The following is a 55981-nucleotide window of genomic DNA, read 5'->3' as shown; positions in this document are numbered from 1 at the left end:
ACGGCGCCACGCGCCGCCGCCTCGACCGCCGCCGCCTCGGTCACGGGTGTCGGCGCCTTGCGCGCCTGGGTGCGGCCGCTCCGGTACGGCACCCGCAGCATGCCGTACAGCGTGGGGTCGACGCGGGCGCGCCGCATCGCGGCCTCGTCGATGTCGAGTACCTCGCGCTCGTCGGTGGGAAGCCCTCCCAGGTCGATCCAGTCCGCGGCGATCGCCCCCGCCGCCCGCGGGCTGACCGCGAACACGGGCGAGTACATCTTCACTCCGGCCGGCACCCCGAGCACGGCGGGCATGCGCGTATCCGCGTGCTCGGCATCCGCGTGCGCCTGTCGGGCGTCCATGCCCCCGGGTGCGGATCTTTCGGCGTGTCTCCCGACATCCGTTCCGGCTCCCGACGGATGCTCGGCCCCTTCGAGCCCCGCGACCGCATCCCGCAGCGTCCCGTCACCGCCGACCACGAGGATCAGGTCGACGCCGTCCGCGGCGAGCGCCGCCACCGCACGCGAGGTGTCCCCCGCCTCCGTCTCGTTCCGCTCGACACCGAGCGCGGGAGCCACGACACGCGGAACCAGCCCGGCCGCGCGCACGGCGTCGGCGCCCATCGCACCAGCGGCGGTCGCCACCTCGAGCCCGGGATGCCGTTCGGCGAGCGTCGTCAGGGCGAGGACCGCCCGCTCCTGCACGCGCGAACGGGCGCCGCGCGCGAGGGCGAGGCGCTGCACGTCCGCGCCGTCGGAGCCGGCGAGGCCCGCAGGCCCGCCGACTCCGGCGACAGGGTTGACGACGAGGCCGATCACGACGCGACAGACTCCGCGGGGAAGTACTTCCGCTGGTACGCGCGCCACGTGATCGCCCACCGGTCGGGGTCGTCCAGATCGTCGTGGTGCGTGTGGTGCACGGTCTGGTTGTGCGGGGCGGTGCGCACCACCTCGGGGGTCTCGCGTGCCTCTCGCGCCACTTCGGCCAGGGTGTCCGCGTACTCGTCGAGCTCTGCCATAGAGTACGACTCGGTCGGTTCGAGCGTGAAGGGCTGCGGCACCACGTAGGGGTGGTGGCTGGTCCAGTAGTGCATGCCGAAGTCGGTCATGCGCACGCCGATCTCCTCCGACGAGATGCCGGTCTCCTGGTACAGCTCCTCCCACGAATAGCGCACCTGCTCGATGCGACGGCGGCCGGTGGCGTACGGCGCAGACGCTCCGGGAATCCCGAGAACGCGAGCCATCAGGTAGTTGTTGTTCAGCACGGCGGTCTCGGCGGCGGCCAGCAGCCCCTCGGCTCCGAGCGCCATGATCCACGAGTAGGCCTTCACGAGGGCGGGGATGACGCCGAAGAACGGCCCGACCGCACCGATCGAGAGCTCTCCGCCCTCGGCGACGGCGAAGGTCCCGTCATCGTCGCGCACCACCCGCGGCCCCGGCAGGAAGGGGGCCAGCGCCGCGCTCACGGCGTTCGCGCCCGATCCGGGTCCGCCGCTGCCGTGCGGGGTGCCGAAGGTCTTGTGCAGGTTGAAGTGGCACACGTCGAAGCCGGCATCGCGGGCTCGCGTGACCCCGAGGATGCCGTTCGCGTTGGCCTGGTCGTACGAGGCGAGGGCCCCGACCGCGTGCGCGGCATCCACCCACTCCCGGATCGCCGGGTTGTAGATGCCGGTGTCCTCGGGGTTGGTGACCATGATCGCCGCGGTACGGGGCGACAGTGCCGCCTTCAGCGCGTCGAGCGAGGGGTAGCCCTCGGCGTCGGGATACACGGTGATGACCTCGTAGCCCGCAGCCTTCGCGGCGGCCGCGTTCGAGGGGTGGCTGAAGATCGTGGTGATGACCTCGCGGCGCTGCTCGCCCTCGCCGTTGGCCTCGTGGAAGGCGCGGATCATGGCGATGTTCGCCCAGATCGCGGCCGATCCGCCCTGTGTGTGCAGCGAGACCTCGTCCATGCCGGAGATCTCGGCGAGCATCCGCTCCAGCTGCCAGACGATCTCGAGCACACCCTGTGCGTCGGCCGGGTCCTGGTGCGGGTGCATCGCGGTGAGCTGCGGGGTGTTCGCGAGCTGGTCGTTGATCTTCGGCGCGTACTTCATGGTGCAGGTGCCCTGCCCGATGTCGACGTTGAAGTCGGCGCCGAGGTTCTCCTGCGACAGACGCAGATAGTGCTTGAGAACGCGCATCTGCCCCATCTCAGGCAGCTTCGGCTTCGACGCACGGCGCAGGGAGGCGGGGAGTGCGGCGACCACGTCGCCCACCGCCTCGCGCACGCCGGGCTCGACCTGCGAGACCAGTACGCCGCGCTCGCCGGGCGTGGTCAGCTCGAAGATGATCGGCTCGTCCCAGCGAGCCTGCTGGAAGCGGCGCAGCGCCGGCTTCGGGGCGACGGGGAGGCTCATCGGTTCTGCTCCTTCGCGAAGAGATCGGATGCCGTGACCTCGGCGAGTGCGCCCGCCAGAGTGTCGATGTCGGCCTGGGAGGTGAGTTCGGTGACGCAGACGAGCAGGCGGTGCTCGTCCACGACCACCCCGGGTTCGATGCCCCTGGCGCGCAGCGCGGTGACGACCGCCTGCGCCGTGACGTCGGCGAAGGTCACCGTGAATTCCCGCAGATGAACGGCATCGTCGTCGAGCGCGACACCGGGCACCGCGGCGAGCGCCTGCTGCGCGTACCGGGTGCGGGCGAGGAGCACCTCGCCGAGCTCGGCCATGCCGGCAGGTCCCATGAGTGCGAGGTAGACCCCGGCGGCGATGCCCCAGAGGGCCGCGGCCGTGCCGACCCACTCCTTCCCGTCCTCGCGATGGGCGAACGAGGTGCGGTCGTAGGCCACGTCTCCGAAGCCGTACTCGCCGGGCACATCGGTGGTGGCGAGCCCGAACAGCCGCGACGGCATCTCCATCACGAAGGTCGGGTCGTCGTGCACGGCGATGAAGCCACCGTGGGCGCCGCCGAACCACTGGTGCAGGCCGAGGGACTGGATGTCACCGGTGACGATGTCGGCTCCGGCCACCGCGGGAGGGGTGAGGACGCCGTAGCCGATCGGGTCGGTGCCGACGACGACCACGGCGCCCGCGGCGTGCGCGGCCTCCGCGATCTCCGACAGCGCGGCCTCGACCGCTCCCGTGGCGCTGGGCGTCTCGACCCAGACCGCGGCCACGTCATCGCCCAGTGCCGCACGGACGGCGGCCACGTCGGCCGTGCCGCCGACGGTCGGCACGTGATCGAGCGTGAGGTGCGCGCGGACGTAGTCGTGCACCTTCGCGAGCTTCGCGGGGAGCACGTCGCTGACGACCAGCACCCGGCCGCGGCCGGTGAGGCGTCCCGACATCGTCAGGCCCGTCGCCGTGGCCTGGTAGCCGTCGTAGGTCGGCACGTTCACGACGTCCATCTCGAGCAGCTCGGCCATCAGCGACTGGTACTGGAACAGCGCCTGGAACCGGCCGTGGTCCTCGTAGGGCTCACCGGCGTAGGCGGTCAGGAACTCGCTGCGCCCGATGACCTCGTCGACGACCGCCGGCACATAGTGGTTGTAGGTGCCCGCGCCGAGGAAGCTCAGCCGCTCCGCGGTCGAACGGTTCTTGGCGAGCAGCCCCCGCACGTGGCGGGCGAGGTCCTGCTCGGCCACGAACGGGGCCGGAAGGTCGAGCGGACGGCTCAGTCGCAGCGATGCCGGGATGTCGGCGTAGAACTCGTCGACCGACGCGGCACCGACGGCTGCGAGCATCGCCGCTCGAGACTCCGGGGCGGTGTTGGGGATGTACGGATGCACGAACGGGGCGGTCATGCGTCCTCCTTCTCATCGTTGTTGCTCAGGGACGTGTCACGCGAAGACGCGATCGGGGTGGCGAAGGGGATGGATGCGGCGCGGGGCGCGGCGAGGACGGCGACTCCGTAGCGGTCGAGCTCGAGCCGGTCCGCGTGACGGATGCCGGTGAGCAGGTCGACGCCCGGGGTCGGGATCTCGAACGCGACAGGGGAGCGTCCGTGGTTCAGATAGAACGTGTAGTCGGTGGTGTCGTCGGCGCGCGTGACGACCTCGACCTCGACGTCGGTGTGCGCGCAGGCGGGAACGCCGGCCGTGCGCAGCACATCACGGAAGACCGGGAGCAGGCCCTCAGGGTCGAACATCGCGCTGACGTACCAGGCCGAGCCCGCCCCCGCCGTGCGACGGGTCACCGCGGGCAGGCCGTCGAGCTCGCCGCTCGCATAGGTGCCGCGCACCTCCACGTCGTCGTCGGCCTCGAGCCACTCGCTCCACGACGGCACGGTCAGGGTGTCGCCCGCGTAGTCGATGCTCTCGGTCAGGCCGTCGGCGATCGGCCACTGCTCGTCGACCTCGATGCCCAGCAGGTCGCGCAGGGGTCCCGGCGCTCCGCCGTCGTGCACCTTCTCGGTGGCGTCGACCACACCGGAGAACGGTCCGACCACGAGGTGCCCTCCGCGCTCGACGAAGGCCCGCAGCGCGTCGGCCTGCGGCTGCTCCACGATGTAGAGGTTCGGCACCACGACCACGTCGTACGCGTCGAAGGGACCGGTCGCCCTGACGGCGTCCACCGGCTGGCCGAGCGTGTACAGCGCCCGGTGCCAGGCTCGGGCCTGCTGCGCCCACTGCAGACGCTGCGAGGGCAGCGACTCGACGGCGCTGGTGCCCCACCACGAGTCCCAGTCCACCACCAGCGCCACGCGCGAGCGCACCCGGGTGCCGCGCACGGGTTCGAGCTTCTTCAGCTCGTTGCCCAGCGCCTTGGTCTCCCGGAAGCTGCGCGAGCGCTCTCCGCGATGACCGAGCATCGAGGAGTGAAACTTCTCCTGGCCGTACTTGGCCTGACGCCACTGGAAGAACATCACGGCGTCGGAGCCGTGCGCGACCGCCTGCAGGCTCTCGATGCGGATCTTGCCCGGCGCCTTGGGCACGTTCACGTCGCGCCAGCTGGTCGCACTGGCCGAGGATTCCAGCAGCAGCCACGGCTGCCCGCCCTTGAGCGAGCGCATGAGGCCGTAGTTGAGGGCCGCGCCGATGTGCGAGGTCGGGTCGGCGGGCTCGGGGTAGGCGTCATCGGTCACGACGTCTTCGACAGCGGCGAAGCCCCAGTAGTCCAGGTCGCGGAACATGCTCATGAAGTTCGTGGTCACCGCGATGTCGGGTGTGACCTCGCGCAGCACGTCGATCTCGACCTGGAAGAGCTCCAGCAGGGCGTCGGACGAGAAGCGCTCGAAGTCGAGCAGCTTGGTGGGGTTGACCGGCCCCGGCGCCTTCTTCGGCGTCTCGATGTGCTCCCACGACGTGTAGCGCTGACCCCACACGTTCACGCCCCACGCCTCGTTCAGCCCGTCGAGGTCGCCGTAGCGGTCCTGCAGCCAGCGACGGAAGTGCCGTGCCGACTCGGGGCACCAGCAGCGGGAGGTGTGATCGCCGTACTCGTTGGAGATGTGCCACATGGCGAGACTGGGATGGTCTCCGTACCGTTCTGCCATCGCCCGGGTCATCCGCGCGACGTTCTCCCGCCAGATCGGCGACGACGGGCAGTAGGTCTGGCGGGATCCGAACTCCAGGCGGTGACCGTCGGCATCCCACGGTGCCATCTCGGGATGAGCGCGCAGCAGCCACGACGGCGGGGTCGCGGTCGCTGTGGCGAGGTCGATCGCGATGCCCGCCTTCCAGAGCAGCTCGATGATGCGGTCGAGCCACGCCCAGTCGTAGACGCCGGGCTCCGGTTCCAGCTGGGGCCAGCTGAAGATCGGCAGGCTCACCATGTTCACGCCGGCTTCGCGCATCAGACGGATGTCTTCGTGCCAGGTCTCTTCCGACCACTGGTCGGGGTTGTAGTCGCCACCGTAGGCGAGGGCATCGAGGCGGACGCGTCGGGTGGGCTGGTCGCCATCGGGTGCGGGCACGAAGTCTCCTCTCTGAGTCGTCACCGGCCGATCCGGGGGTGCACTGGTGCGAATCCCGGATAAGCTGTATTCTGTATACAACACACTAGGACGTCGTCCGAGGCCCGTCAACCCATAGGCTGACGGGCAGGCGGCAGAAGAGGGGACGCATGGCGATCGAACGCAAGAACCTGCGCTCGCAGGTTCGGCAGGAGCTGCTGAACCGCATGCGCGCCGGACTCGTGCAGCCCGGCGAGGGCATCAACGAGGTCCAGCTCGCCACCGAACTCGGCGTGAGCCGCACGCCCCTGCGTGAGGCGCTCATCGCCCTCGAGTCGGAGGGGCAGATCGAGAGCGAGAACGGCAAGGGCTTCCGGTTCGTGCCGCTCAGCGCCTCCGAGTTCCGCGATCTGGCCCCTGTCCTGGCGGCGCTCGAGAGCCTCGCGATCGAGCTCAGCCCGCCCGACGAGCTGCGTCGCATCGGTGGACGGCTCAAGGAGATGGCCGACGCATTCGCCGATGAGCTCGTGGAGCATCAGCTCGTCATCACCAAGGACGACGAGTGGCACAGCGTGATGCTGTCGGCCTGCCCGAACGCCCGACTCCTGGCCGTGATCGACAACGTGCGCAGCTCGTTCCACCGCTACGAGTCGCTGCTCGTGCCCGAAGACGTCAAGGTCGAACGCGTCGCCGCCGAGCACGTCGAGATCGCCCGCCACCTCGCCGACGGCGACATCCCCGGCGCCGTCGAGGCCCTCAAGCTGAACTGGATGCACGGCATGCAGCGCATCCTCGACAACGCCACGAGCTCGTACTTCACGGCGTAGACCGCCCCCGTATCCCCTCACCCCTTCACCGCGCCGCCGAGGAGACCTGCGACGAACTGCTTCTGGAAGATCAGGAACAGCAGGAGCAGGGGCAGGGTGGCCAGCAGCGACCCCAGCATCAGCCCCGAGTAGTCGACGCGGCTCATGCCGATCATCGTGTTCAGCGCGACCGGAACCGTGTAGTTCGCCTCGGTGTTGAGCATGAGCAGCGGCCAGATGAACGCGTTCCACTGGCTGATGAACGTGTAGATCACGAGCGCCGCGATCTGCGGCTTCGCGACTGGCAGCACGATCCGATAGAACGTGCGCAGCTCGCTCGCGCCGTCGATCCTGGCCGCCTCGATCAGGCTCGGCGGGAAGTCGAGGAAGCCCTGGCGCATCAGGAAGATCCCGAACGCGTTCGCCAGGAACGGCAGGATCACGGCCTGATAGGTGTCGATCCACCCCATGCCGGCCATGATCTGGAACAGCGGCACCAGCAGCACCTGCATCGGGATCATCATCGTCACGAGCACGAGAGCGAGCAGCACGCCGCGGCCACGGAATCGATAGGTGGCGAGCCCATAGCCGCACATGATGCTGACGATCGAGCTGAAGACCGTGTAGATCACCGCGATCAGGAGGCTGTTGAGCATCACGCGACTGAAGCCGATGCTCTCCTCCAGGCGGGCGAGGTTCTCCCACAGCGCGTCGCCGGGGAGCACCGGGAGCGGCGTGCCGAACAGCTCGGAACTCGGATGGGTGGAGGCGATGACCATCCACAGGAACGGGATGATCGACACCACCGAGGCGACGATCAGCAGCAGGTAGAGCGGCAGCCGCAGCATGCGCGAACGGGCGCCGCGCTCCCCCGCGCCGAGGCTGCGGGTGTCGCGGCCGGAGGTGACCAGGGTGCGGGTGGCGAGATCTGTCATGGCTTCTCCCTCATGACCCGGAATTGCACGACGGCGATGATCGCGGTGATCAGCACCAGCATCCAGGCGATGGCTGATGCGTAGCCGAAGTCGAACTGTCGGAACCCGACCTTGTACAGGTAGAGCACCGGGGTGAGCGTGGCGTCGTTGGGGCCGCCGCCGGTGAGGATGAAGTTCTCGTCGAACAGCTGCAGTGCGCCGATCGTCGAGGTGATCCCCGTGAAGATCAGCACCGGTCGCAGCTGCGGCAGCACGACGCTCCAGAACGTCTGCCAGCGTCCGGCGCCGTCGACCTTGGCCGCCTCGTAGAGCTCCGGGGGGATCGACTGGAGGCCGGCGAGGATGATGACCATGTTGTAGCCGGTCCAGCGCCAGGTCACCGCCGCGATCACCGAGACCCGTGCCCACCACTCGTTGTTCAGCCAGTCGATCGGGGCGACGCCGAGCACACCCAGCATCTGGTTCACGGCGCCGCCGTCGGTGGCGAGCAGCACGCGGAACACCACCGCGTACGCGACGAGAGTGGTCACCGCCGGGAGGAAAGTGAGAAGGCGGAATCCCGATCGCCAGCGCAGCCACGACTGGTTGAGCAGATAGGCGAGACCCACGGCGAGCGCCATCATCAGCGGTACCTGGACGATGAGGATCAGTCCGGCGTTGAGCAGGCTCTTCGCGATCAGCGGGTCGGAGAACAGCCGCTCGTACTGGCCGAGTCCGACGAAGCTCGTCACGCCGCCCTCGGTGCGGAACAGGCTCTGCCAGAGCGAGGCGCCCAGCGGATAGGCGAAGAAGAACAGGAGCAGGGCGGCAGCCGGCAGCACGAACCACCGTCCGGCCCTGCCCGGGTCCAGCCGTCGGCGGCCGGACCCGGGCGAGGTCCGAGAGGTCATGGTTACTCCGCGACCTCTCGACCGGTGGAGGTAGCGAGCTGCTTCGCCGCGTCGGCGAGCACGGTGGCGGGGTCGGCGCCGTTCAGCACGGCGGCGGCGACGGCGTTGGCGACGATGTCCGAGGCCTCTGCACTGTCCGAGGTGTAGACGATCGGCGGGATCTGGCCCGTGAGCTCGGCGAAGGTCTCGTAGACCGGCTGACCGCCGAAGTACTCGACCGGCTTCGAGAAGTAGTCCGACTCCAGCGCGGGCAGGTACGACGGGAAGAGACCCTCGTTCGTCATCATCGACACCTGGTTGTCGGCATCCGCGAGCACGAAGTCGACGAACGCCGCGGCCAGCTGCGGGTTCTTCGCCTGCGCAGGCACCGCGAGGCCGGATCCGCCGTTGTTCGACGTGCGGGCGCCGCCCTCGTCGAACACCGGGAGCGGGAGCACGGCGTACTTGCCGCTCAGCTCGGGGGCATCGCCCTGGAGCGTGCCGATCCACCAGACCGCGTCTGCGGTCACGGCGGAGTCGCCGTCCTTCGCGGAGGTGACCCGCCCGTCCCATCCGGTGACGTTCTTGATGAGACCGGCCTCGTTCATCTCCTGCAGCATGGTGAGCACGCGCACGGCTTCCGGCGAGTCGAGCGTGATCTCTCCCGCCTCGTTGAACAACCCCTGCCCGAGCTGCTGCAGCAGCATCTGGAAGCCGCCACCGGCGGAGAGGTCGGTGGACAGCAGCGTGTGTCCGGTCTTCTCCTTGATGACCTTGCCCGCCGCGATCAGATCGTCCCAGGTCTCCGCGGCCTCGATGTCGACGCCCGCCTGCTCGACGATGTCGGTGCGGTAGTAAAGCGCGACGGTGCCGGAGTCCCACGGGGCGATGCGCAGCGAGCCCTCGGAATCCGATCCCGCCGACCACTTGAACGGGTCGAAGTCGGCTTCGTCGTCGCCCAGGATCGGGTTCAGATCGAGCATGCCCTTCGGGAACTGCGTGATGTAGCCGGGGGCCGCATCGGTCTCGATCGTGACGACGTCGGGCAGCCCGGTGCCGGCCTGGAAGCCGACCGACATCTTGTCGTACGCGTTGTCGTATCCCACGTCGACCACCTTCACGGTGGTGCCATCGTGAGCCTTCTCGAAGTCGGCGGCCAGACGCTCGAGCGCGACGGCGCCCACGTCCCAGGACCAGACCGTGATCTCGCCGTCGAGCGTCGCATCGGGGTCGAGCGCGACGCCGGATCCGCCGCCGGGCACTCCTCCGGCCGCACATCCGGCGAGGCCGACTCCCACTGCCACGAGCGCGGCGATTCCGGTGAACTTCTTCTTCATGACTGACTCCTTCGTCCGTGAAATGAATATTGAATACAACAGGAGAGCGCAGAGCCCCGCGATGTTCCGCGACGCGGGGTCAGCTGAGCTGCACCGCGAGGTCGACGAACAGCGCGGCCGACCAGCCGAAGGCGGTGGTGGCGGTGCGGGCCTTCTGGCCCGTCTGCGGATTGAAGTACTCGTGCGGGCCCCCGCCGTGGATCACCAGGGCCACGGTCTGCTCACGCAGCTCCCGCGCGCGCTCGGGATGCCCCGACGCCTCCAGCCCCTCGGCGACGAGCATGCTCGTGTTGACCCACACCGGTCCGCGCCACATGCGCTCCTCCGAGAAATCGGGATCGGAGGCCGCGACGGTCGGCAGCCCCCAGGGCAGGGCGAAGCGCTCGGGGTCGTCGACGGCCTGACGCAGCGCCGCGGCGATGGGAGCCGGCAACGTGCCCGTGAGCAGCGGCATCAGCCCGACGACGGTGTCGCTGAGCTGCGGCTCTCCGCCGCCGAAGGCGAGGAACCGGCTCCGCTCGGGATCCCACATGCGCAGCAGCAGCTCCTGTGTGGTCTCGGCCCGCGCACGAAACCACTCCACGTCGGCATCCGGCTCGTACTTCACCAGCAGGGAGGCGAGCTCCCGATCCTGCTGCACGAGGTAGGCACCGAGGTCGGGAGCCGCGGTCGGCAGGGGACCGTCGAAGATCGGGCTGTCGTCGAGCCCGGAGGAGTACGGATGCCCGTACTCGGGCATCCCGTCGTGGTCGAGGTCGCTCCCGGCGAACCACCAGTCCTGCGAGCGCACGATGCGGGCCAGCTGCGTGCGCGCATAGTCGGGAGCATCCTCGACCTCGAGCACCTTGCGCAGCGCCCACGCGGCGAGCGGCGGCTTGGTCAGGGGCACGGGCGCACTCGGATCGGCGATCTGCGATCCGGCACGACGCAGGTTCGCGCGGTCGCTCTCGGGAAGGTCGTCGCTGGTCGCCAGCACTCCAAGCTCGTGCACGACATCGGGCAGCTGCCCGTCGGGCTGCGGGAACCGGAAGGCGATATCGAGCTGCTCACGAGCGAGCTCGGGGTCGCCGTGCCGCAGGCCGACGGCGATGAAGTAGGCATCCCACTGCCAGAGACCGACGTAGCCGATCTTCGACGGCACGATCGCCCTGGCATCGCCCAGCGACGGCAGCTCGACGATGTTCGCACCGAGCACCCACCAGCAAAACGCCGCCATCTCCTGCAGATCGTCGCGCACGCTCGGGCACTTCGCGAACCAGTCGGCCCAGATCGCCTCGGTCGCGGCGAGCGCTGCGCAGTGGTCTCCGCTCTCCACCGCGACGGCACGGTCCGCGGCGACGTGCAACCGGATGCCGCCGCCGAGCAGATGCTCCTCGACATGACCGTCCGGACGCCGCAGCCGCACCCGCGCCCCCGGTTCTCCCCCGAGGCTCAGCGTCGACGGATCGGCGAAGGTCAGCGTCGCCGCAGCAGCGCCGAACGTCACTCGCGCAGGATGCACGTCGGTCACCGGAAGCACCTCGCCCCCGGCGCCGATCACGGTCAGCGCATCCAGCACCCGGCAGTCCGACAGCCGTCGCTCGTACTCCGAGGTGTGCACGCGCACGCCCTCGCCGTCGTCGGCGCGGAACACCAGCACGCGCGAGCGCGGCAGCGTGAAGGGCGCGGACACCAGGTCGAGGCGGCGCCCGGCGAGCGCGGCGGCATCCGTCATCATCGCCCTCCGAGTCCCGAGGCGGCCATGCTGTTGAGGATCTTGCGCTGACCGATCACGAACACGATCAGCATCGGCACGGTCGCGATCGCGGAAGCCGCCATCACGAGTCCGTAATTGATGGATCCCTGCTGGCCCTCGAAAGCGTTCAGCAGGAGCGGCACCGTGAACAGGTCGGGCGAGTTCAGCAGCACGAGCGGGAACAGGAAGGCGTTCCAGACGTCGAGTGCGACGATGATGCTGAGTGCCGCGAGACCGGGCTTGAGGTTCGGGAGCACGACACTCCAGAAGATGCGCCAGCGGCCGGCGCCGTCGACGATGGCCGCCTCTTCCAGTTCCCGCGGCAGGGCGAGCACGAACTGCCGCATCAGGAACACCGCGAACGGGTTCGCCATGATGCCGGGCACGATCAGCGCGAGGTGCGAGTCGACCCAGCCGAGGTTCGACATCAGCAGGTAGAACGGGATCAGCGTCACCTGCTTCGGGATCATCTGCGTCGCGAGGAAGACGATGAAGAGCACCTTGCTGCCGCGGAACCGGATCCGCGCGAACGCATATCCCGCCATCGACGCCGTGAGCAGCGTGCCGACCACCACGAGGATCGCGATGTACGCGCTGTTCAGGTACGCCTGACCGAACGGGACCGCGTTCCAGGCCTGCGTGTAGTTCTCGAAGGTCCAGGGATCAGGGAGGAACTGCAGCGGGTTCTTCAGCAGCTGCGGCAGGGTCTTGAACGAGGTCAGCAGCATCCAGACGAACGGGAACACCATGCCGATCCCGGCCACCACGAGCACCACGTGCAGCAGGGTCGACCCGAACCGGCGGCGCGCGCGATCGACGGAGGGGCCTCCCCGCCCGCGCGAGCGGTATCCGGGCGCGGTGATGGCGATGGTGGAGTCGGTCGCCGGAGCGGGGCCGGTCAGCGGAGGAGTCTGAATGCTCATGCGGGGTCATCCTCGTAGTGGACGAACTTCTTCTGCGCGCCGAACTGCACCGCGGTGATGACGAGCGTCAGCAGCAGCAGGATGATGCTCGCGGCACTCGACGGACCGAACTCGAAGCGCCCGAAGCCCAGATCGAAGATGTGATAGACGATGGTGCGGGTCGCGTTGTCGGGGCCGGCGTCCTGCACCAGCACGTAGACCGTGTCGAACGTCTGCAGGGAGGAGATGAAGGCGACCACCGACGAGAAGAACACGATCGGGGACAGCAGCGGCAGGCGGATGCTCGTGAACAGCCTCCAGGGCCCTGCGCCGTCGATGCGGGCGGCCTCGATCACCGAGGGGGAGATGTTCTGCAGCCCGGCGAGGAAGATCACGACGTTGAGGCCCATCGACGACCAGATGGTGACGATGCAGACAGCGAGGAGGGCGAGCTTCGGGTCCTGCAGCCAGTCGGGCGGGGTGACCCCGAAGACCTTCGAGATCGTCGTGGACAGCAGCCCGTCGGAGCGGAACATCTGCTGCCAGATCATCGCCACCGCGACCGTGGAGGTCACGACCGGGGCGAAGAACAGGATCAGGTAGAGCGTGCGCGTCTTGAGCTTCTCGAGCGCGACGGCGACGATCACCGAGAGCCCGAGGCCGATCGGCACCGTGACGATCGCGATGATGAGCGTGTTGAGGATCGCGCGACCGAGGAGCGGGTCGGTCAGCTGATCGGCGAAGTTGGCGAAACCCACCCAGGTGAGGTCGGTCAGACCGTCCCAGTCCGCGAACGCGAGCACCAGGCTGGCGGCGAACGGCAGCACGACGAACAGCCCCATGCCGATCATCTGAGGGCCGACGAAGACGTAGCCCCACAGGCGGTCGCGGCGACGCCAGAGCGCCTCCTTGCGCAGGGGCGGGGCGGATGCCGCAGGGGTGACCTGCGGCATCCGCCCGTTCTCGGTGAGAGTGCTCACTCGTTCTACTCCGACCGTTCCTTGACCAGGTCGGCGATGGTGTCGAGCGTCTCCTGTGCGTCGGCCTTGCCCTGGTAGAGCTTCAGGAACTCATCGGCGATGGCGGTCGGCAGGCCGGGCACGCGTGCCTCGGCGGGGTAGTCCTCGAAACCGATGTCGCGCATGTCGAGGAAGGTCTGGGCGTGTGCGGGATAGTCGCCCTCGAGCACGACCTCGTCGGCGCCCTTGATCGAGGGGACCGCGTTGCCGCCGCCCTGCAGACGGAAGGTCTGCCCCTCGGCGGAGAGGAACTCGGTCCAGAACGTGAAGGCCGCGTCCTTGACCTTGGTCTTGCCGTTGATCGCGAGGAAGCTGGTCGCCACGCCCGTGGGAGCGGCTTCGCCGTCGGGAGTCGGCCACTGCACGATGTCGTAGCTGTCCTGCTCGCCTGTCGCATCGACCGTGCCGATCGTGTAGCGGCCCTGCACGAAGAAGCCGGCCTTGTGCGTGACGAACACGCTGTCGGCGCCGGCGCCGTCAGGGAGCGTGTCGGCGACGACGAAGGTGCCGTCCTCGAACAGGTCGCCGAGCTGCTGCACCGACTCGACGGTGTCGGCATCCTTGTTCGCGACGAAGGCTCCGGAATCGTCATAGGGAGCATCGAGGCCCTGCGACGAGAGCCAGCTCCAGTGCGTCGCCCAGTAGTTCCAGTACATGGTGCCGGTGAGACCCGCGTCGTGGAGCTTCTTGTTCATCTCCAGGAACTTGTCGGTGGTCCACTCGCCGTTCTCGGCCAGGGTCGCGGGGTCCTCGGTGATCCCGGCGGTCGCCAGCGCCTGCTTGTCGTACCAGAACACGTCGGGGTTGGAGTCGTTCGGAGCAGCGTAGACCTCTCCGTCGTTCTCGGCGGCGCCGAAGAGACCGGGGAAGAAGTCGTCCTTCTTTGTCTTGCTGTCCTTCGAGTCCATCAGCTCGCTGAGCGGCATCAGGCGCTTCGAGTCGACGAACTGACCGATCTTGTCGTCACCGACGTAGAACACGTCGGGCGCGGTGTTGCTGGTGAGCTGCGCGAGCAGCTTGGAGTGGTAGTCGCCGTAGTCGGCGACGGGCTGCAGCTTGACGGTGATGTCGGGGTGGCGCTTCATGAAGTCCTTGTTGAACTCCTCGTAGCGGGTGAGCTCGTCGGCCGTGCCCCAGGTGGACCAGACGACCGTGGCCTTGCCGTCGGCGTCGACACCCCCTCCGCCTCCTCCGCCCCCACCGCTGCACGCGGCGAGTCCGAGTGCCAGAGCGCCGGCGGCACCCAGTGCCAGATACCGCGTCACGTTCGCACGTGCCATCTCGCTACCTCTTTCATCATTGGAAGATCAGGTCGGGATCACCCCTTCGGGCGTACTGGTATTCTGTATACAGAACGCAATCCTGTCAAGGATCGCCGGTCCGGATCGCTCCATCGAGACCATCCCGTGACGTGCCGGTCACCCGTGGCGCAGACTGGATGCATGACCGATTCCGATCCGCACCTGCTCGGCCCCGGACTCCTGCCGACGCCGTTCACCGCCGCCGAGATCCGCGACGCCACCGGAACAGGCACCGTGATCCGGCTTCTGTTGGAAGGCCCCGACGGCCCGATGGCCGAGCACGTCAACCGCTTCCACGACACCGATGACGAGGGAGCGACCCTCGACCGCTGGGCCGCGGAGGACCCCAAGGCCGTCGTCTCGAATCGGGTGACCTGGGCCGAGCTGCAGGGCCATGCCGCCTTCGACGCCGGCACCACGAGCGTGTCGACCGTGAGCCTGTCGACACCGCTCGGCGCGCTCACCTGCCGCCGGTACGACACCGAAGACGGCATCTTCTGGTTCTCGATCGACCACCCGGGCATGCCCGTGCAGTACGAGTCCGACGGACTGCGTACGACCGTTCTGAGCATCGAGCGCGACTGACCGGGGCGTCGACCGGAGAAGTTCCCCGGAACGCGGGCGAGACCGCTCGAACGTCGGCCCTCCGGCGTAGGGTCGCAGCATGAGCAGCACAGCATCCGCACAACATCATGGAGTGGTCCCCTCCTACCTGCTCGCGCGCCTGGCCGAGTCGGGTCGCTTCCCGAAGGCCGCGGCCGCCGCACGGCAGACGCTCACGGCCGGCCGCCCGCCGTTCCGCGCGCGCATCGACCTCTCGATCGACGAGAACGGCGACCTCGTGGCGCAGCTGTCCGAGGCCCCGAACCGCACGATCAGCGATGCGGGCAACACGCAGCAGCTGCCGGGCGCGATCGTGCGCGGCGAAGACGACGGGCCCGTCGAAGACCCCGCGGTCAACGAGGCCTTCGACGGACTCGGCGCCACTTTCGAGATGCTCCTGGCCGCTTTCGATCGCAACTCGCTCGACGATGCCGGGGCGCCGCTCGATGCGACCGTGCACTACGGCGTCGACTACGACAACGCGTTCTGGGACGGCGAGCGCATGGTGTTCGGCGACGGCGACGGCGAGGTGTTCCAGCACTTCACCGGCTCGCTCACCGTCATCGGACACGAACTCGCGCACGGCGTCGTGCAGCACACCGCGAACCTCGAGTACCAGGGCCAGCCCGGCGCACTGAACGAGTCGATCGCCGATGTGTTCGGCGCCCTGACCGAGCAGTACGCCCTCGGCCAGACGGCCGACCAGGCGACGTGGCTGATCGGCGCCGAGATCTTCACCGACGCCGTCGAGGGCGCGGCTCTGCGTTCGATGATCGCGCCGGGCACCGCCTACGACGACGACGAGCTCGGCAAAGACCCGCAGCCCGACCACATGAGCGGCTTCGTGCGCACCACGGAAGACAACGGCGGAGTGCACATCAACTCCGGCATCCCCAACCGCGCGTTCGCCCTCTTCGCGATCGACCTCGGTGGCAAGGCGTGGGAGCGCGCGGGCACCGTCTGGTATCGCGCGCTCACGGGCGGCCTGTCGAGCACCGCGACCTTCACGCAGTTCGCCGATGCCACCGTCGCCGCGGCCGCAGCCGTCGACGCCGCCACAGCCGCAGCGGCTCGACGCGCGTGGACGACCGTGGGAGTCTATGGAGATGAGCGAGTCCCCTCCACCGACTGACGCGCAGGTCGCGATCGCGGTGGTGCGCACCGGCGGCATCGCCGGCATCCGCCGGCAATGGCGGGTGGAGGCCGCGCCCGACGATGCGGTGCACTGGATCGACCTGATCGACCGCTGCCCGTGGGACCAGGAGACGGACGCCGGATCCGGCGCCGACCGGTTCGTGTGGAGCATCCGGGCGCGCACACCGTCGGAGCGCCGCGAACGGGAGCTGCCCGACTCGGAGCTCGACGGCCCCTGGCGCGCGCTCGTCGAAGCCGTGCGTGCGGCCTCGGCCTGAGGCCCCGACGTACGCTCTCAGATGAGCCGTGACCGACGGCACATCGAAGGGGGATCATGCTGACGACAGACGAAGCCGAACGACTGCTCGGCGCGGCACGCGAGGCACACACCCGCGGCGACCCCCTGCTGCACCTGCACGTCGAGGTCAGCCGTCTCACCGGAGCCCCGTCATCGTGGGGTTCAGCGGCGAACGAGTGCCTCCAGAACGAGAGCGTCGGCTACTTCCTCGGCGAGGTCGAGCGCGTCGGCTGGCGACTCGAGCACACCGGATACGCCTTCGTCGACTCGGGCGCGACCACATCCGATCGGGTGATGAGCACCGGAACGGGCGTGGTGAATCACGGGGCCGTCTCGGGATACTTCACCTTCCGCCGCGCGGCCGCGACCTGACGTCGTCACCCGCGCGGGCCGTATCCGATCAATCCTGTTTGAATCCGGCCTCTCCGCCGCGATGCGGGTTCACAATGGAACCCATGGGACTGTTTCAGCAGAAGCCTGAAGAGCAAGAGAACCAGTGGGTGCTGCCCTCGGAGCCGCTCGAGCGCTCCGAGACGGATGTGCTCGACTCGGCGCCGGTCGTCGATCCGCTGTCGATCGGCCTCGGCGCGGAGGCCAGCGGCGACCTGAGCTCTGTCCTGTTCCCGGTCGCACCTCCCGTCCCCGAGGCCGCCGCCACTCACGACTCCGCGGAGCCCACCTCCGATGAAGACCCCGGGGCCGACTGAAGCTCCATCCGTGTGCGGGGCAGCGCCTCGGGGTGCTCGCGCTGCAACCAGCTCATCATCTTCTCGCGCACCTCACAGCGCAGCGCCCACTGATCGTCGGAGTCCTTCGCCGACATGACCAGTCGCACCGTGACGAACCCGCCCTGCGCATCGGTGACCAGAGCGCTCGCAGACCGGCGGTCCCACGCCGCTGACTCCTCGATGATCCGCTGGAACTCGGCCCGAAGTGGAGCCATCGGCACGCGCCAGTCCAGATCCAGGTACACCGTGCCGAGGATCTTGTCAGACCGCCGCGTCCACGTCTCGATCGGCCGTGAGGTGAAGTAGCCGCAGGGGACGACCAACCGACGCTCGTCCCAGATGTACACGACCACGTACGACAGGTTGATCTCTCCGATACGACCCCATTCGCCTTCGATCACGACCACATCGCCGACTCTGATCGCGTCGGTGAACGCCACCTGCACCCCGGCGATCAGGTTGCCGAGGATCGACTGCGCCGCAAGGCCGGCGATGATGCTCGCGATCCCGGCAGAAGCGAGGAGGCTCGTGCCGACCGCCCGCATCTCGGGGAACGTGAACAGCACCGTCCCGAGCGCGAGCACGGCGATGGTGACGAGGACCAGCCTGTGGATCACCAGGAGCTGCGTGCGTCGCCGCCGAGCCTCCGGCCCGAACAGGACGGTCTCCTCGCGAGCGATGAGCCGTTCGAACCCGAACGAGATCGACGCGGCGAGCAACCACGAGCCTGTGAGGATCGTGGCGATCAGGAACAGTCTCGAGACCGGCGGCCACCATTCCTGTTCCGCCGGGGCCGTAACGGCGCAGCCGATCCAGACGGCGACGACCAGCGCTGTGGACGCCATCGCGCGTCTCACCCGGCGGGCGAACTCGCGAACCCATATCAGGCGGCGGCTGATCAGCGCCGTGAGCAGGTGCAGCAGTGTGAGGACGGCGGCCACCGAGACGATTGCGACGGCGATCGCCACCGTCGTGCCGAGCCAGGGTTCCCATTCGAAGCCGGAAGACATCCGTCCACCCTAGGCGGCGGCCCTCGATCACACGAACGAGCCGGAGGCGCGGGAAGTCGACGCTGCGCCCCGAGGCGGGACGCTCGCCGGCGGCGCCTGAAGGCGAGATCACCCCCGTGGTTCGCCCAGTCGCCAGTATCCCGAGAACGTGATGCGGTCCTTCGATACGCCGCGCTCGACGAGGTGTCGGCGGATCGCCTGCACCGCCAGGCGTTCCCCGCACACCCACGCGTAGTCGATCGCTTCGGGAAGCTCGGCGGCCTCCACCGCCTGCTGCAGCCGCGCCCCCGGCACCTCGCCGCGGCGCTCGATCCAGGTGACGGCGCCCGCCAGATCCTGCTTCTCCGCGGCATCCGCGATCTCGATGAAGGCATGGGTCTCCGGGGCATAGGTCGCCTCGAGGATGCGCGCGATCGCGGGCAGTGACGACTCATCGCCGATGATCACCCGCGCGCGCGTCTCGGGCGGGGGCGCATACAGTGCCGTGCACTCGCGGATGCCGAGGGCCGAGCCGACGCGCGCTCGTCCGGCGAATCGAGTTCCCGGGCCCTCGTCGCCGTGCACGACGAAGTCGACGTCGATCTCGCGAGCCTCGGGGCGGTGGTTGCGCAACGTGTACCAGCGCAGATCCGGCCGCTCCTCCTCGGGGATGGCCGCGACAGCTGCACGGATGTTCTCCGTCCCATCGTTCGCGGGCAACACGAGCGGAACACTCTCATCCCGCGGCAGCAGCAACCCGAGGTACTCGTCGGGGCCCGCGGGTGCGTAATCCGCGAACTCCGCGGCCGAGATCGTGAGCCGCCGCATGTGCGGGGTGAGATCGCGTACGGCGGTGATCTCGGCGGCGAAGACGCGTGCTCCGGTGCGACGAGGACGCTGCGGTGGGCGGACGCGGTGGACGGTGCGCTCAGCCACGCCGAGCCCCCTCTCTCCAGAGCAGCCACAGGAAGAATGCGCCGCCGACGGTGATGGTGACGACTCCGACGGGGATCGGTGCCGGGAAGATGTTCTGCGCGAGCAGGTCGCTCGCGAGCAGCAGAAGCGCCCCCACGAGTCCCGAGGCGAGAAAGCTGGTCGTGCCGCTCAGACGCCGAGCGATATGCGGGGCGATCAGCGCGACGAACGAGATCGGGCCGGCGGTGGCCACCGCGACGGCGACCAGCAGCGTGGCGGCGGCGAGGAGAATCCATCGCGCACGCACGGTCCGAACGCCGAGGGCGGTCGAGACGCTGTCGCCGAGCGCCATCATCCGCGCGTCCGGAGACGCCACGACCAGTAGGGGCATGATCAGGAGCAGCGCGATCAGGGCCGGGAGGAGGTCACTCCATCCACGCCCCTGCAGCGAGCCGATCAGCCACGTCTGCGCCGTGGTGGCGCTCGCGACGAACACCTGGGTGAGCACGTAGTCGACGACGGCCATGGCGGTCGCCGACAGCGCGACCCCGGTGAGGATCAGCTGCACTCCGTGCAGGCCGGAGCGCGCAGTGAAGAGCACGATCACTCCCGCGATCACGAGAGCACCGACCACTGCGCCGAGAGCCGCCTGCGCAAGGGAGCCTCCGAGCACGAGCATCACGGTGACGGCGCCGACCGACGCCCCGCTGCTGATGCCGATCACGTCGGGGCTGGCGAGCGGGTTGCGGGTCAGACTCTGGAACACGGCGCCGGCGATCGCCAGGCTGGCACCGACCACGATCGCCACCAGGCTGCGCGGCAGGCGGCGCCCGAGCACGAAGAACCCGTCCAGCCGCTCCGGTGGGCGTCCGAGCAGCGTCTCGACCAGCGCTACGGGCGTGACGACGTACTCGCCGATCATGAGTGCGGCGATCAGCAGCACCAGCAGGGTGCCCGCGAGGACACCGCACACGACGGTCGTGCGGTGGCTGACTCGGAACGACCAGCGTGCTCCTCGGACTACGCGGTCGTCGGCCGTCAGGGTGTCGGTACGAAGGCTCACGAGATCCCCGCCGTCCGCTTGCCGACGACGAAGGCGATGAGCAGCGGGCCACCGATCAGAGCGGTGACGATACCGACCTGCACTTCGCCCCCTCCGCCGATCACACGGCCGAGAGTGTCGGCCAGCAGCAGCATCGCCGGTGCGGCGAGCAGCGACAGCGGCAACACCAGGCGCAAGTCCGGCCCCACGAGCCGTCGGAGCAGGTGAGGGATGACGAGGCCTACGAACGCGATGGGTCCAGCGATCGCGGTCGCCGTGCCACACAGGAGCGTGACGGCGACGAGCACGAGCGCGCGCACGACACCGGGCTTCACCCCGAGCGCGATCGCACTGTCGTCGCCGAGCGCCATCAGATTCAGCGCGGGGCCGAGCAGCAGGGCGAGGGCCGCCCCGACGACGATGAAGCCCACGAGCGGCAGAGCCTCCTCCACCGGTCGGGCGGTGAGCGAACCGACCCGCCAGAAGCGGAATGCATCGAGCACGGTCTCGTCGGTGAGCACGATCGCCTGTGCGGCCCCAGCCAGGATGGCCGAGAACGCGACGCCCGCGAGGATCAGCCGCACGGGCGAGCCCGAGGCGAAGCGGGTGCCGGAGAACCAGAAGATCACCGCCGAGGCGAGTGCGGCTCCGGCGAGCGCGAGCCAGATCGTGCCGTCGACGCCGAGCGCCCCGAGCACGCTCATGCCGGCCACGACGCCGAACGAGGCACCCGCACTGACACCGAGCATGCCCGGATCGGCGATGGGATTCCGGGTGAGCGCCTGCATCAGCACCCCGGCTGCACCGAGAGCGACGCCGCAGATCACGGCGTTGACCGTGCGGGTGACGCGGAGCTCGCCGACGATGTTCAGGACGTTCTGGTCGCCCGTGCCGAACAGCGAGAGCACGACCTCGTCGATAGGTACGAAGCGGGCGCCGACGGCGAGGCTCAGCGCGAGCGAGATGGCCAGCACCACCGACACCAGGATGATCCCGAACCAGGCCGGGAAACGGGATGCCGAGACCGGAGCGCGACGGCGCTCGACGATGGCGGTGTGGGAACTCATATTTGGATAGCCTAACCAAACATCGCTAGTGTCGTTACCCGTGAACAGACCTCTCCACACTCGCTTCCGTCCGCTCGCCACCGCTGCCGCTTCCCTGGCCGCAATCGCCCTGATCGCTACCGGATGCGCGGGCACCCCCGCTGCCGAGGAGTCCGCTACCGACGCGAAAGGCTCGAGCTACACGGTCGAGCATGCGATGGGCGAGACGGAGTTCGAGACTGTTCCCGAGCGCATCGTTGTGCTCGACTCCCCGCAGATGGACGCGCTGGTGGCCCTGGGCATCACCCCCGTCGGCGCGCCGGAGATCGGTGCGGGTCGCGGTTTCCCCGCGTACCTCGCCGACGACCTCGACGGGACAGAGTCCATCGGTTTCATCGCCGAGCCCGACGTCGACGCGATCGCCAACCTCGCCCCCGACCTCATCATCGGCTCGAAGGTGCGCCACGAAGCTCTCTACGAGGAGCTTTCGGCGATCGCCCCCACCGTCTTCTCCGAGGACACGGGCACCAACTGGACCGAGCAGGCCGTGCTGACCGCCGCCGCCGTGAACCAGAGCGACGCGATGGACCAGCTGATCAAGGGCGTCGAGGATCGTGCCGCCGAGGTCGGCGCAGCGGTCGAGGCCGACGGCATCACCGCATCGATCGTGCGCTTCCGCGCCGACAACTTCCGCCTCTACGGCCCCGGCACGTTCTCGGGTTCGCTGCTCACCGACATGGGCTTCGACCTCGGCGCCGACCGCGACTGGAACGAATACTCGATGATGGAGCTCAGCCCCGAGCTCTACGAACAGATCGACGGCGACGTGGTGTTCTACATGAGCCCCGGCGGAGACCCGAGCGCGACCACGCAGGAGCGGATCACGGGCCTCTGGGGCGCGCAGCCCGGCCCCGCAGGAGACAAGGCGTTCGAGGTCGAGGACGACACCTGGATGGTGGGCATCGGCGTGATCGGTGCGAACCTGGTGATCGATCAGGTCGAGGACCTGCTCGGCTGACTGACCGCATCCGAGGAGCGCAGCCGTCGCGGTCGCGACGGCTGCGCTCCTCTCCGGTGAATGAGGAAGACATGACCACGCAGCACCCGACGCTCGAAGCCCGCGGACTCGTCGTCGCCTACGACGGCAAGGTCGTCGTCGACGGGGTCGATCTCGCACTGCCCGAGGGGTCGTTCACGGTGATCCTCGGACCGAACGCCTCGGGCAAGTCGACCGTGCTGCGCGCGCTCGCCCGGGTGTTGAAGCCCGAATCCGGCGACGTGCTGTTCGACGGCCGCGCGCTCTCGGAGTACGGCTCCAAGGAGCTCGCCCGACGGATGAGCCTGTTGCCGCAGGACGCGATCGCCCCCGAGGGGATGCGGGTCGCCGACCTGGTCTCGCGCGGCAGGTACCCGCATCACTCGGCGCTGCAGCGCTGGACCTCCGCCGACGACGCCGCCACCCGCGAGGCCCTGGCGGCGACGAACACCGCCGATCTCGCTGAGCGCTACGTCGACCAGCTCTCCGGTGGTCAGCGGCAGCGGGTCTGGGTGGCGCTCCTGCTCGCCCAGCAGACCCCGGTGATGCTGCTCGACGAACCGACGACCTTCCTCGACATCGCTCACCAGTACGAACTGCTCGACCTGCTGCGAGCGCTCAACCAGCAGGGCAAGACGGTGATCGCCGTGCTGCACGACCTCAACCAGGCCGCTCGCTACGCCGACAACCTCGTGCTCATGAAGGAGGGCCGCGTTGTCGCCAGCGGCAACCCCTCCGAGCTGATCACGGCGGAGCGGATCGGCGAGGTCTTCGGCATCGACGCGATCGTGACTCCGGACCCCGTGACCAGGACCCCCATGGTGATTCGTCGGTGACTTCGCCGTCGGCGCCCACCGTTACGGTTGAAGGATGACGATCACCGCCGCCGCAGACGGCTCCGCCCTGGGCAACCCCGGCCCCAACGGCTGGGCCTGGTACATCGACGACGAGAATTGGGCGGCCGGTGGATCCCCGCACGGCACCAACAACCAGGGCGAGCTGCGGGCCGTGCTCGAGCTGCTGCTCGCGACGGCGGGCACCGACGAGAAGCTGCTGATCGAATGCGACAGCCGCTACGTGATCGACTCCGTGACCAAGTGGATGCCGGGGTGGAAGCGCAAGGGCTGGCGCAAGTCCGACGGCGGGCCCGTGCTCAACCGCGATCTGCTGGAGGGCATCGATGAGGCCATCCGTGGCCGGAACGTCGAGTTCTCCTGGGTCAAGGGCCACGCAGGACACCCGCTGAACGAGGCCGCCGACGAGCGCGCGAACGCCGCGGCCAAGGCGTACCAGGCGAAGCAGGAACCGCGCCGAGGGCCCGGCTTCACCCGCGCGACAGACGCCGGAGCCGCCGTCGCCGCGTCGGCACCGGTCGCCGGTTCCTCGTCCGCCGCGCCGTCATCAGCCGCATCGTCATCCGCATCGTCGAGCACGTCGGCTGCCGCAGCACTCGCGCCCTCCCCCGCGGCCCCGACGTCGGTCGCTGAGCCGCTCTGGGCCGAGGCCGCCGACCTCCTCGACGGGTGGGACGCACCGGCGGACGACCCGATCGAGCTGCGCATCCCCCTCTCCTCCGACGAGCACGCGCGGCTGCGCGACCGCGCCGAGGCTCAGGGCATCTCGCTCGAAGAGGCGCTCCGCCGCCTGATCTGAGCGCAGCGACCGCGGCGTACACTCGCACCATGTCGACTCCCACCCGCACCATCGGCCGTATCTTCCTCGGCGCCTCCCTCGTCTTCGCGGGCGTCTCGCACCTCACGGTGGCGCGCGAGGAGTTCCAGGCGCAGGTCCCCGAGTCGCTGCCGCTGGATCCTGACACCACGGTGCTCGCCTCCGGCGTGGCCGAGGTCGCACTCGGATCCGCCCTGCTGCTGGCACGACGCCGTCGGCGCACGGTCGGCACGATCGCCGCTCTGTTCTTCGTCGCCGTGTTCCCCGGCAACGTGGCGCAGTGGATGCACCACCGCGACGGCTTCGGTCTCGACACGGACATGAAGCGCTTCGTGCGACTGTTCTTCCAGCCCGTGCTCGTCGCGCTGGCGCTGTGGTCGACCCGCGAACCCCGACGCTGACAGGCCGGGCCCCCGCACGGGATCACCACTGTCAGGGACGCGTGCCCTCTACGGCACGACGGGTCCTCCGAGCTGAGGTCCGTAGACTCGGCAGATGAAGGAATGGCGGGTGACGCAGCGGTGAAGGCGCGTACCGTCTTCGGCCTGCTCCGCCTCAGCGCGGCCGCCGTCTGTCTCGTGGCGCTCATCCACCGGCTCGCCTGGGGTCTCGCATCGAACACGATCGCGAGCCAGAACTTCTTCGCATATCTGACGAACCAGTCGAACATCGCTTTCGTGGTGCTGCTCACCGTCGCCGGCATCCTCGCGCTGCGCCGCGCGAAGGATCCTCGCTGGCTCACCGTCGCCCTGGCGCTCGTTCTGACCTGGACGATCACGGCCGGACTCGTGTTCGCGATCCTGGTCTGGCAGGCCGGCATCCGCGGCATCCGCATCGACGTGCCCTGGTCGGATCAGGTGCTGCACTTCTGGCTCCCCGCCGTCACCGTGGCGGCCTGGGCTCTCGCACCCGGTCACCGCTCCGTGCCCTGGCGCGTGATCCCGGTGTCGCTGGCGTACCCGGTGATCTGGGGCGTCGCCACCATGATCCGCGGCCCACTGATCGGCTGGTACCCGTACTACTTCCTCGATCCGCGACAGGTGAGCGGTCCGATGGAGTTCCTGATCTCATCCGCGATCGCGCTCGGCACGTTCGCCGCCGTCGCCACCCTCCTCGTGCTCATCAGCCGCATGCCGGTACCGAAACGGCTGCGCGGGAAAGCCGAGGGCACTGCGCAGGCATCGACGCCGGAGCAGGCGAGAGCCGGTGAACGGGTCGGTCAGACGTAGAGGGCGAGCGAGGCGAGGGCCGCTTCGATCGCCTCGTCTTCGTCGAGCTTCGCGAACTCCGCTGCCGCCGCGCCGCCGACGATCCCGACGAGCACGTTCTCGCCGGTCGCGGGTCGCAGATTGATCCAGGTCGCGATGGCCACGTCGGCGCCGACGGAGTGCCAGATGGCCTCGTCGTTCTCCCAGAACGGCTCGTCCCACCGCAGCCAGACCGTCTCGATCGCGCCCATGCCGAGTGCCGAGATCGCCCCGCGATTGGAGAACGGCAGGGGCGGGTCGAACTCGATGCTGCGGTCTTGGAGCACGCCGAGTGGAACCGTCACGATGACCCGATCGAATGACAGCGCCTCACCGGTGCCGAGGCGCACGCTCACCCCGGAATCGTCGTAGGCGAGGCGGGCGACCGGAGAGTTGAGCCCCACCTTGACCCCGTCGAGGGCCTGCTCGATGAACGGTGCGACATCGCCGGTCGCGGCCTTCGGGTCGCTCATGGGGAGGGGAGGCGCGAACCAGCTCGACAGTTCGTCGGCGCCGGCACCGGTGCGCGCGGCGAGGATCGCGAGCAGGGCCGCGGTCGCCGGATCACTCGGATCGATGCCCGCGGCGGTCAACGCGTCGGTGACCGAGGAGTCTTCGGGGGCGGCCTGCGCCGCAGTCATCGCCGCGTCGAACGGCTGGGGGTCGATCGGGTCGAGGTTGCCCTCGGCGCCGTGCCAGAGCTGACCCGCCAGTTCGACGACGCCGACGTCTCCGCTGCTCATCAGGTCGAGCACCTCGGCGTCGTCCGTGCCGAAGAGCCAGGCGCCGAGCTGCACCGGCAGGGGCCACGAGTCGTCGACGCGGGAGTGCATGCGTCCGCCGACCCGGTCCCTCGCCTCGAAGACGGTGACCTCCATGCCGCCCTCGGCGAGCACAGCGGCAGCGGTGGCGCCGGCGAGCCCTGCCCCCACGACCGCGACGCGCTCCCCCGAGGTCGCCGGGACCAGAAGCTCTTCGGCCGCACGTGTGCCCGAGCTGATCGCACCGCGCAGCGTGCCGGGAGCGTCCTCATCCGTCGCCTCGCCTGCGAAGAACAGGCGTGCGTTCACGGGGGCGCCCAGCGCGAGGCGGGTGCCGGCGAGCACGCCGACGGGTGTGAAGCTGGCGGCGCCGAGGGCGTAGGGATCGGTGGTCCAGGTGCTGCGGATGCTGCCGGCTGCGGCGGGGACGCCGGGCGGCGGCTCCGGCTCGCGGGTGCGAGTGGGCGTCGGCGTGGGTGTCGGTTCCGGGGTGCAGGAGGCGAGAAGAACCGAAGCGACACCGGCTCCGGCGCCGAGGAGCAGAGTGCGGCGCGTGATCCTCATCGTGTCGCCACTTTATCCCGAGCGGCCGGGTTCCGCCTGTCGGCGTCCGCCTGCCGCGTTCACAACTCAGGAAGAGGTGTGCCCGCAGACGGCGAAACCGGCCGGATCCTGGCGGATCCGACCGGTTCGTCCGGAGTTGTGCGCGCTCAGACGGAGAGCAGCTCCCGCTCCAGGCGGGCGAACGACGACTCCATGCCGTCGGCCATGCCGGTGGCGAGGATCATGTCGCGCGTCTCCTTGTCGGGGTACTCGATGAGCACCGTGACCAGGGTCGCGCCATCCTCCTCGTACAGGTTCAGGTCGTTGAGCGTCTCGACAGGCATGCCCTGCATCCGCTCGGTGCTGACTGCGCGACGCGGGGCGTCGATCAGGAGCGCCTCCCCCTCGAAGCCGAACGGCTCCCCCTCGGTGTCGCCGACCGGCGCCCACGAGTTCCGGTAGGACTGGCCCACCTCGGTGGCGGCGACGCACTCCGTCATCTCCCAGCCGTCGGGTCCGAGCATCCACTTGCGGATGAGCTCGGGCTCGAAGTGGGCGCGCCACACCAGCTCGCGCGGCCCCTCGACCAGACGCGTGATGCGCACGTGCGTGTCGTCGAGCAGCTCGACGCGCGTGCCCTTGCCCTGTGCGTAGTCGCGGAGGTCCTGCAGCACGGTGTCGAGCTGCGCCATCGCCATCTTGAGGCCCTCGACCTGGCCCATCTCGACGACCTGCTCGAGCGCATCGACCGAGTCGAAGTGGCTCGTGGTGACCATGCGGGTGCCTTCGGCGGTGGGCTCGAAGACGAAAGACATCCGCTGCGCGGGGAAACCGTCGAGCGGCTTGCCGCTCTCATCGACGAACGAGTCGATGACCTCGAAGCTGTTCGGCGCGTCGATCGACACGAACTCCCACGCCCCCGACGACTTCTCCCCGCGCGGACCACTCATCGAGTAGACGGCACGACCGCCGACGGTGTGGTCCCAGGCGGTGAAGGTGGCCGGCCACCCGGGAGGACCCCAGAAGCGCTCGAGCTGACGCGGGTCGGAGTACGCGCTCCACACCCGCTCGATCGGGGCTGCGAAGTCGGCGACCACGGTCATGGTCAGATTCTCGGCATCGGTGGTGACGTCGGTGACAGGCATGTTCAGTCTCCTTGCTCGTTCTTGTAGTTGTCGCTGGTGTCGGATGAGCCGGACCGAGGCGTCTCGGCCAGCAGGTCGTCGAGTCGGGCGATGCGCGACCGCCACAACTCTTCGTATCGGGCGAGGAGCGCCCTGGCGCGGGCGATCATCTCGGGGTTCGCGCGGACGAGCCGCTCGCGTCCCTCGGCGCGCTTGACGATGAGGTTCGCGGCCTCGAGCACGGCGACGTGCTTCTGCACCGCGGCGAACGACATCTCGTAGTCTGCGGCGAGGGTCGATACCGACTGCTCGCGCTCGATCGTCCGGCGCAGGATGTCGCGCCGGGTCGACGCGGCCAGTGCGTGGAAGACACGGTCGACCTCCGCTTCGCTCAGTTCTCTTTGTGCAACCATTTGGTTGTACGTTATGCCTGAGCGGGGCCGGTGTCAAGAGCGACCTTCGCTAGACGCTTCAGGAGCGCCCCTCGGCCGCACGGATTCAGGAAGCCTGTGCGAGTCGGCGCTCGAACCCCTCGAGGAGGAGATCGAGACCGACGTCGAACTCGTCGGCGAAAGAGTACGTCCCCCCGCTCATGAGCCCCTCCAACGCTCGCGCGAGATGCGGGTACTCATCAGGGCTCGGTGCGACGTCTTCCGCGAAAGAGTTCTCGGCCCCTTCGGCGGGAGCGAAGGGAAGGGTGGACTCGGTGAGGGCGAAGCCGTAGATGTAGGCATCGAGCGCCGAGAACATGTGCGTGGCGAGCTCCGGCGAGAAGCCGGAGTTCAGGAGGCATCCGTAGACCCGATCGAAGTGCCGGAGAAGCGGAGTCCCGGGACGAGGGCGCGCCTCGATCATGCCGAGCGCCCACGGATGCCGGACGAGCACCGACCGCGCCGATCGAGCCCGACCGACCATCGCCGACCGCCACGGGGCATCGACCTCGGGGGCGCTGATCTGTTCGAACGCCCAATCGGCGAGCGCATCCAGCAGAGCACTCTTGTTGGCCACGTGGTGGTAGAGAGACATCGCCTCCACGCCGAGCTCGGCCGCCACCGAGCGCATGCTGACGGCGCCCACACCGCCTCGATCCGCGACCACCGCCGCAGCTTCCACGATCCGGGCCTTGCTGAGCAGCGCTCGTGCATTCATGAGGTCATTGACTCCTTACACGCGTAAGGCTAGCATCGCTCTCATCCTTACAGCTGTAAGGAACGAACAAGGGAGCCCATGATGAACACCCGTCGACCCACCAGTGCACTCGAAGATCACCGCATTCCCGTACACGCCAAACTCGCCGCCGCGTGGACCAGCTTCATGTTCCTGTACATCTACGTCGACTACTTCCACCTCTACAAGCCCGGCACCGTCGACGGCATCCAGGCCGGAGTCGTTTACGAGTTCGACATCAGCCCGACCCTGCTGACCGGCATGCTCGCGTCCGTGGCGATCCCCGCACTGATGGTGACGCTCTCCATGACCCTTCACTCCCGGGCGAACCGGATCACGAACCTCATCGTCGCGGCGCTCTACATCCCGTATTCGCTGTTCAACGCAGCCGGAGAGTCGTGGGACTGGGCGTTCTTCTACGGGCTGTCCATCGGCATCGAGGTTCTGCTCCTCGCCTTCATCCTGCGTTCCGCTTGGACGTGGCCTCGCGTCCGCTCCGGCGCAGAAGCCGCAGGCCCTGCGGCAGACGATCGACAGCACGAGCGAGCCACCGCCTGAACCGCTGCGCCCGATGCCCGCATCCATTCACGTGAATCCACCCCCGCGTTTCGGGCGTAGGCTGGAGAGAAGGACGGACCGTCCGAGAAGATCTCCCGGCACCGTGCCCGCCCGGAAGTGGAGTCACTCGTGGCTCAGTACGACGTCTCGAACCGCTCGGCGATCGTGACGGGCGCAGGAAGCGGAATCGGTCGCTCGACCGCCCTCCTGCTGGCGAAGAACGGCGCATCGGTCGTGGTCAACGACCTGAATGCGGATCACGCGAATGCGGTCGTCGAGGAGATCCGCGCGGCCGGCGGCACGGCCGAGGCTTCGGTCGGCGACGCGACGGATGCGGCGTGGATCGCGTCGTCCATCGAACTCGCGAACTCGCTCGCACCCCTGCGCATCGGCGTCAACAACGCCGGCATCGGCGGTGCCACCGCTCCGACGGCCGAGTACGAGGACGAGGCCTGGGACAAGGTCATCGCGATCAACCTCAACGCGGTCTTCCGCAACATGAAGGCGCAGATCCCGTCGATCCTCGCGAACGGCGGCGGCTCGGTCGTGAACATCGCCTCGATCCTCGGCAGCGTCGGCTTCGCCGGCTCCCCCGCCTATGTCACGGCCAAGCACGGCGTGGTCGGGATGACCAAGTCGGCGGCGCTCGAGTACTCCGCCAAGGGCGTGCGCGTGAACTCGGTGGGCCCCGGCTTCATCGACACCCCGCTGCTGGCGAACATGGGCGACGAGGCGAAGGAGTTCCTCGTGAGCAAGCACCCGATCGGCCGCCTGGGGCAGGCAGACGAGGTCGCGAACCTCATCGCCTTCCTCGCGAGCGACGCGGCGAGCTTCATCACCGGCAGCTACCACCTGGTCGACGGCGGATACACCGCCCTCTGAGACCTACAGCCCCTCCGCGATCTCCTTGATCGCAGCGAGACGACGATCCCACTCGCGTCCGATCGCATCGAGCTTCGCCGCCGTGGCGGAGAGCTCGGTGCCGACGACGCGGAAGCGCACCTCGCGCCCCACCGGCACGGGCTCCACGAGCCCCACCTCCTGCAAGACCGCGAGGTGCTTCGCGATCGCCTGGCGAGACACCGGAAGGCGCCCGGCGAGGGCGGATGCCGAAGCATCCCCCTCGCCGAGAGCCGTCAGGATGCTCCAGCGTGTCTCGTCCGCGAGTGCCGCGAACATGGGCAGCAGGGCTTCTGAGATCACGCGTCGCCCTCCACCAGTGCCACCATCTTGTCCAGCTCCAGGTCCCAGCCCGTGCGATGCGACTCGAGGTTGGCCCGCGGCTCGGACGTGCGCTCGAAGCCGCTCTCGACGACCGTGAGCCGCGTGCCCCCATCCACCTCTTCGAGAGTGAAGGTGAACACGGTCGAGGTCGACTCGTCGATGCTGTCCGGCAGCTTCCCGAGGGCGTCGTCGTTGTTCCAGCGATAGGTGATGCGCCGCGGTTCCTCGTGCTCCTCCACGCGAAGAGGAATCACGTCGTAGTCCGGGAACGTCATCGTGCCGGTCGCGCCGACACCGACGCCGTCGAGCTCGGTGCGCCCGAACCAGCGGGAGATGTGCTGCGGCTCGGCCACGGCACGCCACACCTTCTCGACGGGTGCCGTGATCTGGATGCTTCGCCGAACCGAGAACGACTCCTCGTCGACGACAGATGCCTCGTTGTGGGTCATGCTCACCATGATGGGTCCTTTCGGGATCTCCCGCATGTTCCGTCGACCGGTCGGCCGACCGCAACCCCAAGGTTGCACATGCAACCCCTGGTGCGCAACCCTCAAGTTGCACTAATCCCTTCACGTCGTGCCACTTGTCGGAGGAAATGACGGATGCAGGACGAATCGCCGTGCGGGCTCCCTGCATGCGTGCATCCTTCCGACATCTGAACCGTCCGCGCCGGACCGCACGCCCGACGCCTTCCGTCCGCCCGTCCGCCCCGCGCCACACATCACCACATCCCCTACCGATCGCCGTCACACCCCGCAACCCCGTTCCTCTCGGCGCCCTCCCGGCCTACGCTCGTGGCATGCCCGAACTCACCCAGCCCACCGGCCGCGAAGAGACTCTGCGCGCCGTCCCCCGCGACGACGGATCCGCACCGCGCGCGCTCGTGCTCGGCGCGACCGGATACATCGGCGGTCGGCTGACGCCGCGCCTGCTGAACGCGGGGTACCGGGTGCGGGTGCTGGCACGGGATGCCGCGCGTGCGGCGTCGTTCCCCTGGGGGGCGGACTGCGAGATCGTCGAGGGCTCGGCAGACGATGCGGATGCCGTCGCCGAAGCCATGGACGACGTCGATGTCGTGTACTACCTGATCCATTCGATGTCGGCGGGCAAGGGCTTCGAGGAGAGCGATGAGCGTGCGGCGCAGACCGTCGCCGCCGCCGCGGCACATGCGGGCGTGCATCGCATCGTCTACCTCGGTGGGCTGCATCCGAACGACGCGAAGCTCTCGCCGCACCTGCGCTCGCGTGTGCATGTGGGCGAGATCTTCCTGCGGTCGGGCGTGCCGACCCTCGTGCTGCAGGCCGGAGTCGTGATCGGATCGGGGTCGGCATCGTTCGAGATGATCCGCCACCTCACCGACGTGCTGCCCTACATGCCGGCGCCGAAATGGGTGCGCAATCGCATCCAGCCGATCGCCGTGCGCGATGTACTGCACTACCTGCTCGGGGCGGCGCGAGTCGACGCCGATGTGAACCGCGCCGTCGACATCGGGGGCCCCGACGTGCTGCGTTACGGCCAGATGATGAATGGCTATGCGGTCGAGGCGGGACTCCGCCAGCGCGCGATCGCCGCCCTCCCGGTGCTGACGCCCGGGCTCGCCTCGCACTGGGTAAACCTGGTGACCCCGGTGCCGCGCTCGATCGCGCGCCCTCTCGTGGCGTCGCTGCAGAACGAGTGCATCATGAAGGACCACGAGGTCGACGAGCTCATCCCCCGCCCCGAGAACGGCCTGACACCCTACCGACGCGCCGTGGACCTCGCGCTCGGTCGGGTGCGCGGCGACACCATCGAGACCAGCTGGCAGGATTCCGAGGTCTCCGGAGCGCCCAGCGACCCGCTGCCGAGCGACCCGGAGTGGGCCGGACGCACGGTGTTCACCGACTCCCGTTCCGTGACAACCAGCGCCTCACCCGACGAGCTGTGGCGCGTGATCCTCGGCATCGGCGGGGAGAACGGCTGGTACTCCTCGCCGCTGCTCTGGGCCGTGCGCGGGTGGATGGACCGCATCGTCGGCGGTGTCGGACTCCGCCGCGGCCGCCGCAATCGCACGGCCGCGCGCGTCGGCGATGCGATCGACTTCTGGCGCGTCGAGGCCGTGGAGACGGCGGATGCCGGTTCGCTGCTGCGCCTGCGCGCCGAGATGAAGGTCCCGGGCGAGGCATGGCTCGAACTGCGCGCCCTTCCCGACGAAGAAGGCGCCCGCTACGAGCAGCGCGCGATCTTCTTCCCCCGCGGGCTGACCGGACGGCTGTACTGGCTCGCCGTGCTCCCGTTCCACGGGGCGATCTTCGCCGGCATGGCCGCGCGCATCACCGCCACCGCGGAAGCGGCGAAGGCGAAGTAGCGCTCAGTCGGCGCGAGGACGCTCCGGAGCATCTGCCACATCCGGTGCGACGGGGCCGTCCTCCAGAGCCGCATCGACCACCGCATCCACGTCGGCCGGCGGGATGATGTCGATCGCCTCGGTCGCCGCTTCGTACACCTCGGCGAGCGAGTCGTCGACGGTCGACTCGTCGATCCAGTCGAGGTCGTCCTCGGAGTGGTCGTACTCGACCGCCACGAGAGCGAAGTCGTCGCCATACTCCTCGAGCCCTGCCATGACGCTGTGCCGCACCGCGGCCTTGGCGTAGCGCTCGCGAAGGATCAGCGGATCACGCCGCAGGTCTTTCATGAAGGCGACCATCATGAACGCCATGATGATCGCGAACGGCAGCGCGGCGATGATGGTCACGTTCTGCAGAGACTTCAGACCGCTCCCCTCCTCGCCGGTGACGAGCAGCACGGCGGCGATCACGCCGACGAGCGATCCCCAGACGATCGTCACCCAGCGGGTCGGCTCGGGTCGCCCCTGCTGCGACAGGGTGCCCATCACGAGGGACGACGAATCCGCACCGGTGATGAAGAAGATCGAGATGAGCAGGATGAGCAGCACGCTCGTGATCAGCGGGAACGGCAGGTTCTCCAGCACACCGAAGAGCACTTCCTCCGGGGGGTCCACCGTGAGCCCCGCTCCATCCATCTGCTGCTGGATGGCTGTCGAGCCGAAGATCGCGAACCAGACGAGGGAGATGGCCGAGGGGACGAGGATCACGACCGACACGAACTGACGGAGCGTGCGTCCGCGTGAGATCTTCGCGATGAACATGCCCACGAACGGAGACCATGAGATCCACCAGGCCCAGTAGAAGATGGTCCAGCTCGACAGGAAGGCCTGAGCTTCCTCACCCTGTGATGCCGAGCGTGCGATCATCTGCGGCAGATCGCCGACGAACTGCACCGCGATGGAGGGGATGATGTTCAGGATGAGCATCGTCGGACCGACGAAGAACACGAAGAAGGCGAGCACGAGCGCCATCACCGCATTGATGTTCGACAGCGCACGGATGCCCTTGGAGACTCCCGAGACCGCCGACGCGATGAAGCACGCCGTGAGCAACGCGATGACGGCGATCAGCACACCGTTTCCGAGCTCGCCGATCCCACTGACCAGCTCGACGCCGTGCCCGATCTGCAGAGCGCCGAGACCGAGCGAGGCGGCGGTACCGAACAGCGTGACGATGATCGCGAACACGTCGATCGTGCGACCGAGAGGCCCGGCCGTGCGCCCCTCGCCGAGCAACGGCGCGAAGATCGAGGAGATGAGCGGGGTGCGACCGCGGCGGAACGCCCCATACGCGATGGCGCCGCCGACCAGGGCATAGAACGCCCATGCCTGCGGACCCCAGTGGTAGAGCACCTGCGCCTGAGCCGTGTGCATGGCCTCGAGGGTGGTCGCCTCGACGGTGCCGGGCGGCGGGCTCTCGAAGAACGTCAGCGGCTCAGCCGCGCCCCAGAAGACGAGTCCGATGCCCATGCCCGCGGCGAAGAGCATCGAGATCCAGGAGAACATCGAGAACTCGGGCTCTTCGTCGTCGCGGCCGAGGGGGATGCGACCGTATCGGCTGAAGCCGACGAAGAGCATGAACACCAACACGATCGTGGCGATCGTAGTGAAGAAGAAACCGAAGTACTCCACGACCCAGCCGAGAACCGCAGAGGTGGTGCCGGAGAGGTTGTCGCCGGCGAAGATGCCCCAGGCGATGAAGGAGACGACGAGGGTGACCGCGACTCCGAACACGAGCGGGTCGGTGCGGTAGGTGCGTCCGGTCTCCTCGACCGAGACGCCGGGCACGAGGGCCGGGTGCACACTGCGCGGGGGGACGGCGGCGATGTCGCGGACGATCTTCCTCGCCGTCGCGGTGGCCTTGGTCGGGAGGCGGTTCGCGCCCGTGCCGACGGCATCCGTGCGAGGACGCGGAGGTGTGTGTCCTGCGGAGCGATCGTCGGGCTTCTCGTCAGGGGTCTCCATGGCATCCCATCCTGTCATGCGAGCCGTGGGCCCGCGAAAGCGGAGGACCGGGACCATCGGCCCGATCCGCCGCGTATCGGGGAACGGCGCGGCGACCCGATGACGTGTGGTGCGGGTTTTCCCGGGCGCGCCGCGGTCAGCGTGGGCCGCGGCGGCCGAACCCTGCGAACAGGGCGTGCAGCAGCGGAAGCGCCGAGATGCAGATCAGCGTGATGCCCAAGGGCGCGATCGACGGGACCAGCAGCGCACCGCCGATGAGCAGGGCCGCGAACAGCACTCCCGAGGCGATGCGACGGGCGATGCCTTCGAGGCGATCGAGGCGACGTTCCAGACGCGAGGTGTCGAAGGAGATGTTGCCGTCGTCGATGCGGGTGATGATCCTGTCGATGCGACCGGGCAGGCTCCAGGTCGTGCTCATCGTGTCCATCGCCTGATTCGCGAAGGCCTGCACGATGTTGCCGCTCTCGTCGCGCAGCAGACGCCCGGCGTAGGGTTCGGCCGCGTCCCACACGTTGAAGGCCGGGTCGAGCCCGCTGCACATGCCCGAGGTCAGCGAGACGGCACGGATGAGCAGCAGCATGTTCTCGGGCAGCTGGAGCGGGAGGGAGCGCACCATGTCGCCGAACTCCTCGGCGAAGTCGCGAAACTCGCGCGGATCGACCTTGCTCAGCTCAGCGAAGCCCATGCCGCCGAAGCGGGCGAACAACGCCGTCAGCGCACGTTCGAGCTCGGCGGTGTCGGCGGAGGGCAGCAGCACGCCGATCTCCTGCGCCGCCGCGACGAGGCCGCGGCTGTCGCGCCCGGCGACGGCGATCAGGAGCATGCGCAGCCCGTCGCGAAGACTCGCGGGGATCTCGGCCATCATCCCGAAGTCGATGAAGGTGAGCCGGAAGCCCCGATCAGAGCCCTGCTCGACCGCGCCCTCCGCAGAGGGCGACGGCGTGACGAAGATGTTGCCGGGGTGGGGGTCGGCGTGTACGAAGCTGTGCGTGAAGACCTGATCGAACATGACCTCGGCGAACACGGCGGCGACGTCGGACGGATCGATGCCGGCCGCGCGAAGAGCGTCGGTGTCGTTGATCTTGATGGCCGTGACGTCCGACAGCGTCAGCACCCGACGCGTCGAGCGCTCCCACACGATCTCGGGGGTGCCGACGCGAGGGTCGCCGGCGAAGTTCTCGCGGAACCGTTCGGCGCTGGCAGCCTCATGAAGGTAGTCGATCTCTTCCAGACTGGTCTCGGCGAACTCCTCCACGAGCGCCGGGGCGTCGACGCGGTCGGCGACCAGGCGCACACGGGTCAGCCACCGCGCGACGCGTCGAAGCGCCGCCAGATCGACCGCGACGATCTCATCGATGCCCGGACGCTGCACCTTCACCACGACGTCGTCGAGGCCGGTGTCGGCGGCGTCGAGCTCCGAGAGACGGGCACGGTGCACCTGACCGAGGGACGCCGCAGCCACCGGCGTCTCGTCGAACCAGGCATACGCCTGCGCGAGCGGTCGGCCCAGCTCCGCCTCGGCAGCGCGGCGGATGTCGGCGAACGGCACGGCAGGCACCTCGTCCTGCAGCCCCTCCAGCTCGGCGGTGATCTCCGGAGGCAGCACGTCCAGGCGCGACGACATGAACTGCCCGACCTTGATCATGAGACCGCCGAGCTCGATCGCGAGCGCGTGGAAGCGCCGTGCGAACTTCTGCATGCGCGGTCCACGCGTGCGCTCCGCGACAGCACTCATCCCGAACCGCGGGAGGACGAGCTCGAACCACCAGATCTTGACGAGTTCTCGCGCCGCGAACGAGAGGATGCGGCGGTAGCGGGCACGATGGGCGCCCTGCGCCGCGGCATCCTTCATCGCGTCATCCTCTTTTCGCCGCTCCTCACCGGATGCCGCACTGCGCGATCAGTCCTGGGCGAGGATCGAGTACAGCCTACGGCGCGCCTCGTCGAGGATCTCGATGGTCGCCTGCACCTGCTCCGGGCTTCCGCTACGACCGACCTGGGCGGCCGCGGCGGCGAGGTCTACGCCCGCCTTGGGCAGCGCGTGGAAGCGGGCGTTGTCGCGGTTCCCGTCCTTGCTGGAGGACGACTCCCATGGAGCCGGGGTCTCGGAGCTCTCGTCGGCGATCGCTCGCCCTGCTTCGGTGAGCGAGTAGGTCTTGCGACCGTTCTGCTCCTCGGCCTCGATGAGTCCTTCATCGGCGAGCAGCTGCAGCGTCGGGTACACGGAGCCGGCGCTCGGCTTCCAGGTGCCGCCGCTGCGCTCGGCGATCTCGTTGATGATCTGGTAGCCGTGCATGGGCTTCTCGGCGAGGAGTGAGAGCACGGCCGTGCGGACGTCGCCGCGGGCCATGCGCGAGCCTCCGGAGGGGCGGGACTCGAAGGACTTGCGGAGCTGGTCCATCGCCTCGAAGATCGCGGAGGCCGGACCACCGGGGCCCGCTCCGAAGCCGGAGCCGGAGCCGCCGAAGAGTCCGCCGGGTCCGCCGTTGCTCCCGGAGCCGCCGTTGCCGCCGAACGGGTTGGAGGGGAATGCGTTGTTCATGATGACCTCCTGCTGTGGTGAACGATACTCAACGATATATCGTTCATGCTGTGTGTGGGGTGGGAGTCTCCGAGCCCGGGGTGCACACGCCCGGGCGTCGCGCAAGCCCGGTGACGCACACAGGAAGTCGTGGTTAGCTCGGTGACTTGTCGACTTGGGGGAGTGAGACGTTTGTCACAGAGTGATCGACCGGAGAACAGCACCAGCGCCGGAGACGCCATCCGCGTGAGCGTGGTCGTCCCGGTGTTCCGCCCCGGGCCCTCGTTCGACGACCTCATCGCTTCGCTCGATCGCCAGACCTTGGGCACCTCGGCCTTCGAGGTGCTCCTGTGCGACGACGGCTCCGGCGAGCCCACCGGCGCGCGCCTGGCGGCCATCGCCCGCGATCGACCCCACGTGCGCGTGCTGTCGCTGGAGCACTCCGGTTGGCCGGGCATGCCCCGCAACCACGGAGTCGATGCCGCCCGCGGCACCTACGTGCAGTTCGTCGACCAGGACGACTACCTGTTCGACGGTGCGCTCGAGAAGCTGTGCGACTACGCCGACCTGAACTCGTCCGACGTGATCGTGGGCAAGGAGGTCGGCATCGGTCGTCGCCTCCCGAGCCGGATCTTCAGCCACGACGTCCCTCGCGCAGTGCTCGGGACCGATCCCCTGCTGGAGATGCTCACACCGCACAAGATGTTCCGCACCTCGTTCCTCCGGGCCAACGGCATCCGTTTCCCCGAGGGCAAGGTGCGACTCGAGGATCATCTGTTCGTGATGCAGGCCTACTTCGCCGCATCGACGATCTCGATCCTGGCGAGCGAGCCCTGCTACGCCTGGGTGAAGGAGCCCGGCAGCGCGAGCTCGTCGCGCATCGACCCCGACACGTACTTCCCCCACCTGGAGACGGTGCTCGATCTCGTCGAGGCGCACACCGAACCCGGGAAGCTGCGTGACCGCCTGCTGCGGCACTGGTTCCGCGGCAAGATCCTGAAACGGCTCTCCGGACGACAGATGGTCCGGTATCCCGACGACTACCGCGACCGCCTCCTCGACGTCGTGACCCCGTTGGTGCAGGAGAAGTTCGGCCCGGGAGTCGATGCCGGCCTCGGCTTCCCCCACCGGATCCGCGCGGCCCTGCTCCGCGCCGGCCGTCGCGATGACCTGCTCGGCCTTGCAAGGTTCGAGGCCGAGACCGTGTGCCGGGCCGTCGTGACCGAAGCGCACTGGTCTCGTGGCGGCGGCCTTCACCTGACCCTCCGCGTGACGCTCACGAGAGACGGCCACGACGCCTTCGTCTTCGAGACGTCGCGCTCCGAGGTGAGGCCATCGGCGCCCACCGACGACGGCGGCTCAGATTCCGCACACCAGGACGCCGCGGCGAAGAGCGTCGGTGCGGCGGATGCCGGATCCACGCCCACGCGCTCGAAGAAGGTCACCCGCCTCATCTCCCTCCCCGTCTCCACGATCGAGGGGCTTCCGGACAACCTGCTGGTCGCCGGCCGCGAACTGCGCAACGACCGGGTCGACCTGTTCCTCCGAGATGGAGAGACCGGCGCCGAACGTCACATCGGCGGCCGGCACCCCCGCAATCTCGACGCCGCCCGCGTCGCGATCGATCCGTTGAAGGTGTTCGGCCCGAGCGACGAGTCGCGCGGAGGCGCCCTGACCGTGAAGGTCCGCCGCGCGGGGTGGACGTTCGAGACCCCACTCGAGGCCAGCCCCGCCGTGCTCGCCCGCGCCGGGCGGTCGCCTCTGCTCGCCGGACGCTCATGCGCTCTCGTGGCGACGGATGACGGCGACGTCGAGCTCCGCCGCGAATGGCCAGGTGGACGCGTGAAGGACTTCGCCGGACGAACCGCCCGCAGACTCCGCGCTCTCCTGCGGAAGCACTGAGGCCCCTCCGAGGTCTCCATCCGAGGGGGCCTCGACGGTCGCTCGGAGTGATCCGACTTGCCAGATCGAACGAATATCGATAGATTTCCCATGTTCTTCGATGAAAGGTCACTCCATGGGAAAACTGACGATCCTCGTGCTGCGCATCGTGATCGCTGTGGCGATGCTCGGCTCCGTGGCGGTGCAGGCCCTGATCGTCCCTCTGCTGTGGCTCGACCTCGGCGAGAACGAGCTGTGGGGCCGGATCTTCCTGGTCTCCCTCGTCGTCCTGGGTGTCGGCACACTCCAGGTCTTCGGCGTGTGCGTGTGGATGCTGCTGACCAGGGTGCGCGCCGGCTCGATCTTCTCGGAGTCCTCCTTCCGGTACGTCGACGTGATCATCGGAGCGATCCTGACGGCGGCGCTGCTCACCTGGATCCTGGCGGCCCTGCTCGCACAGGGATCGATCGCTCCCGGTGTCGTGGCGCTGATCGGGGGCGCAGGAGTGGTGCTCGCCGGAATGGCGCTGCTGGTCGTGGTGATGAAGGCGCTGCTGCGGCAGGCGATCGACCGCGAGGCAGAGGCGCGCTCGTGGCGCTCAGAGCTCGACAACGAGGTGATCTGATGCCCGTCGTGGTCGATATCGACGTGATGATGGCGCGGCGGAAGATGAGCGTCGGCGAACTCGCCGACAGGATCGGCATCACCCCGACCAACCTCGCCGTCTTGAAGAATGGTCGCGCGAAGGCCGTGCGGTTCACCACGCTCGACGCGCTGTGCGCCGTGCTCGAATGCCAGCCGGGCGACCTGTTGCGCTGGGAGCCCGATGTGCCCGCGGGCCGCGCAGACTGACATCACAGCGACGGCGCTCCAGCAGCCGTCAGCCGTCAGCCGTCAGCCGTCAGCCGTCGACCGCCACCGCCCTCACCACAGAGCTGCGCCCGCGACGGCGCGCATCGCTGGAGAGATCGATGCGAATGCTCCGGGCGACGAGAGGGCGCACAGGCTCTCGACCACCCGCCGCACCGCATATCGATCTCCGGATCCGCGCTCCGCGTCGCCCTCCCGTTGCGATCGCAGTGACCACTCGGAGAACCTCCCGCCGTGGCCTCGCCCCTCGTCGACCGCAGCCTCACCGCGCGTGACGGTTTCGGGAAGCTCGTCGAACGCCATGACCGACCCGTCGGCGACGGCCAGCAGTGCGAGGGTGACGGCGCGCAGCTGCCCATGCGGGAACAGCCGCTCCTTGCCGTGCGCTCTCACGATGCCGACGACCCGGAGGAAGCCGCGCGCTTCACCGTTCGCCAGCGCGTGCCCGAGGTGCGTGACCACGATGCGACCGCGCAGCCTGCGCACCGCCTTCGTCTGCCGTGCCAGCAATGCCAGGGCATCGACGGGGTCTGGCACGTCGGACGCCTCCGCGTCGTGCCACCCGAGGTCTTCGACGGCCTCGGCGACGGCCTCGCGGGGCAGCCACCCGGCTACCGGGTCCTGCTCGACGCCGTCGGGGCCGATCCGCGCAACGAGACCCCGCAGTCCTGCGGTCGCCGATTCCACGGTCGCCGAGTCCGCGGCCACCTGGCCGGGCGGAGCGGCGTCGATGAGCCCCGTGCCTTCGAGGTGTGCGAGAAGCGCCAGTCGACGGACGGGCGTCAACGACTCGCACAGCGTCACCAGCGAGGAGGAGGCGCGCAGGCCGTCGCCCCGCTCACTCGCAGTGATCGGGTCGAGTCGCGGCTGCACCAGTCCGAAGCGCTGCGCGAGTTCGAACGCCACATGCTCCGCCCGGAACGGTGGTCGCTGCACCTGCCAGCCCGCGGCCTCCGTCTGCTCTTCCGCCTGCACGCGACCCGCATCGACGACGGTGACGCGCGGCTCCCCCATCGTGGTCTCGAACGGTCCGCTGATCGTCACGTCGACCACGTCAGCGACGCCGGGGATCGACACCCGCTGCGTGTTGCCCCTCCAGGACACGAGATCGATGAGGGGCGAGTGGTCGGGCCCGTCTTCAGAGTCGGGCGTCTCGGGCTCGAGCCCGAGGCTCAGCCGGTAGGCCTCCACGATCCAATAGGAGGGCGCGTCGCGCGGCACACCGATGACCCGGGTGAGGTCAGGCCGATCGGTCACCGACATCTCGACGTGAAGAGCCCAGGTGACGTGGACGTGCTCGGAGAGGTTCATCCGCGCAACGCTAGACCTCTCCCGGCCCTGCTCCCCGCCACGAAAGCACGAACTGTCGAGAACTTTTCGAACCTTCTGGTCGTGCAGGAAGACTCGGAGCATGCACCGGTCCTCCGGCGGACGCCGGGAGGCCCTGCGGTGCGAGAGGACACGGCCTCGCCTCACCACAGGGCCCCACCTCTGCATGTCAGCGCAGCACGAACTCCACCGTCGTGACATTGCCGGCGACGTCGTAGACGAGAAGCGTGTTCTCCCCCTTCACCCCGCCGAAGGTCCCCGGCTTCACGAAGTTGAGGTCGGACCAGGCGTTGTTCGTCAGATCCTTCTCGACGCCGTTGAGCGCGATCCGGTCGACCTTGCCGGCATCGTTGAGCTTGAAGCTGACCTTGTCATATCCCGCTGCATCGCCGACCGTGAACGAGCCGCCGGTCTTCACGGTCACCGTGGGGGCTGTGGCGTCGACGACGACATCGAAGGTCGAGGTCTTCGAGATGTTGCCGGCCGCATCCTGGGCGTTGTACTTGACCGTGTACGCACCGTCGGGAAGCTTGACCGTCGCGACATGCGAGCCGCTCGCACCCGAGACCGCCGACTGCGTGCTCTTGACGAGCTTCCCGCCCTGGTAGATGTTCGCGACGATGCGGGCGAGCCCCACCTCATCGGTCGCATCGACCCGGATGTCGATGGACTTCGAGGGGCCGGTCGACGCCGGACTGACGAGCGTGACCTGCGGGCGCGTGGTGTCCGGCACCTCGCCGGCGACGAATGCGACCGAGGTCTTCTCGGAGCGGTTGCCGTACATGTCGACCGCGGTGACCTCGGCGATGTAGCTCGTCCCCTTCGTGAGGGTGAGGAGCGGAGCATCGGCCTGTCGGCCATTGCGGATGGCGAGCGGGATCTCGAGCACGCTCGGGCGCGGCGCGATCTGGAAGTCGGCGAGCACCTTCGCCCCGGCCCTGATCGGCAGCGCCTCGGCGCCCGTGACCGCGTCGCGGACCCGCACGTCGTAGCCGTACACCGCTTCGTCATCGGTCGCGGCGGGAACGCGGAGCACATCGGCCCCGTTCGTCACGATGTGCTCGGGTGCTCCCTGCTGCACCGGAGCGACCGCATCGCGCGCGGCGGCCGTGTAGTCGAAGTTCGCGCGCACCTCTTCGGTGGTGCTGCCGTCGAGGCGGACGGTCCACGTCGGCCCTGCGAGCGTCCCCGCGCTGGCGAACGGGTAGCCGGACTGGTAGCCCCACGCACCGTTCGTGTAGGTGCGTTCGTCTTCGGCGGCGAAGTTGATCCGGTCGATCTCGGTGCGGTCTGCGTAGACCTCGACGTAGAGGGCCTGCGCGGTCGGGATCGTGAACTCGTCCCAGAGCGCATCGCCGTAGATCTGGTACGCGTCGTGGGGAGTCTCGGTGTACGACATGGATCCGTCGTTCACAGCCGTGAAGGCCCCCTGCCAGATGGAGCGCTCGTCGTTCAGGTGCAGGTGCGAATGGCCGGAGAAGTAGACGGCCTGCGGGTACCCGGAGAGGTCGCTCGTGAGCGCGGCGTTCGAGGCCTGGGCCCCGTCGTAGACCGTGTTGGCGGTCGGCCGGTGGCCGACGACGAAGATCGGCGTGTTGAGAGCGCCCGACTCGGCCGAGAGGGCGGCGAGACGACCCTGCAGCCACGTGCGCTGCGCGCCCGAGTACCGCTCGGTGTCGATCACGAGGAAGGTCTGACCGTCGAACGTCTTCTCGTAGTAGCCGCCGGACGCGTTGGGGAACCAGTCGCCGTAGTACTTGGCCATGTCGGCGTTGCCCACGTCGTGGTTGCCGTGGGACATCAGGATCGGAGTGTCGTCGAGTCCGAGACGATCGATGTTCTCGTCGAAGATCGTCTTCACGACCTGGTGGTCAGGCGCGGTGTTGTTGTTGTTGTCGTTGATCTGGTCGCCGTTGGAGATGATCAGGTCGGGATCGGGGTTGATCGAGGCCAGGGTGTCGAAGTGGCTGCTCCAGATGCCCCGGTTCTTGTCGTCGAGGGACGACGTGTGCACGTCGCTCATCACGAAGAACGACAGCTGCGGCTCCTCCTCCGTCTTGATGATGTAGCCCTCGATCTCGGCGGGCGACGTGACACCACCCTTGATCGAGACCGCGGCGAGGTTCGTCGTCTCCTCGATGACGAGCGGCTTCTTGTAGATCGGGCTCTTCGCGGTCGGCGTCGAGCCGTCGAGTGTGTACCTGATCTCGGCGCCCTGCGGCGCGGTGAGCGCGACGGTGGCCGACTCGGTGAACCGGCCGCCCTCCTGACTGAACGTCGGTGCGGCCAGTCCGTCAGCGGCGTTCGCCGCGAGGGGGAACGCGACGGCTGCGGCGACGGCCGCGAGCGTGCACACTCCTGCGATCTGTCTCTTCACTTGATCCTCTTCCACGTGTATATCTACGACGCACCGAACCGGCGCTGAGATCGACGCTAGGGAGCCGTTCGAGACAGGGAACAGCGAAAGCAGGAACGTTAGGTAAACAACTTGGCCAAGAGGGCCGGGGATGTCGCGAGAAGAAGTAAATACAAGATCACGAAGGTGTCAACGCCCCGCGAGCAGCTCCTCGAGGCGCGCGGCCTCTTCTCGCGCCATGGAGTACCCGTGCTCGACCGCCGGGTAGGCGCCGGAGCGCACCTCGGCCGCATACGCCTCGACACCCGCGATCGCCGCTGCGCGCAGGTCGGCGTAGCGCTTGACGAACTTGGCGGCTCCGCCGTCGTAGAGCCCGAGCAGATCGTGGAACACGAGCACCTGTCCGTCGGCATCCGCGCCGGCTCCGATGCCGATCACCGGGATGTCGAGCAGCGGCACGAGGGCGGCCGTCACCTCGGCGGGCACCGCCTCGACCACGAGCATCGAGCACCCGGCATCCTGCAACGCCAGCGCATCGTCGATCACGGCGAGCGCGGCCTGGGCGGTGCGCCCCTGCGCGCGGTAGCCGCCGAGCGCGACGGCCGTCTGCGGGGTGAGCCCGACGTGCCCGACGACGGGGATGCCCGCCTGCACGAGCGCTCGCGCGCGGTGGACGGTGGTGCCGCCGCGCTCGATCTTCACCAGGTCGCAGCCGGCTTCCTTCACGAAGCGCTGCGCGGTCGCGATGGCCACCTCGTCGGAGGCTTCATACGAGCCGAACGGCAGGTCGCCGACGAGCAACGGGACCGTGAGGCCGCGTCGAACAGCCTTGGTCAGCATGAGCATCTCGTCGATCGTGACCGGCACCGTGCTGTCGTAGCCGAGCACGGTCATCGCGGCCGAGTCACCCACGAGGACGACATCGACGCCCGCGGCCTCCGCGATCTGCGCGCTCGGATGGTCGTACGCGGTCACCATGACGATCGGCTCTCCGGCCGCCTTCTTCGCGGCGAGGCCGGCGAGTGTGACCCGCGTGCGGGGAGCGGCATGAGCGCTCATGCGCCGGCCTCCTTCTCTCTGTGATTTGAAGCTTCCGCCGCGCGCAGGACGTGGTTGTCGATCAGTCGTGCGGCCCCGACGTGCGCGGCGACGGCGAGCAGGGCGTCGCGGTCGACCCGCGCGAGGGGGCGCAGCGTCTCGGCGTCGCGGAGCTCGAGGTATTCGGGGTCGATCCCGGCGTCGCCGAGCACGTCGCGCGCGGCGGAGAGGATGCTCCCGGCGGCGGCGTCACCCGCCTCGAACACTGCGGCGCCCGCGTCGAGGGCACGGTTGAGCGCGGTCGCCTGCACACGGGCGGCGGGGTCGAGGTACACGTTGCGCGAGCTCATGGCGAGCCCGTCGGCTTCCCGCACGATCGGGCAGGCGACGATCCGCACGTCGAGGTCGAGGTCCCGCACGACACGGCGGACCACGAGCACCTGCTGCGCGTCCTTCTGCCCGAAGTAGGCGGTGTCGGGCCGGACGATGCCGAACAGCTTCGTGACGACCGTGGCGACCCCGTCGAAGTGGTGCGCCCCACGGCTCGCACCGTCGAGCACGTCGGTGAGGCCCGCGACGTGGATGTTCGTCGCGAACCCCTCGGGGTAGATCTCCGACGGTGCGGGAGCGAAGAGGATGTCGACGCCTGCAGCTTCCGCGAGCGCGGCATCGCGCGCCTCATCGCGCGGGTAGGCGCTGAGGTCTTCGTTCGCGCCGAACTGGGTCGGATTGACGAAGAGCGAGACGACGACCAGGTCGGATGCCGCGCGCGCGGCCCGCATCAGCGACAGGTGCCCGTCGTGGAAGGCACCCATCGTGGGCACGAGACCGATCATCGAGCCCCCGACCCTCGCTTCGCGGATAGCAGCTCTGACCTCGGGGATCGTGCGGAGGATTCTCATGTGGAGGGCTCCTCGGTTGCAGGGGCGGGGCGGGCGGCGATCGTGCGCGTGACGGCGGCGAGGGCGTCGAACAGGTCGGACAGCTCGAGCTCCGCCGCGGCGGCACGTTGGCGCGCGACGGTCGCCTCATCGCCCCGGGCGATGGGTCCGGTCAGAACCGCAGGAGCACCACTCGCCTCCCAGTTCTCGACCGTCCGCCGCACGAGCGGTGCCAGGAGCGCCCGCGCGTCGTCGCCGGGAACACTCGCGGCGGAGGCGAGCCTCTCCGCGGAGTCGAGGACGGTGAGGAGGAAGTTCGAGGCGAAGGATGCGGCGGCGTGGTAGCTCGCACTGTTAGCGTCGTCGACCGGGAACGGACGAGCGCCGAGGGCGATGGCGAGCTGTTCCGCGACCTCGCGCGCTGCGGACGTACGGCCGGCGACAGCGGCGCCGATGCCGTGGAACACCTCAGCCGACTCCGTGCCGGTGAAGGTCTGCAACGGGTGGAGGCTGAAATCCACGTCGTCGAGAGGGGTCGCACCGGAGACGTGTCCGAGCACACCGGCATGCGGGCGAGCCGCGAGGGCGGTCTCGGCAATCGCGGCATCCGGCACGCAGAGCACGACGATGTCCGCATCCGGGATTTGCTCCGCGCGGCCGAAAGGGCCGAACACGTCGAACCGCGCCGCGCGCAGCGCCCGCGCGAGTACGCGTCCGAGACGCCCGGCGCCGACGATGGCGATGGTCGTTCCTGGTGCGAGAGAAGAGGGTGTCTGCATGGGGATGCCCCGGTCCGGATCACGCGGTTCGGGTGCCAGAAGTATCCGCCCTTCTCGGCGCCTGCTCCAAATCCGAGAGCAGATGACGAAACTGAATGGGCACAATAATTCTCATTATGATCTGTGAACCCTCAATCCACTTATCACATTGGCTTCGGCGCGGAGCGATCGGCTGAGCGCCCCGTGGCCTCAGCCGATCGCTCGCCCGTCCTTCCAGACTGCCCGCACGAGCGGAACGCCGGGTCGATAGGCGAGGTGGATGCGGGTCGGCGCGTCGAGCAGCACGAGGTCGGCCCTCGCACCGGGTGCGAGCACGCCCACGTCGTCGCGGCGGAGCGCCTTCGCGCCCCCGGCGGTCGCCGCCCAGACCGCCTCGGCCGGAGTCATCCCCATGTCGCGCACGGCCACGGCGATGCAGAACGGCATCGACGAGGTGAAGCTCGACCCCGGGTTCGTGTCGCAGGCCAGGGCCACGGTCACTCCTGCGTCGATCAGGCGGCGGGCGTCGGGATACGGCTGCCGCGTCGAGAACTCGACCCCCGGCAGCAGCGTGAGCACGGTGTCGGAGCCGGCGAGCGCGTCGACGTCGGCATCCGTCAGATAGGTGCCGTGGTCGATGGATGCCGCACCGAGCTCGACCGCCAGACGCACACCCTCCCCCGGACCGAGCTGGCTCGCATGCACCCGAGGCACGAGGCCGCGCGTGATCCCGGCTTCCAGCACCCGGCGTGACTGCGCCACCGTGAAGGCGCCGGTCTCGCAGAACACGTCGACCCACTTCGCGTGCGGTGCGCAGGCATCGAGCATGGGCCCGGTGACCAGTTCGACGTACTCGTCCGGCCGGTCGGCATACTCAGCAGGCACGACGTGCGCTCCGAGGAAGGTCACCTCGGGTGTCACCTCTGCGGCCAGGCGCACGAGGCGCTCCTCGTCGGCGACGCTCAGCCCGTAGCCGCTCTTGATCTCGACGGTCGTCGTGCCCTGCGCGAGCATCTCGTCGAGGAAGCCGCGCAGGCGTGCGCGCAGCTCGTCATCTGAGGCGGCCCGGGTCGCGGCGACGGTCGAGCGGATGCCGCCGGCAGCGTACTTCTGCCCTGCCATGCGGGCCTCGAACTCAGCCGCGCGGTCGCCCGCGAAGACCAGGTGGCTGTGACTGTCGACGAACCCGGGGATCACCGCACGCCCACCGGCGTCGACGACCTCAGCGGCCTCCGGTGCGTCCGCGGCGGCGCCCACCCAGGCGATCCGCTCGCCCTCGATCAGCACCGCGGCATCGAGAACGGTCCCGGTGAGGTCGCCGCCGGTGGAGACGTTGGTGGTCAGTTCCGCGATGTTCGTGATGAGCGTCGACATGCCCTCACCCTCTCAGAGCATCGGCACGTTGAGGCCGCGCTCGCGCGCCACCTCACGGGCGTGCTCGTATCCGGCGTCGACGTGCCGCATCACTCCGGTGCCCGGATCGTTCGTCAGCACGCGCTCGAGCTTCTCTGCCGCGAGGGCGCTGCCGTCGGCGACCGTGACCTGACCGGCGTGGATGGAGCGACCGATGCCGACGCCGCCGCCATGGTGCAGCGACACCCAGGAGGCACCGGATGCCGTGTTGAGCAGGGCGTTCAGCAGGGGCCAGTCGGCGATCGCGTCGGAGCCGTCCTTCATGGCCTCGGTCTCGCGGTACGGCGATGCCACGGAGCCTGCGTCGAGGTGGTCGCGACCGATCACGATCGGGGCCGACAGCTCGCCCGAGGCGACCATCTCGTTGAACTTGAGCCCGGCGAGGTGGCGCTCCTTGTAGCCGAGCCAGCAGATGCGGGCGGGCAGCCCCTCGAAGTGCACCTTCTCCCCGGCCTTCTCGAGCCAGCGGTGCAGGGCGGCATCCTCGGGGAAGAGCTCGGCGATGGCCCGGTCGGTCTTGTAGATGTCTTCCGGGTCGCCGGAGAGGGCAGCCCAGCGGAACGGCCCGCGTCCTTCCTCGAACTGCGGGCGGATGTACGCCGGCACGAACCCGGGGAACTCGAACGCCCGGTCGAACCCGCCCAGCTGCGCTTCGGCCCTGATCGAGTTGCCGTAGTCGAACACCGCGGCCCCCGCATCCTGGAAGGCCACCATCGCCGCGACGTGCGCGGCCATCGATTCGCGCGAGCGGCGCGTGAACTCCTCCGGGTCGCGCGCGGCCTCGGCCTTCCAGTCCGCGACCGTGATGCCGAGCGGCAGGTAGGCGAGCGGGTCGTGGGCGCTGGTCTGATCGGTCACGATGTCGATCGGCACGCCGCGGCGCCGCAGCTCGGGGAAGACCTCGGCCGCGTTGCCGACCACGCCGACCGAGAGGGCTTCGCCCGCCTCCTTGGCGGCGACGACCCGGGCGACGGCCGCATCGAGGTCGGTCGTGTACTCGTCGAGGTAGCCGTGCTCCACGCGACGGGCGAGACGCGACTCATCCACATCGACGATCAGCACCGCTCCGTCGTTCAGAGTCACGGCGAGCGGCTGAGCGCCGCCCATGCCACCGGCTCCACCGGTGAGGGTGAGGGTGCCGCGGAGCGAGTCGCGGCCGAGCGAGCGGGCGACGGCCGCGAACGTCTCGTACGTGCCCTGCAGGATTCCCTGCGTGCCGATGTAGATCCAGGATCCGGCGGTCATCTGCCCGTACATGATGAGGCCGAGCTCTTCGAGCTTGCGGAACTCGGGCCAGTTCGCCCAGTCCCCCACCAGGTTGGAGTTGGCGATCAGCACACGCGGCGCCCACTCGTGGGTGCGGAAGACGCCGACCGGCTTGCCCGACTGCACCAGCAGGGTCTCATCCGGTTCGAGCTCGTCGAGAGTGCGCACGATCGCGTCGTACGCCTCCCAGCTGCGCGCGGCCTTGCCGGTGCCGCCGTAGACGACCAGGTCTTCGGGGTGCTCGGCGACCTCGGGATCGAGGTTGTTCATCAGCATGCGCTTGGCGGCTTCGGCGCCCCAGCTCTTCGCGGTGCGCTGGTTGCCGCGGGCGGCGCGGACGACGCGGGGCCCGGATACGGGGGACTCAGCCATGGGTGTGCTCCTTTGCGATGCGGGCGACGGCGCCCGACTGGACGAGTGCGGTGACGGCTTCCATCTCGGGCGAGAGGAAGCGGTCGGGGCCGGGACCGGCGGCGACGGTGCGCACCAGGTCGCGCACGGCACCGGTCGCGGGTCCGGCCTGCAGCGGGGCGCGCAGGTCGAGGGCGCGCGCACCGGTGAGGATCTCGATCGCGAGCACGCGTCCGAGTCCGTCGATCGCGCGTCGCAGCTTGCGCGCGGCGGCCCACCCCATCGATACGTGGTCCTCCTGCATGGCGGACGACGGGATCGAGTCGACGGATGCCGGCACCGCGAGGCGCTTGAGCTCGGAGACGATTCCGGCGGCCGCGTACTGCGCGATCATGAGACCGGAGTCGACGCCCACCTCATCGGCCAGGAACGGCGGGAGACCGTGGCTGCGGGCCGGATCCAGCGCGCGGTCCGTACGACGCTCGGAAACCGAGGCGACGTCGGCGACCGAAATCGCGAGGAAGTCGAGGACGGCCGCGACGGGAGCGCCGTGGAAGTTACCGTTGGACTCGATGCGGCCGTCGAGGGTGATGACGGGGTTGTCGATCACGCTGGCGAGCTCGCGCCCGGCGATCAGCGTCGCATGGGCGAGGGTGTCGCGCGCGGCGCCGTGCACCTGGGGCGAGCAGCGCAGCGAGTAGGCATCCTGCACCCGGCCGTCGTCCGGTCCCTTGTGGCTCGCGACCATGGGGGAGTCGCCGAGGAACGCGCGCAGGTTCGCCGCCGACGCGGACTGTCCCGTCTGGGCGCGCAGCGCCATCAGGTCGGCGGCGAACACGGCGTCGGTGCCGAGCTGCGATTCGACCGACATCGCCGCGGCGATGTCGGCGGTGAGCAGAAGGGTCTCCAGGTCGTGGAGTGCGAGCACCAGCATGCCGAGCATGCCGTCGGTGCCGTTGATGAGTGCCAGCCCCTCCTTCTCGACGAGGGTGAGCGGCTCGATGCCCGCGGCGGCGAGGGCGTCGGATGCGGGAACCAGGGCGCCGGAGGCATCGCGCACGTCGCCTTCGCCCATCGTGGCCAGGGCGATGTGGGCGAGAGGGGCGAGGTCGCCCGAGCAGCCGAGCGAGCCGTACTCGCGCACCACGGGCGTGATGCCGGAGTTGAGCAGGGCCGCGTAGGTCTCGACGACGACCGGGCGGACACCCGTGCGCCCGGAGGCGAGCGTCTGCAGGCGCAGGAGCTGAAGACCGCGGACGACCTCGCGCTCGACCTCGGCGCCCGTTCCGGCGGCGTGCGAGCGGATCAGGCTGGCCTGCAGCTGCAGGCGGCGGTCGGGAGCGATGAACGTGGTCGCGAGGGCCCCGAAGCCGGTGGAGACGCCGTAGTGCGGGTTCGGATCAGCCGCGAGGCCGTCGATCACGCGGCGGGTGTCGGCGACGCGTGCGAGCGCCTCCGCGTCGATCTGGACGGGAGCGTCGTGGCGGACGACGGCGACGACATCGGCGGGAGACAGCGGAGCCGCTCCGACCAGCACGGGGGCAAGTTCGGTCATGTTCTGATTCCACACCCGCGGTGTCGACGGGGATACCCGTTCGTGCGATGCTTTGTCTGTGATCCCAGACAGGAGTGCGGCCTCCCGCGCAGCCGAGCCGCAGGTCCCGGCGGCCGAGAACACCCTCCGCATCCTCAGCTACCTCGCCGGACGCCCGGCTCCTGTGGCGGCATCTGCGATCGCGCGCGAGCTCGACCTGCCGCGCTCCACGGTCTATCACCTCCTCACCACGCTGGCCGCGCACGGCTTCGTGCTGCATCTCCGTGAGGAGCAGCGATGGGGTCTGGGCACCTCGGCGTTCGAGCTGGCCGGCGGCTACACCCGCCAGCAGCCGCTCGCCCGACTCGGCCGACCGCTGATCGCCGCGCTGTCCGACCGCCTGGGCGAGAGCGCCCACCTCGCCGTGATGAGCGGTGGCGACGTTCTCTACATCGTCGAGGAGCGCGCACCCCGCCGCCCCGCCCTCGTGACGGATGTCGGCGTACGCCTTCCTGCGCACCTCACCGCGAGCGGGCGGGCGATGCTGGCCGCCCTGCCCCGCGAACAGGTGCGCGCGCTGTATCCGAGCGCGTCGGCGTTCCCCGACCGCACAGGGCTGGGGCCGCGTCGCCCCGCAGAGCTGCGCGAACTCCTGCGGGAAGTGCGGGCGCGCGGCTATGCGGTCGAGGACAGCGAGGTGGCAGACGGGCTCCGATCGGTCGGAGCCGTCGTGCGCGACCACACCGGCTGGCCGGTCGCCGCAGTGGCTGTCACGTGGGGCGGCGAAGGACTCGATGAGCGGACGCTCGCGGATGCCGTCATCGACACCGCAGGGGTTCTGGAGTCGCGGGTCAAACGGTGAGCGGACGTGTCGCAGGCTTGCGACAACTCCGCGACAGTATCGCCACACCGGCTGGATACGCTCGATCCATGACCACCGCCGCACGCACCGCCTCGTCTGCCTCCCGCCGTCGCCGCCAGGGCGTCGCACTCGGACTCCTGGCCTCCCTCGTCGTCACCGGGTGTGCCGCGACCCCGCCGAGCATCCCGAAGCCGAGCGGCGCCCCGACGTCGCCCGATGCCCCGACTTCCGCCGTCGCCACGCTTCCCGGATACGACGTGGGCCAGTTCCCGCCCGTGCCGCTGTTCGTGCTCCCCGACCTGTCACTGCTGGACTCGTCGGCATCCGCCTTCGCGATCGAGGTCAACGATGCGCTCGCCGACATCCCCGGGGTCACGGCGACACCGGCGCACTGCGATGCCACCGGGAATGTGATCTCCGGCAACGGCACCGCGTTGCTGTACGGCGACGGATCCGGCACCTTCACGGGGCCGGACGGAACCGTGCAGAACTTCGGCGACGGATCGGGTACCTCCACGATCAACGGCGTCACGATCCAGAACTTCGGCGACGGGTCGGGCAACTACACCGATGGCGCGGTCACGATCCAGAACTTCGGCGACGGCTCCGGCAACTACACCGATGCGACCAAGACGGTGCAGATCTTCGGCGACGGTTCCGGCAACTACACCGACGGCGACGTGAGCATCCAGAACTTCGGCGACGGGTCGGGCAACTACGAGGCCGGGGCCGTGACCATCCAGAACTTCGGCGACGGATCGGGCAACTACACCAGCCGCGACATCACCATCCAGAACTTCGGCGACGGCACGGCACAGGTGAACGGCGAGCGGGTGAAGGCCGAGCCGTTGCCGGTCGTCCCCACTCTCGGGGTGTTCCCGCCGCTGGGCACGCTCGCCCCGTTGGAGTCCTGCGGCACGACCCTCACATTCGAGGACGGGGTGCTGTTCGACTTCGACAAGAGCGACATCCGCGCCGATGCGGCCGCCACGCTGGACGCCGTGGCCGACGCGCTCACCGCGCTCGAGGTCGCGCAGGCCTCGGTGTCGGGCCACACGGACGCCATCGGATCGGATGCCGAGAACCAGACACTGTCGGAGGACCGCGCGGATGCGGTGGTCGATGGCCTCCAGGACCGCGGGGTCGGCACGGCACTCACCGCCGAGGGCTTCGGGGAGTCCCGGCCTGTCGCCGCGAACGAGATCGACGGCGTCGACAACCCCGCGGGGCGCCAGCTCAACCGACGCGTCGAGATCTTCATCCCGGCGACCTTCTGACACGAGAAGATGGATGCCATGCGCGCTGCACGCCGGCACATCGCCGCGATCACTCCTGTGGTGATCGCGGCGCTGCTGCTCTCCGGATGCACGGTCCGCATCATCGATCCCTCCGCAGACGATGCCCGCTCGCCTGCGCCACAGGAGGCCGGCCCCGCCCCGCAGGACGAGACCACGCCGCGCGCGACCTCGTCACCGGACGAGGAGGATGCCGACGCGACACCACCGGCGCTCTCCGCACCGAACGCGGCCGAACGCGAGCGGCTGATCGCTGCGGCCACGATCACGATGACCTGCCCGAGCGGGCCGCTCGACCACGACGGCGCCGTGGTGCGCGTCGAGGGGTCGTGCGCGAGTCTGGTGATCGACATCGATGCGGGCGTCGTGATCGCCGACGACGTCGATGAGCTCCTGCTCCGCGGCTCCGGCACCGTCGTCTATGCCGGGACGATAGGCACGGCGACCGTGTCGGGGAGCGCCAACGAGGTGTACTGGACCGGGCCGACGCCGACGCTGGAAGACGACGGCAGCGCGAACTCCCTCGGGCGGGGCTGATGATCACCGAACAGACCGAGCGCCCCCGGATCCTGCTCGTCGACGACGACGAGGCGATCACCGGGGCGCTGGCCGCGTTCCTGGGGAGGAGCGGCTTCGACGTGCGCATTGCCGAAGACGGGCGCGCGGGTCTGGCCGAGGTGGAGCGCGAGGTGCCCGACCTGGTGGTGTGCGATGTGATCATGCCCCACGTCGACGGACGCGAGTTTGTCCGTCGCATCCGGGGCCGGCAGCTCTGGCTCCCGATCATCCTGCTCACCCAGGTCGGCGAGTCGTGGGAGCGCAGCGCGGCCCTCGACGAGGGCGCCGACGACTACCTGAACAAGCCCTTCGATCCGCACGAACTGATCTCGCGCATCCGCGCCGTGCTGCGTCGAAGCTCGCAGGGCGCCGGTGCCCTCCGGGGCTCACAACGGCTACAGGCCCTGGACATCACGCTGGATCGCACCGCGCGTCGCGTGTGGCGGGGCGACACCGAACTCACCCTCACCCCGAAAGCACTCACGCTGCTCGAGTACCTGATGCTGCATCCGCAGGAGGTGCACACGCGAGAGCGGCTCCTGTCAGCGCTGTGGGGCTTCGACTTCGCCTCATCGAGCCGTGCCGTCGACCACCGCATCGCCGAGCTGCGCCGGGTGCTCGGCGACTCCGCAGGAGAAGCGCGCCTCATCGAGACCGCGCAGAGCATGGGCTACCTGTTCGTTCCGCGGGTGGTGGGCGCATGACCGACCGCAGGGGCGTGGCACTCGGGGTGGCGTCGGCCGTGCCGGTCGGGGTGTGCGCTCTCGCCGCGGGGGTGATGACTGCAGCCGGCGACCAGCGCCTTCTCGCGATCGACCTCGCGCTGCCCGGTGCCGTGGTGCTCGCGGGTGCCCTCGTCTCCGCCGTTCCGGCGATCATGCTCGTCATTCATCGCACGCGGCGTCGTGAGCGCACCAGGATGCAGAAGACCGTGGCCGATGCCGCCGCGCAGGCGGCACAGACCGAGCACGCGAATCACCAAAGGTTCCTTGCGCGGCTCGATCATGAGTTGAAGAACCCGTTGACCGCGATCCGGGCGACGGCGGCCGCAGCTGCGGCGCAGGATGGATCCTCACTCGACGAGTGGCGGGTGGTGGACACTCAGGCGACGAAGCTGAGCGCTCTGGTGCGCGACCTGCGCAAACTGGCGGAGCTGGAGACGCGCCCCTTGGAGCTCGAGATGGTCGATCTCGAGCAGGTCCTCAACGAGGCCGTGGCAGCGTTGGCGGCCCAGAACCCTGCGGCAGGCGCACGGATGTCGTTGACGGTCACCCGAGTGCCGTGGCCCGTACCACCGCTGCATGCAGACCTCGACCTGCTGTCGCTTGCGATCGACAACGTGCTGTCGAACGCTGCCAAGTACTCGGCGCAGGGTCCGATCGAGGTGCGGCTGCGTGAACAAGACGGCTGGGCTGTCGTCGACGTCGCGGATGCCGGCCGGGGGATCCCCGCGGGTGACCTGCCGACGGTGTTCGATGAGCTCGCGCGGGCTCAGAACGCGCGAGACGTCACGGGCTCAGGCATCGGGCTCACGCTCGTCGCCACGGTGATGCGGCATCACGGTGGGGATGTGTCGATCCGCTCCGCCGAGGGCGCCGGCACCGTTCTCACGCTGCGTCTTCCGATCCGCCGTTGAGCTGAACGCTCCCTCGACGTGCGACGTCAACGAAGAAGAGCCACCCCTTGCGGGATGGCTCTTGCTTCTGTTTCGTACGCACTCGCGTGTAAACGCAAAATGGCCACCCAACGATGGGTGGCCATTTTGACTAAAAGGAGTCCGGCGGTGTCCTACTCTCCCACAGGGTCCCCCCTGCAGTACCATCGGCGCTGTGAGGTGATGTCGTCGATCGTGATCTCGGAGAGACCGTCGATGAGCTT

The 55981-nt window shown here is 69.0% G+C and carries 54 protein-coding genes (1 of these 54 cut by a window edge); 22 read left to right on the top strand and 32 right to left on the bottom strand.

Annotated features, from left to right (window positions below; translation table 11 throughout):
• The 4 genes in view from ASD13_RS11325 to ASD13_RS11310 are tightly spaced (each overlapping or abutting the next) and all read right to left on the bottom strand, a layout consistent with a single transcriptional unit that may run on beyond the window.
• Window positions 1-797: the 5' portion of an ATP-NAD kinase family protein gene (locus ASD13_RS11325; RefSeq protein WP_055869239.1), read on the bottom strand. Its footprint begins 451 nt before the window's first position; 797 of the gene's 1248 nt are visible here — the first part of the coding sequence; its start codon is at window positions 795-797; its stop codon lies off the left edge, out of view.
• Window positions 794-2377 carry an aminomethyl-transferring glycine dehydrogenase subunit GcvPB gene (gcvPB, locus tag ASD13_RS11320; protein ID WP_055869238.1) on the bottom strand — a complete coding sequence of 528 codons (1584 nt, stop codon included), beginning with the start codon at window positions 2375-2377 and terminating at the stop codon, window positions 794-796. Before gcvPB ends, ASD13_RS11325 begins: the two co-directional genes overlap by 4 nt.
• A complete protein-coding gene (gene gcvPA, locus ASD13_RS11315) occupies window positions 2374-3762 on the bottom strand; it encodes an aminomethyl-transferring glycine dehydrogenase subunit GcvPA (protein WP_055869237.1) in 1389 nt (462 codons plus the stop codon). The genes gcvPB and gcvPA overlap by 4 nt, the downstream gene beginning before the upstream one ends.
• Window positions 3759-5873: a beta-galactosidase gene (locus ASD13_RS11310; protein WP_055869236.1), complete on the bottom strand. Its 2115-nt coding sequence runs from the start codon at window positions 5871-5873 to the stop codon at window positions 3759-3761. The genes gcvPA and ASD13_RS11310 overlap by 4 nt, the downstream gene beginning before the upstream one ends.
• Before the next feature lie 149 nt (window positions 5874-6022).
• Here ASD13_RS11310 and ASD13_RS11305 point away from each other — a divergent pair, with 149 nt between their 5' ends.
• Window positions 6023-6679 (top strand): GntR family transcriptional regulator, encoded by a 657-nt coding sequence (locus ASD13_RS11305; RefSeq protein WP_055869235.1) that lies wholly within the window; start codon window positions 6023-6025, stop codon window positions 6677-6679.
• Window positions 6680-6696: 17 nt separating this feature from the next.
• On the opposite strand, the gene ASD13_RS11300 is transcribed toward ASD13_RS11305, so the two are convergent.
• From ASD13_RS11300 to ASD13_RS11270, 7 genes are all read right to left on the bottom strand, one after another.
• Entirely contained in the window at window positions 6697-7593 is an 897-nt protein-coding gene (locus ASD13_RS11300; protein ID WP_017831196.1) for a carbohydrate ABC transporter permease, read from the bottom strand.
• Window positions 7590-8483, bottom strand: a complete 894-nt coding sequence (locus tag ASD13_RS11295; protein ID WP_017831195.1) for a carbohydrate ABC transporter permease — start codon at window positions 8481-8483, stop codon at window positions 7590-7592. The genes ASD13_RS11300 and ASD13_RS11295 overlap by 4 nt, the downstream gene beginning before the upstream one ends.
• A gap of 2 nt (window positions 8484-8485) precedes the next feature.
• Entirely contained in the window at window positions 8486-9799 is a 1314-nt protein-coding gene (locus ASD13_RS11290; protein ID WP_055869234.1) for an ABC transporter substrate-binding protein, read from the bottom strand.
• Between the two features lie 79 nt (window positions 9800-9878).
• Complete coding sequence (locus tag ASD13_RS11285) at window positions 9879-11516, bottom strand: amylo-alpha-1,6-glucosidase (protein WP_157535625.1); 1638 nt, start codon at window positions 11514-11516, stop codon at window positions 9879-9881.
• The gene (locus ASD13_RS11280; RefSeq protein WP_017831192.1) at window positions 11513-12457 is read right to left on the bottom strand and encodes a carbohydrate ABC transporter permease; all 945 of its coding nucleotides are present in this window, start codon (window positions 12455-12457) and stop codon (window positions 11513-11515) included. Before ASD13_RS11280 ends, ASD13_RS11285 begins: the two co-directional genes overlap by 4 nt.
• Window positions 12454-13416, bottom strand: a complete 963-nt coding sequence (locus ASD13_RS11275) for a carbohydrate ABC transporter permease (protein ID WP_017831191.1) — start codon at window positions 13414-13416, stop codon at window positions 12454-12456. The genes ASD13_RS11280 and ASD13_RS11275 overlap by 4 nt, the downstream gene beginning before the upstream one ends.
• A 5-nt stretch (window positions 13417-13421) precedes the next feature.
• A complete protein-coding gene (locus tag ASD13_RS11270; RefSeq protein WP_055869232.1) occupies window positions 13422-14735 on the bottom strand; it encodes an ABC transporter substrate-binding protein in 1314 nt (437 codons plus the stop codon).
• Between the two features lie 162 nt (window positions 14736-14897).
• On the opposite strand from ASD13_RS11270, the gene ASD13_RS11265 reads away from it, so the two are divergent.
• From ASD13_RS11265 to ASD13_RS11245, 5 genes are all read left to right on the top strand, one after another.
• Entirely contained in the window at window positions 14898-15341 is a 444-nt protein-coding gene (locus ASD13_RS11265; protein WP_055869231.1) for a hypothetical protein, read from the top strand.
• 79 nt (window positions 15342-15420) lie between these two features.
• Window positions 15421-16491, top strand: coding sequence for a M4 family metallopeptidase (locus ASD13_RS11260; protein ID WP_055869230.1), 1071 nt, complete (start codon window positions 15421-15423; stop codon window positions 16489-16491).
• Window positions 16466-16771 carry a protealysin inhibitor emfourin gene (locus tag ASD13_RS11255; RefSeq protein ID WP_055869229.1) on the top strand — a complete coding sequence of 102 codons (306 nt, stop codon included), beginning with the start codon at window positions 16466-16468 and terminating at the stop codon, window positions 16769-16771. Before ASD13_RS11260 ends, ASD13_RS11255 begins: the two co-directional genes overlap by 26 nt.
• A 56-nt stretch (window positions 16772-16827) precedes the next feature.
• On the top strand, window positions 16828-17163 hold the full coding sequence (locus ASD13_RS11250) for a hypothetical protein (RefSeq protein WP_055869228.1): 336 nt from the start codon (window positions 16828-16830) through the stop codon (window positions 17161-17163).
• Between the two features lie 83 nt (window positions 17164-17246).
• Window positions 17247-17498, top strand: a complete 252-nt coding sequence (locus tag ASD13_RS11245) for a hypothetical protein (RefSeq protein WP_055869227.1) — start codon at window positions 17247-17249, stop codon at window positions 17496-17498.
• Here the strand turns inward: ASD13_RS11245 and ASD13_RS11240 are convergent.
• The 4 genes from ASD13_RS11240 to ASD13_RS11225 form a co-directional block, all read right to left on the bottom strand.
• Window positions 17450-18529 carry a mechanosensitive ion channel family protein gene (locus ASD13_RS11240; protein ID WP_055869226.1) on the bottom strand — a complete coding sequence of 360 codons (1080 nt, stop codon included), beginning with the start codon at window positions 18527-18529 and terminating at the stop codon, window positions 17450-17452. The genes ASD13_RS11245 and ASD13_RS11240 overlap by 49 nt on opposite strands.
• 108 nt (window positions 18530-18637) lie before the next feature.
• Window positions 18638-19444, bottom strand: coding sequence for a siderophore-interacting protein (locus tag ASD13_RS11235; protein WP_055869225.1), 807 nt, complete (start codon window positions 19442-19444; stop codon window positions 18638-18640).
• Window positions 19437-20486: a FecCD family ABC transporter permease gene (locus ASD13_RS11230; protein ID WP_055869224.1), complete on the bottom strand. Its 1050-nt coding sequence runs from the start codon at window positions 20484-20486 to the stop codon at window positions 19437-19439. Before ASD13_RS11230 ends, ASD13_RS11235 begins: the two co-directional genes overlap by 8 nt.
• Complete coding sequence (locus ASD13_RS11225) at window positions 20483-21532, bottom strand: FecCD family ABC transporter permease (protein ID WP_055869223.1); 1050 nt, start codon at window positions 21530-21532, stop codon at window positions 20483-20485. The genes ASD13_RS11230 and ASD13_RS11225 overlap by 4 nt, the downstream gene beginning before the upstream one ends.
• Window positions 21533-21572: 40 nt before the next feature.
• On the opposite strand from ASD13_RS11225, the gene ASD13_RS11220 reads away from it, so the two are divergent.
• From ASD13_RS11220 to ASD13_RS11200, 5 genes are all read left to right on the top strand, one after another.
• Window positions 21573-22529 (top strand): ABC transporter substrate-binding protein, encoded by a 957-nt coding sequence (locus ASD13_RS11220; RefSeq protein ID WP_055869222.1) that lies wholly within the window; start codon window positions 21573-21575, stop codon window positions 22527-22529.
• Between the two features lie 71 nt (window positions 22530-22600).
• Entirely contained in the window at window positions 22601-23383 is a 783-nt protein-coding gene (locus tag ASD13_RS11215; protein WP_055869221.1) for an ABC transporter ATP-binding protein, read from the top strand.
• Window positions 23384-23417: 34 nt separating this feature from the next.
• A complete protein-coding gene (locus ASD13_RS11210; protein WP_055869220.1) occupies window positions 23418-24200 on the top strand; it encodes a ribonuclease H family protein in 783 nt (260 codons plus the stop codon).
• A 29-nt stretch (window positions 24201-24229) separates the two neighbouring features.
• A complete protein-coding gene (locus tag ASD13_RS11205) occupies window positions 24230-24619 on the top strand; it encodes a DoxX family protein (protein WP_055869219.1) in 390 nt (129 codons plus the stop codon).
• A gap of 102 nt (window positions 24620-24721) precedes the next feature.
• Entirely contained in the window at window positions 24722-25447 is a 726-nt protein-coding gene (locus ASD13_RS11200) for a Pr6Pr family membrane protein (RefSeq protein WP_055869218.1), read from the top strand.
• Here the strand turns inward: ASD13_RS11200 and ASD13_RS11195 are convergent.
• The 4 genes from ASD13_RS11195 to ASD13_RS11180 all read right to left on the bottom strand — a co-directional run bounded on the left by ASD13_RS11195 (window position 25438) and on the right by ASD13_RS11180 (window position 29042).
• Window positions 25438-26790: a flavin monoamine oxidase family protein gene (locus ASD13_RS11195; RefSeq protein ID WP_055869217.1), complete on the bottom strand. Its 1353-nt coding sequence runs from the start codon at window positions 26788-26790 to the stop codon at window positions 25438-25440. The two genes, ASD13_RS11200 and ASD13_RS11195, sit on opposite strands and share 10 nt — an antisense overlap.
• Before the next feature lie 146 nt (window positions 26791-26936).
• A complete protein-coding gene (locus ASD13_RS11190; protein WP_055869216.1) occupies window positions 26937-27914 on the bottom strand; it encodes an SRPBCC family protein in 978 nt (325 codons plus the stop codon).
• Window positions 27915-27916: 2 nt separating this feature from the next.
• Complete coding sequence (locus ASD13_RS11185) at window positions 27917-28306, bottom strand: ArsR/SmtB family transcription factor (RefSeq protein WP_055869215.1); 390 nt, start codon at window positions 28304-28306, stop codon at window positions 27917-27919.
• Window positions 28307-28391: 85 nt separating this feature from the next.
• The gene (locus tag ASD13_RS11180) at window positions 28392-29042 is read right to left on the bottom strand and encodes a TetR/AcrR family transcriptional regulator (RefSeq protein WP_055869214.1); all 651 of its coding nucleotides are present in this window, start codon (window positions 29040-29042) and stop codon (window positions 28392-28394) included.
• A 78-nt stretch (window positions 29043-29120) separates the two neighbouring features.
• Here ASD13_RS11180 and ASD13_RS11175 point away from each other — a divergent pair, with 78 nt between their 5' ends.
• Together ASD13_RS11175 and ASD13_RS11170 are read left to right on the top strand one after the other, a co-directional pair.
• On the top strand, window positions 29121-29618 hold the full coding sequence (locus tag ASD13_RS11175) for a DUF6326 family protein (RefSeq protein WP_235562566.1): 498 nt from the start codon (window positions 29121-29123) through the stop codon (window positions 29616-29618).
• Between the two features lie 129 nt (window positions 29619-29747).
• The gene (locus tag ASD13_RS11170) at window positions 29748-30500 is read left to right on the top strand and encodes an SDR family NAD(P)-dependent oxidoreductase (protein ID WP_055869213.1); all 753 of its coding nucleotides are present in this window, start codon (window positions 29748-29750) and stop codon (window positions 30498-30500) included.
• Between the two features lie 3 nt (window positions 30501-30503).
• Here ASD13_RS11170 and ASD13_RS11165 read toward each other — a convergent pair whose 3' ends face one another.
• Window positions 30504-30821, bottom strand: coding sequence for an ArsR/SmtB family transcription factor (locus ASD13_RS11165; RefSeq protein WP_235562564.1), 318 nt, complete (start codon window positions 30819-30821; stop codon window positions 30504-30506).
• Window positions 30818-31291 carry an SRPBCC domain-containing protein gene (locus tag ASD13_RS11160; protein WP_235562562.1) on the bottom strand — a complete coding sequence of 158 codons (474 nt, stop codon included), beginning with the start codon at window positions 31289-31291 and terminating at the stop codon, window positions 30818-30820. The genes ASD13_RS11165 and ASD13_RS11160 overlap by 4 nt, the downstream gene beginning before the upstream one ends.
• Before the next feature lie 350 nt (window positions 31292-31641).
• Between ASD13_RS11160 and ASD13_RS11155 the strand changes: the two genes are divergently transcribed.
• A complete protein-coding gene (locus ASD13_RS11155) occupies window positions 31642-33186 on the top strand; it encodes an SDR family oxidoreductase (protein WP_055869212.1) in 1545 nt (514 codons plus the stop codon).
• Between the two features lie 3 nt (window positions 33187-33189).
• Here ASD13_RS11155 and ASD13_RS11150 read toward each other — a convergent pair whose 3' ends face one another.
• The 3 genes from ASD13_RS11150 to ASD13_RS11140 all read right to left on the bottom strand — a co-directional run bounded on the left by ASD13_RS11150 (window position 33190) and on the right by ASD13_RS11140 (window position 37732).
• Window positions 33190-35190, bottom strand: coding sequence for a BCCT family transporter (locus tag ASD13_RS11150; protein WP_055869211.1), 2001 nt, complete (start codon window positions 35188-35190; stop codon window positions 33190-33192).
• Between the two features lie 136 nt (window positions 35191-35326).
• On the bottom strand, window positions 35327-37042 hold the full coding sequence (locus ASD13_RS11145) for an ABC1 kinase family protein (RefSeq protein WP_055869210.1): 1716 nt from the start codon (window positions 37040-37042) through the stop codon (window positions 35327-35329).
• 48 nt (window positions 37043-37090) lie between these two features.
• Window positions 37091-37732, bottom strand: coding sequence for a PadR family transcriptional regulator (locus ASD13_RS11140; protein ID WP_055869209.1), 642 nt, complete (start codon window positions 37730-37732; stop codon window positions 37091-37093).
• A gap of 225 nt (window positions 37733-37957) precedes the next feature.
• Between ASD13_RS11140 and ASD13_RS11135 the strand changes: the two genes are divergently transcribed.
• From ASD13_RS11135 to ASD13_RS11125, 3 genes are all read left to right on the top strand, one after another.
• On the top strand, window positions 37958-39613 hold the full coding sequence (locus tag ASD13_RS11135; RefSeq protein ID WP_162246292.1) for a glycosyltransferase family 2 protein: 1656 nt from the start codon (window positions 37958-37960) through the stop codon (window positions 39611-39613).
• 115 nt (window positions 39614-39728) lie between these two features.
• Window positions 39729-40217, top strand: coding sequence for a DUF2975 domain-containing protein (locus tag ASD13_RS11130; protein WP_055869207.1), 489 nt, complete (start codon window positions 39729-39731; stop codon window positions 40215-40217).
• On the top strand, window positions 40217-40444 hold the full coding sequence (locus ASD13_RS11125) for a helix-turn-helix domain-containing protein (RefSeq protein WP_055869206.1): 228 nt from the start codon (window positions 40217-40219) through the stop codon (window positions 40442-40444). Before ASD13_RS11130 ends, ASD13_RS11125 begins: the two co-directional genes overlap by 1 nt.
• Before the next feature lie 72 nt (window positions 40445-40516).
• Here the strand turns inward: ASD13_RS11125 and ASD13_RS11120 are convergent, their stop codons facing one another.
• The 8 genes from ASD13_RS11120 to hutH all read right to left on the bottom strand — a co-directional run bounded on the left by ASD13_RS11120 (window position 40517) and on the right by hutH (window position 51409).
• Window positions 40517-41773, bottom strand: coding sequence for a hypothetical protein (locus ASD13_RS11120; RefSeq protein WP_055869205.1), 1257 nt, complete (start codon window positions 41771-41773; stop codon window positions 40517-40519).
• A gap of 187 nt (window positions 41774-41960) precedes the next feature.
• The gene (locus tag ASD13_RS11115; protein ID WP_055869204.1) at window positions 41961-44168 is read right to left on the bottom strand and encodes a chitobiase/beta-hexosaminidase C-terminal domain-containing protein; all 2208 of its coding nucleotides are present in this window, start codon (window positions 44166-44168) and stop codon (window positions 41961-41963) included.
• Window positions 44169-44336: 168 nt separating this feature from the next.
• The gene (gene panB, locus ASD13_RS11110; protein ID WP_055869203.1) at window positions 44337-45206 is read right to left on the bottom strand and encodes a 3-methyl-2-oxobutanoate hydroxymethyltransferase; all 870 of its coding nucleotides are present in this window, start codon (window positions 45204-45206) and stop codon (window positions 44337-44339) included.
• Window positions 45203-46087, bottom strand: a complete 885-nt coding sequence (gene panC, locus ASD13_RS11105) for a pantoate--beta-alanine ligase (protein WP_055869202.1) — start codon at window positions 46085-46087, stop codon at window positions 45203-45205. Before panC ends, panB begins: the two co-directional genes overlap by 4 nt.
• Window positions 46084-46845 (bottom strand): Rossmann-like and DUF2520 domain-containing protein, encoded by a 762-nt coding sequence (locus ASD13_RS11100; protein WP_055869201.1) that lies wholly within the window; start codon window positions 46843-46845, stop codon window positions 46084-46086. Before ASD13_RS11100 ends, panC begins: the two co-directional genes overlap by 4 nt.
• A gap of 189 nt (window positions 46846-47034) precedes the next feature.
• Window positions 47035-48198 (bottom strand): imidazolonepropionase, encoded by a 1164-nt coding sequence (hutI, locus tag ASD13_RS11095; protein WP_055869200.1) that lies wholly within the window; start codon window positions 48196-48198, stop codon window positions 47035-47037.
• A 12-nt stretch (window positions 48199-48210) separates the two neighbouring features.
• Window positions 48211-49875, bottom strand: coding sequence for a urocanate hydratase (hutU, locus tag ASD13_RS11090; RefSeq protein WP_055869199.1), 1665 nt, complete (start codon window positions 49873-49875; stop codon window positions 48211-48213).
• Entirely contained in the window at window positions 49868-51409 is a 1542-nt protein-coding gene (hutH, locus tag ASD13_RS11085) for a histidine ammonia-lyase (protein WP_055869198.1), read from the bottom strand. The genes hutU and hutH overlap by 8 nt, the downstream gene beginning before the upstream one ends.
• A gap of 58 nt (window positions 51410-51467) precedes the next feature.
• Here hutH and ASD13_RS11080 point away from each other — a divergent pair, with 58 nt between their 5' ends.
• The 5 genes from ASD13_RS11080 (at window position 51468) to ASD13_RS11060 (ending at window position 55739) form a co-directional block, all read left to right on the top strand.
• The gene (locus tag ASD13_RS11080; RefSeq protein WP_055869197.1) at window positions 51468-52250 is read left to right on the top strand and encodes an IclR family transcriptional regulator; all 783 of its coding nucleotides are present in this window, start codon (window positions 51468-51470) and stop codon (window positions 52248-52250) included.
• A gap of 68 nt (window positions 52251-52318) precedes the next feature.
• On the top strand, window positions 52319-53527 hold the full coding sequence (locus ASD13_RS11075; protein ID WP_055869196.1) for an OmpA family protein: 1209 nt from the start codon (window positions 52319-52321) through the stop codon (window positions 53525-53527).
• 18 nt (window positions 53528-53545) lie between these two features.
• Window positions 53546-54082, top strand: coding sequence for a DUF3060 domain-containing protein (locus ASD13_RS11070; protein WP_157535624.1), 537 nt, complete (start codon window positions 53546-53548; stop codon window positions 54080-54082).
• Window positions 54082-54807, top strand: coding sequence for a response regulator transcription factor (locus ASD13_RS11065; protein ID WP_055869194.1), 726 nt, complete (start codon window positions 54082-54084; stop codon window positions 54805-54807). Before ASD13_RS11070 ends, ASD13_RS11065 begins: the two co-directional genes overlap by 1 nt.
• Window positions 54804-55739 carry a sensor histidine kinase gene (locus ASD13_RS11060; RefSeq protein WP_055869193.1) on the top strand — a complete coding sequence of 312 codons (936 nt, stop codon included), beginning with the start codon at window positions 54804-54806 and terminating at the stop codon, window positions 55737-55739. Before ASD13_RS11065 ends, ASD13_RS11060 begins: the two co-directional genes overlap by 4 nt.
• Window positions 55740-55981 lie beyond the last annotated feature (242 nt).

Source organism: Microbacterium sp. Root1433D1, from assembly GCF_001426835.1.
GTDB classification, from domain to species: domain Bacteria; phylum Actinomycetota; class Actinomycetes; order Actinomycetales; family Microbacteriaceae; genus Microbacterium; species Microbacterium maritypicum.
The sequence above is the reverse complement of the archived record's forward strand: the minus strand, read 5'-3'. Positions and strand labels throughout refer to the sequence as shown.

Excerpts from the sequence above, each read along its gene's own strand:
- gcvPB (WP_055869238.1), bottom strand. The coding sequence starts at position 2,377 with ATGAGCCTCCCCGTCGCCCCGAAGCCGGCGCTGCGCCGCTTCCAGCAG.
- gcvPA (WP_055869237.1), bottom strand. The coding sequence starts at position 3,762 with ATGACCGCCCCGTTCGTGCATCCGTACATCCCCAACACCGCCCCGGAG.
- ASD13_RS11305 (WP_055869235.1), top strand. The coding sequence starts at position 6,023 with ATGGCGATCGAACGCAAGAACCTGCGCTCGCAGGTTCGGCAGGAGCTG.
- ASD13_RS11300 (WP_017831196.1), bottom strand. The coding sequence starts at position 7,593 with ATGACAGATCTCGCCACCCGCACCCTGGTCACCTCCGGCCGCGACACC.
- ASD13_RS11295 (WP_017831195.1), bottom strand. The coding sequence starts at position 8,483 with ATGACCTCTCGGACCTCGCCCGGGTCCGGCCGCCGACGGCTGGACCCG.
- ASD13_RS11290 (WP_055869234.1), bottom strand. The coding sequence starts at position 9,799 with ATGAAGAAGAAGTTCACCGGAATCGCCGCGCTCGTGGCAGTGGGAGTC.
- ASD13_RS11285 (WP_157535625.1), bottom strand. The coding sequence starts at position 11,516 with ATGATGACGGATGCCGCCGCGCTCGCCGGGCGCCGCCTCGACCTGGTG.
- ASD13_RS11280 (WP_017831192.1), bottom strand. The coding sequence starts at position 12,457 with ATGAGCATTCAGACTCCTCCGCTGACCGGCCCCGCTCCGGCGACCGAC.
- ASD13_RS11270 (WP_055869232.1), bottom strand. The coding sequence starts at position 14,735 with ATGGCACGTGCGAACGTGACGCGGTATCTGGCACTGGGTGCCGCCGGC.
- ASD13_RS11265 (WP_055869231.1), top strand. The coding sequence starts at position 14,898 with ATGACCGATTCCGATCCGCACCTGCTCGGCCCCGGACTCCTGCCGACG.
- ASD13_RS11260 (WP_055869230.1), top strand. The coding sequence starts at position 15,421 with ATGAGCAGCACAGCATCCGCACAACATCATGGAGTGGTCCCCTCCTAC.
- ASD13_RS11255 (WP_055869229.1), top strand. The coding sequence starts at position 16,466 with ATGAGCGAGTCCCCTCCACCGACTGACGCGCAGGTCGCGATCGCGGTG.
- ASD13_RS11250 (WP_055869228.1), top strand. The coding sequence starts at position 16,828 with ATGCTGACGACAGACGAAGCCGAACGACTGCTCGGCGCGGCACGCGAG.
- ASD13_RS11245 (WP_055869227.1), top strand. The coding sequence starts at position 17,247 with ATGGGACTGTTTCAGCAGAAGCCTGAAGAGCAAGAGAACCAGTGGGTG.
- ASD13_RS11240 (WP_055869226.1), bottom strand. The coding sequence starts at position 18,529 with ATGTCTTCCGGCTTCGAATGGGAACCCTGGCTCGGCACGACGGTGGCG.
- ASD13_RS11225 (WP_055869223.1), bottom strand. The coding sequence starts at position 21,532 with ATGAGTTCCCACACCGCCATCGTCGAGCGCCGTCGCGCTCCGGTCTCG.
- ASD13_RS11215 (WP_055869221.1), top strand. The coding sequence starts at position 22,601 with ATGACCACGCAGCACCCGACGCTCGAAGCCCGCGGACTCGTCGTCGCC.
- ASD13_RS11210 (WP_055869220.1), top strand. The coding sequence starts at position 23,418 with ATGACGATCACCGCCGCCGCAGACGGCTCCGCCCTGGGCAACCCCGGC.
- ASD13_RS11205 (WP_055869219.1), top strand. The coding sequence starts at position 24,230 with ATGTCGACTCCCACCCGCACCATCGGCCGTATCTTCCTCGGCGCCTCC.
- ASD13_RS11200 (WP_055869218.1), top strand. The coding sequence starts at position 24,722 with ATGGCGGGTGACGCAGCGGTGAAGGCGCGTACCGTCTTCGGCCTGCTC.
- ASD13_RS11195 (WP_055869217.1), bottom strand. The coding sequence starts at position 26,790 with ATGAGGATCACGCGCCGCACTCTGCTCCTCGGCGCCGGAGCCGGTGTC.
- ASD13_RS11190 (WP_055869216.1), bottom strand. The coding sequence starts at position 27,914 with ATGCCTGTCACCGACGTCACCACCGATGCCGAGAATCTGACCATGACC.
- ASD13_RS11185 (WP_055869215.1), bottom strand. The coding sequence starts at position 28,306 with ATGGTTGCACAAAGAGAACTGAGCGAAGCGGAGGTCGACCGTGTCTTC.
- ASD13_RS11180 (WP_055869214.1), bottom strand. The coding sequence starts at position 29,042 with ATGAATGCACGAGCGCTGCTCAGCAAGGCCCGGATCGTGGAAGCTGCG.
- ASD13_RS11175 (WP_235562566.1), top strand. The coding sequence starts at position 29,121 with ATGATGAACACCCGTCGACCCACCAGTGCACTCGAAGATCACCGCATT.
- ASD13_RS11160 (WP_235562562.1), bottom strand. The coding sequence starts at position 31,291 with ATGACCCACAACGAGGCATCTGTCGTCGACGAGGAGTCGTTCTCGGTT.
- ASD13_RS11155 (WP_055869212.1), top strand. The coding sequence starts at position 31,642 with ATGCCCGAACTCACCCAGCCCACCGGCCGCGAAGAGACTCTGCGCGCC.
- ASD13_RS11150 (WP_055869211.1), bottom strand. The coding sequence starts at position 35,190 with ATGGAGACCCCTGACGAGAAGCCCGACGATCGCTCCGCAGGACACACA.
- ASD13_RS11145 (WP_055869210.1), bottom strand. The coding sequence starts at position 37,042 with ATGAAGGATGCCGCGGCGCAGGGCGCCCATCGTGCCCGCTACCGCCGC.
- ASD13_RS11140 (WP_055869209.1), bottom strand. The coding sequence starts at position 37,732 with ATGAACAACGCATTCCCCTCCAACCCGTTCGGCGGCAACGGCGGCTCC.
- ASD13_RS11130 (WP_055869207.1), top strand. The coding sequence starts at position 39,729 with ATGGGAAAACTGACGATCCTCGTGCTGCGCATCGTGATCGCTGTGGCG.
- ASD13_RS11125 (WP_055869206.1), top strand. The coding sequence starts at position 40,217 with ATGCCCGTCGTGGTCGATATCGACGTGATGATGGCGCGGCGGAAGATG.
- ASD13_RS11120 (WP_055869205.1), bottom strand. The coding sequence starts at position 41,773 with ATGAACCTCTCCGAGCACGTCCACGTCACCTGGGCTCTTCACGTCGAG.
- panB (WP_055869203.1), bottom strand. The coding sequence starts at position 45,206 with ATGAGCGCTCATGCCGCTCCCCGCACGCGGGTCACACTCGCCGGCCTC.
- panC (WP_055869202.1), bottom strand. The coding sequence starts at position 46,087 with ATGAGAATCCTCCGCACGATCCCCGAGGTCAGAGCTGCTATCCGCGAA.
- ASD13_RS11100 (WP_055869201.1), bottom strand. The coding sequence starts at position 46,845 with ATGCAGACACCCTCTTCTCTCGCACCAGGAACGACCATCGCCATCGTC.
- hutI (WP_055869200.1), bottom strand. The coding sequence starts at position 48,198 with ATGTCGACGCTCATCACGAACATCGCGGAACTGACCACCAACGTCTCC.
- hutU (WP_055869199.1), bottom strand. The coding sequence starts at position 49,875 with ATGGCTGAGTCCCCCGTATCCGGGCCCCGCGTCGTCCGCGCCGCCCGC.
- hutH (WP_055869198.1), bottom strand. The coding sequence starts at position 51,409 with ATGACCGAACTTGCCCCCGTGCTGGTCGGAGCGGCTCCGCTGTCTCCC.
- ASD13_RS11075 (WP_055869196.1), top strand. The coding sequence starts at position 52,319 with ATGACCACCGCCGCACGCACCGCCTCGTCTGCCTCCCGCCGTCGCCGC.
- ASD13_RS11070 (WP_157535624.1), top strand. The coding sequence starts at position 53,546 with ATGCGCGCTGCACGCCGGCACATCGCCGCGATCACTCCTGTGGTGATC.
- ASD13_RS11065 (WP_055869194.1), top strand. The coding sequence starts at position 54,082 with ATGATCACCGAACAGACCGAGCGCCCCCGGATCCTGCTCGTCGACGAC.
- ASD13_RS11060 (WP_055869193.1), top strand. The coding sequence starts at position 54,804 with ATGACCGACCGCAGGGGCGTGGCACTCGGGGTGGCGTCGGCCGTGCCG.